Consider the following 57671-nt stretch of genomic DNA (forward strand, 5'->3'; position numbering starts at 1 on the left):
AGGCGATTCAGACCTATATGGGCCCGGCCGTCAGAGAATGGGCTGAAAAAGAAGCACTGCTGTTTCTTGATGATGTTGCCGAAAGTGAAGGCTGGCAGTCCGTCCTGCCGGAGATTATCGACAAAAACATCCGTTACAACGGCCATTACGTTGCCGTTCCGGTTAACCTGCAGAGGGTGAACTGGATGTGGGTTAACCCGGAGATTTTTAAACGTGCCGGCGCAAAACTTCCGCACAGCTGGGAGGAGTTTTTCCACGCAGCAAACCTGATTAAAAAGGCGGGATACACACCCGTTGCTATGGGCGGTTACGCCTGGCAGGAAGGCACCTTATTTGAGTCACTTGTGCTCAGCATAGGTGGTGCCGATTTTTATACCCGGCTGTTTGTGGAGCTGGACGCAGAGGCATTTCGCTCCCCCACTATGGCAAAAATTCTGGACACATTCAGAAAAATTGAAAGCCTGACTGACGGCGATATAAACCGCAGAGAACGAAACTGGGTACAGGCCACCGAGATGCTAATCAATAAGCAGGCAGCCATCTACTTTATGGGAGACTGGATACAAACGGTATTTCAGGACCATAACTTCCCTTATGGCCAGAAAGGGTATATCTGCATGCCACTGCCCGGTGGAGATGAGCTGTTTCTGGCAAATGCAGACGCCTTTGCATTTCCCAAAACCGATAAACCCCGCGAACAGGGCTCAAAAGCTCTGGCTAAAGTGATGATGGAGCAGGATGTGCAAGAGCAGTTCAATCTGATCAAGGGATCCATCCCGGCCCGCCTGGACGTCCCTCTCAATAAATTTGATGAATGTTCACTGATATCCGCACGCGTTGCCAAAGAAGGAACTATGGTGCCGTCATTTAACTTCAATCAGGCTCAGCCAGCTGCGATTCAACAGCCGGTCACTGCCATCATCAGCGACTTTTTCCGAAGCAATAAAAGCATCTCACAGATCCAGGAGACCCTTTACAGAGCCGTGACTAAATACAAAAGCTCAAACAAAAACAGACAGCCGTAATATTCGCTCCAACTTAATCGTTTTATAAAAAAAACCAGCCTTATCAAAGCCAGCTGGACTGGCTTTTTCTTAAAAATATTAAGTTGATCTTAATTTTTTCTAAATCGATTAAGAAAATATGTTCCAGCGCGCAGAATTGTTCGAATTCTGGTCTATAATTCATTTAATTGATGAATGAGCCGTCGACATCCATTTGGATCAGACTCTGGTTCATCCCTTTTTTTCAATAACAACCGAGAGAATACAGGTACCTTATATGTCAATTGCTGCATTTATCTTCGATCTTGACGGCATCATCACAGACTCAGCGGAATACCATTTCCTTGCGTGGAAAGAGCTGGCTGATGAGCTGGGCATTGAGATTGACCGTGAATTTAACGAACAACTTAAAGGCGTGGATCGCATGACCTCACTGGAGCGTATCCTTAACCACGGAGGTATGGCGGATAAGTTCACTCCCGAGAAAAAGATTGAAATAGCAACCCGCAAAAATGACCACTATAAAACCCTGATTCAGCAGGTTACACCAAAGGACATACTGCCGGGAATCCAGACGCTGCTTGATGACCTTAATGCAGCAGGCATCCCAATGGCTCTGGCCTCAGCAAGTAAAAACGCGCCTTTTATCATTGAAAGGCTGGGGCTGCAGGATTACTTTGCCAATATTGTTGATCCGGCAACCCTGAAAGCGAACAAGCCGGATCCGGAAATTTTTGTTCGCGGAGCAGAGATGCTGGGCGTAGAGGCGGCGCAATGTGTTGGCGTTGAAGATGCAGAAGCCGGTGTGGAGTCCATTCAGGCGGCAGGTATGTTTGCCGTTGGTGTCGGCGATGCCAACGCTCTGGCAAAGGCGGATCTGCTTTTATCCGATACGGCACAGCTTTCACTGAGTGAAATCGTAAAAGCGTTTGAAGACAAATAGACACAAGAACGATACCGGACAACGACTATGAAACAGATACTCACAAACAACTCTCTGGATACCGGCGATCTTGCGGTCAATGAAACGCTCTTTGCGCAGGGAAACGGCTACCTTGGCGTCAGAGGCAACTTCGAAGAAGGGTACACAGATGAAATAACCTCTATTCGCGGTAACTACCTGAACGCCTTTTACGAAGATATCACCATCACCTATGGCGAAAAGCTTTACGCCTTCCCTGAAACGGCGCAGAAACTGGTTAACCTTCCGGATGCACAGAATATAGAAATCTTTGTCGGCGAGAAACAAGAACGCTTCTCTGTTTTCACCGGCAAGGTACTAGACTACAACCGTGAACTGGATCTTGCCACAGGTATCAGCACCCGCAGCATCGACTGGCGTACTGAAAACGGTGAAGAGATCCGTATCCGCTTTGAACGCCTGGTATCACAGGTTAAGAAAGAGCTGTACGCCACACGTGTCACCCTAGAGCCGCTAAACGGAAGCATACCGGTTCGCATCGTCTCCGGAGTCGAAGGTGATGTTGAAAACTTTACCGCAGTCAATGATCCACGCGTTGCTGCCGGACACGCTAAATTGCTGAACCTTCGCTCAGTATCTGCTGGCGAGAAGGCTCAGTTGATCTCCAGAACCAACAACTCTCAGCTTGATGTTGCTGTGAGCTGCAACCACAGCCTTTCAGGAGAAGCACGTTGTGAAAACAGCGCCGGTGAAACGGCATATAGCAGCAGCTTCGAACTGGATCTGGACAGAAAAGTATCCCTGACCAAATATGTTGTCTTTACTGACAGCCGCCGCCATGAAAACCCGTCAGATTCCGGTTATGCACTGCTGAACGAATACTCAGACCATGACTTTGATACGCTGGTAGCAGAACAGACCGGGTATATGAACCGCTTCTGGGCTAAGTCTGATATCAGTGTTGCCGGTGATGAAAAACTGCAGGAAGGCATCCGCTTCAACCTGTTCCAGTTACTGCAATCCGTGGGCAGAGATTCGGTCAGTCAGATCGCAGCAAAAGGCCTGTCCGGTGAAGGATACGAAGGCCACTACTTCTGGGATACCGAAATCTATGTGCTGCCTGTGTTTATTATGACTCAGCCTGAGCTGGCTAAAAATCTGCTCAGCTTCCGCTACAACACACTCGATGGGGCCCGGGCCAGAGCAAAAGAGATGGGACACCAGCAGGGAGCCCTGTTCCCGTGGCGAACCATCAGCGGCAGCGAATGTTCCGCCTTCTTCCCGGCAGGAACGGCTCAGTACCATATCAGTGCCGATATCGCCTGGGGCTTTGTTCAGCACTATCTGGCAACCAACGACAGTGAATTCGCCTTTAACTGTGGTGCAGAAGTGCTGTTTGAAACCGCACGCCTGTGGCTGGCAACCGGACACTTCAATGCAAAAGAGCAGTTCTGCATTGACTGTGTTACCGGTCCGGACGAGTACACCGCACTGGTAAACAATAACTACTACACCAATGCGATGGCGCAATATAACCTACGCTGGGCTGCAAGCTTCTATCAGATGATGAGAGAAGAAGCACCGGATCAGCTTAATCAGCTTATTGCAAAAATCGGTTTGCATGCTGATGAGGCTGCGGCATGGCAGAAAGCAGCGGATCAAATGCTGCTTCCATATGATGAATCACTGGGCATTAACCCTCAGGACGATAGCTTCACCAACAAAGCCGTATGGGACTTCGCCGGTACTCCGAAGGAAAAGCACCCGCTGCTGCTGCACTACCACCCGATGACACTATACCGCTATCAGGTGTGTAAGCAGGCCGATACCGTTCTGGCGCACTACCTGCTGGACGGTGTGGCTGACGAAGATACCATGGCGGCCAGCTACGGTTACTATGAGAAGATCACCACCCATGACTCTTCACTTTCATCCTGTGTATTCAGCATTATGGCCGCGCGTTTAGGTCAGTTAGACAAGGCGCGCAACTACTTCTCGGAAACAGCACGTCTGGATCTGGATAACACCCACGGCAACACAAAAGATGGCCTGCATATCGCAAACCTGGCTGGCACCTGGCAGGGTATCGTGTTTGGTTTCGGTGGTGTGCGACTGCACGACGACGCGCTTCGCCTTGCACCATCACTGCCTTCCGGCTGGGACGGCTACCGCTTCAACCTGAGCTACCGCGGCAGCGATATTGAAGTAAGTGTTGATAAAGAGAATAGCGTCATCCGCCTGATAAGTGGTGAACCTGTCATGCTGGATATCGACAACAAACGAGTCCTGCTCGACGGAGAAATCCGTCAGTTAACAATTCATTAAGATAAGCCAGCCAGAACAATCACTTGTTCTGGCTGGCTATTCAATTTTATCGCCACTATTGAATGTCACCATTTTTTCCAGACAATAAGAAGCAACGACGGAAAAAAAGGAAAACCGGATTAATGAAAAGCATTCTTTGTTTTGGAGATTCCAATACCTGGGGATACTCACCTGCAGATGGCGGGCGCTATCCGAAAAACAGGAGATGGACAGGCATCTTAGCCGGGAAGCTGTCAGATAAGTATCACGTTATTGAGGAAGGCCAGCCAGGCAGAACCACCCTTTTTGATGACCCGTCAGCGGGTTTTACCGGCGGCAGAGACGACCTGAAACTCTGTATGGAAACACACCAGCCTGACATTGTCATTTTAATGCTGGGGACCAATGATCTGAAAGCAAACTTTAACCAGTCCGCCAGTGATGTTGCAGGCAATCTTGCTACGCTTGTCCGGGATATCAAGGCTTCATCCACTGCACCCGCGAAGATAGTTCTCATCTCACCACCGGAAATTGAGGAAGTCGGTCATTTCGGTCAGTTTTTTGTGGGAGGAAAGGAAAAATCACAGCATTTTACTGAGCACTTTCGCAAAACAGCAGCCGAGCTGGATTGCCTGTTTTTCGACAGCAAGGACCATGTTAAATCAAGCCCGGTAGACGGTGTTCACTGGGAAGCTGACCAACATCAAAATATGGCATATGCAATTGCTATAAAGCTTGAAGATTATCTCAAATAGAACATTATACTGACATATTTGTACATTAAACTGCCCTCGCTAAATACAAGTGACCTCAAGGTGTGATCCTAAAGACGAGTTTACCGGGGTTTACATCGGTGCAGTCTCTTTTAAGTAGTTGGTTTAGGGAAATGAATATACTAATTTGCGATGATTCCGCTCTTGCAAGAAAGACACTTTACAGAACAGTAAGTACAGAAATATCAGCAAAAATCTTTTTCGGTGAAAACGGTCAGGAGGCGGTGGACATTTTATCCACCTCTGATATTGACCTTATGTTTCTGGATCTGACTATGCCGGTCATGGACGGATTTGAAGTTCTCAGTTCACTGCCTGTCAGCGACTATAACACTCAGATCGTTGTCGTATCCGCTGATATTCAGGAAGAAGCGAAAGCCCGTTGTCTGAGCCTGGGAGCAAATGCTTTTATTGAAAAGCCGTACAAAATTGACCAGATACAATCCGTATTAGCCCCGTTTCAGCACTCATCTTCAGAGCCTGAGCCTTCTCTGCCAGAAGCCGACGAAGCGCAATTTGATATCGATGCAACAAGCAAATTCAAAGAGTTAACCAATATTGCCCTGGGCAGAGGCGCTGCAATTCTCTCTGACCGGGTTGGTCAGTTTATTAACCTGCCTATACCCACCGTTGGCTATTTCGAAGCCAGCGAACTGAAAATGATCATCAGCGATGTGTTGCAAAGAGATTCCATGCACGCTGTCACACAACGCTTTGTCGGTGGCGGCATTCATGGCGAATCCCTGGTGTGCATGCGGGGTAAGAATATAACCGAACTAGCCGCAAAGCTGGGGCTGGGCGGTGCTTCAATCAGCCAGAGTGAGCTGGTAATGAATATCGCATCCCTTTTGGTTTCTACCTATCTGAATTCACTGGCTCACCAGTTGGTCAGGAGCTTTTCACTCAGGCAGCCAATTCTTCTGGATCACAACGTTTGTGAGTACCTTACTGAGCATCAGATTGAGCAGGGTGCTTTTACTATTGAATTTACCTATTTTGCTGAAGAACTGGATTTTGAATGCGAAATGCTGCTTTTGTTAGATCCAGACTCTCTGGAAGTGATTAAATCGTTAATGGAGAGGCTGTAATGAGCGAAATTACTCTGGATTTAAAAGAATTTCACTGGTCCCTGCAGGTTATGAACACCATAGATGTTGGCCTGGTTGTGCTAGATAAAGAGTATAAGGTCTGCCTGTGGAATGACTTTATGCAGAGCTACAGCGGCATCAATGCCGACAAGGTCATGCAGAAAAACCTTTTCGAAGTGGTCGATAACCTGCCTAAAGAGTGGCTGAAAGCCAAAATAGACACCTGTACCGATCTGCGTAACCGCGTTTTTTCAAATTGGGAAACCACTGCGCATATTTTCGACTTTAAAAACTACTCGCCACTGTCGCAGGGACTTGAGGCCATGTATCAGAATATGGTTATCACCCCCCTGACCTCCCTGAACGGTGAAGTTTCTCATGTCTGCCTGATGATCCAGGATGTATCGGATGTGGCGAAAAGCAGGCTGCACCTGCGTGCATCAAATCAGAAACTGGCAACGCTCAGCCGTACCGATGGCCTGACAGGGCTGTTTAACCGCGCTTACTGGGAGTCCTGTCTGGTGACAGAGTTTGAGAAAATCAGACTCACCCATTCCCCCTCTTCACTGGTTATCTTCGATATCGATCACTTCAAGAAAGTGAATGATACCTACGGACATGGTGCTGGTGACGAAGTTATCCGCAAAACAGCACAGGAGCTGAGAAAAACCGCGCGTACCAGCGATATCTGCGGTCGTTACGGCGGTGAGGAGTTTACTGTGTTACTTCCTGAAACCACTGCCGATCAGGCACACTACTTTGCTGAACGTCTGAGAAAACGCATAGAAAACCTGTGCGTAGAGACGGAAGAGGGCAATATCTCTTATACAATCAGCCTTGGCATCTGCGAATTTAACAGTAAACTGGAAACCCATCTTGAATGGTTGGAAAAAGCGGATCAGGCTCTCTATCAGTCGAAAAACTCTGGCCGTAACCAGTCAAACGTAATGACCCTATAACAGGAAGAGTAATGATTAAATTAGCCATAATCGGAAGCAGCTGGATTACAGAAAAGTTTGTTGATGCCGCGATAGCATCCGGTGAGTTTGAACTGGCGGGAATCTACTCACGCTCTATATCAAAGGCAAAAAACTTCCTGCCTTCACTGCAGAGCAAAGAGTGTGCGTTCTTTGACGACTTAACTACCCTGGCACAGGATACCCGTATAGACGCGGTATATGTTGCGTCCCCAAACAGCCACCACTGTGAGCAGGCTTGTCTGCTGATGGAACAGGGAAAACATGTAATCTGTGAAAAGCCTCTGGCGTCAAATGCCGCGCAGGCCAGCAAGATGTTTAGTGTGGCAAAGCGAAACGGCGTTATCCTGTTTGAGGCGTTTAAAACGGAATTTCTGCCAAACTTTATTGAGCTGAAAAGAAACCTGCCAGCGGTAGGCCGGCTAAGAAATGTTTACCTGAGCTACTGTCAGTACTCCTCCCGCTATCAGAAGTACCTCAATGGTGAAAATCCGAATACCTTTAATCCGGAATTTTCCAACGGCTCTATTATGGATATCGGCTATTACTGCGTATCAGCAGCGGTTTCGCTGTTCGGAAAACCGGAATCTGTGCTTGCCAGCGCCAAACTGCTGAACTCCGGTGTTGATGCCCACGGCAGCGTGATCCTGACCTACGAAAACTTTATTGTCGCCATTCAGCACTCTAAAGTTTCCGATGGTGTCATTGCCAGCGAAATTCAGGGCGAAGACGGCGCTATTGTGGCGGAACACTTCTCTGAATGTGACGGCTTCAGCATCCAGAAAAAAGGGGAAGCTCCAAACTTTATTTCGCTGGAGCAGGAAGAGAACTCTATGATCTACGAAGCTCTGGAGTTTGCAGAGCAAATCAAAAAAGGCGATATGTGGGAAGCACCCATTCAACGCTCACTGGCGGTTGCTGAAGTTATCACCGAAGTGCGCAAGCAGACAGGTGTGGTTTTTCCTGCTGATAGTTAAGGCATTCTGCCCAGCTTAGAAAAGACTCCGTAAGTCTCTCGTTCCCACGCTCCAGCGTGGGAACGCATATCAGACTAAAATAAACCGCATACAACATAGCACTCTCGATATTTAATTTTCTTTACTTATCAAGAGATTAATTACCTTTCGAATATTGTATAAAAATGAAAGAAGCGAGGAACCTGTAAGCCCGGTATGCATTCCCACGCAGGAGATGTATGGACTCCCGGCTCCCTCAGGAGTAGCGTAATAAGCGACCAAACTTTTACAAAAGGAGTCCATACATGAAATATTCTACCGTTATTGCTATTGACCTTGCAAAGAGTGTTTTTCAGGTCTGTAAGATGAATTTCGATGGCAAGATTATTTTTAATCGAGAAATGAGCCGTAAGAAACTGCTGGAATTTTTAGCCAGGGAAAAAGCAACACTGGTAGCAATGGAGTCATGCAGTACAACCAACTATTGGGCTCGATATGCTAAAGAGCAAGGGCATGAAGTGAAGGCTATTGCCCCACGTCGGGCAGCTGCATTCAGGCAGGGCCAAAAAACCGATGCCAATGACGCTATTGCCATTGCTATCGCAGCTACGCAATCTCAAATAAAATCCTGTCGCATACCAACCGTTGAAGAGCAGTGTCAGCAATCCATCGTTCATATGCGAGATCTACTGGTTAGGCAGAAGGTAAGTATAAGTAATCAACTGCGTTCCTATTTACTGGAGTTTGGCATTCCGATCACTAAAGGTGATAAAGCATTGAGAGAAGCCATTCCTTATGTTCTTGAGGACGCTGATAACGGATTAACCGGCCAGTTTAGAGCTTGCCTGAGTCAGATGTATGAGCAGTTTATAAATTTGATAGAGCAAGTAGAAGCTTTTACACAACAACTACAGCAGTCAATAGCGCAAGATAAAGTGTGCAGGCGGTTACAAGCTCTGGAGGGGGTTGGCCCAGTATGCTCAGTTTTATTAAAAGTAGCGTTAGGCCAGGCAGAGCATTTTAGTAAGGGTAGAGAAGCTTCAGCTTGTCTGGGGTTAACACCCGTTCAACACAGTAGTGGTGGTAAACAGAAAATAGGTTCTATCGCTAAAAAGTGTGGTCACAACATGTTGCGTAGTGCACTCTTTCGAGGAGCCTTAACAGTTGTGTGTAAACTGGAAAAACGAGAAGCCCGGACAGGAAAAGAGCAATGGCTTAAAGATCTGACCACAAGGCGAGGCAAAAAAGTTGCAGCTATTGCTTTGGCAAATAAAACGGTGAGAACGGCTCTTGCCATGATAAAAAGTGATGAGGAATATAAGCCACAACCACTTGTGGCTTAATACCAGGTTAGTCAAAAAGAACGTAAGAACAAACAGGTAAGACCAACCTTCAAGAGACTGGCCCATGCTCAGGTAGAAACTACCGTGCGGGAGATAAAGTCATGAAGGTGCGAATACATCGAAGAGGCCGAGGTAGCTCCTCAGTTAGAGCCCGTATATAAGCAAGCATCTGACCTCTGTTCTAATAAACTTTTTGACAACACCCGGGAGTCCATATAAGCATGGGAACGAGGCACCTCGAACGTTATAAGCTCTCAACTACCTACTCACCGCCAGATAAGTCCCTGCCAGAATCATAATTCCACCAGCACTGCGATTTAATCTTCTGTGCGCCACTGGCGTCTTTAACAACTGAGAAGCGCGCGCAGCACCATAAGCAATCAGCATAAGACCAAGTGTTAACGCCACAGAAGCCAGTGAAGCCGCCAGTGCTATATCCTGCGCCTGCAGCACAGTCAGATCGATAAAGGTCGGTAAAAAGGCAATATAGAAAAGGATCACCTTAGGGTTTGAAGCCGAAATCAGAAAACCCTGAGTAAAGCCTGCAATATTGGAAATCTCGCGAAGCTTTTGCGGTTCAGACTCAATGGTCTGTTTTGCAGCAGGCAGGGTTTTAAACATCTTATAGCCAAGATAGATAAGATAAGCCGCGCCCACGTAGCGGATAACCACAAATACCTCAGACCAGTTTTCGGCAATCGTCGCCAGACCAAAACAGGCCATGATCAGATAAACCACATCACTGGCTACCATACCAAGTGCCAGAGCCAGGCAGCTCCTTGAACCATGCACCAGTGCTCGCGCCAACATCGCAAACACTCCCGGCCCCGGAGTCACGCTGAATACAAAAATGGCCACAAAAAAGGTAATTGCTCCCTCAAAAGACATCTTTACTTCCCTATATAAATCAATCCACACCCTGTTTTATCACAGTTACAAATGAATACTCAATAAATAATTATTCACCCAAACCTTCCACCCCCCTCGTTCCCATGCTCCGGCGTGGGAATGCATATCTGACTAAAAATAACCGAAAATTGTATAGCGTTCTTGGCGTTTAATTACCTTTGCTTATCATGGCATTGATCGCTTGTGAGTTAATGAATAAAGATGAAAGAGTTGAAGGGGCTTTATGTCCGGTATGCATTCCCACGCTGGAGCGTGGGAACGAGGAAAGACATTAGAATATAGGTAGTTACAGACCTTTTAGGTATTGTGCATTAGTGGTGGGAGAAATCTTATCTGCTAGCAACTTCCCGGCTTCGGCATTGCCTGTGATCAACTCACGGAAAATCGCAATAATCTCTGGCTTATCAGCCTTAACACTGGTTTCAGTCTGAATATTTCTGAGATCAATCAGGTAGTCGCTAAACAGCTCCGGAAGCTCTTCAACAACCTGTGTATTCATAAAATGGTGCTGGCTGTAAATGCAATTATATTCACCCTTCTGCTTGTCAATAATATAAGCAGAGTCCTTCAGGTTGATGATGGATGTATGCTTGTTGCATCTTGGCAGACAGCCTCTGTTAATTTTCTTTTTCTTACAGCCGATGCTTTGCTGGAACAGGCACTGCCTGCTGGTCATCACCGCAATTGGATGGTAAATGCTGTGGTATAACCTGAAATCTTCCGGCGTTACCAGCCTTTCCATCTGTCTTTTATTGATCTCGTTGGAGATAAATGCGCCAGAGCAGTTAAACTCCTCTTTCAGCGCTTTTAAAGCAAATGAGTTGGCGATATTCAGCTGAGGCCCGGCGATCCAGTCAATGCCCAGCTCAAACGCCGCCCAGCCTATTCCCAGATTATTGGTTACAATCTGCTTTGGCTTAATTTCGCTTAGCAAACGCACGGCGGCATCATAATCTTTGTCAATTAGCACTGCCGAGAACCAAGGGGTCAATTGAGGGTTACTGCGAAGCAGTTCTTCCATCTGTGCAAAGTAATAATCAAGACCATCCGGCAACTGGTAGAAAACATCTGCGCCACTTTGAAGCGCACTGGCAATATCCTCTTTTGATGAAATCAGCACTGACAGCTCAGGCTGCACTTGCTTTTTCTCACCGGCTTTTAATGCATCAAGAATAACGGTTTCATGAACGCCTTTGCGCTGAGCAAACTCAGCGCCCGTCAGTGATTCATCCACCTTAAGCGTCGCCAGTCGGTTCTCTACGGTTTTGATAATCGCGGTTTTATCGTCATACAGCTTCTGCTTCACCTCTGATACATCGTCTCCGGTCAGATCGACAAAGTGCTGAACCGAATTATCCCGCGGATTGTCGATATACATCTCTTTGCTGATCTCGCCCTGAAGGTAACCATCTGAAAAATCGCGGTTGTAGACGGTATACAGCTCTTTTGTATCTTCAAGCAAGCTGTCTTCTTCGCACAGGCTGTCTATCTGTCTGCGCCAGTTATCAACCACAGTATAAACATAGTGAGAGCCCTTAATCCTGCCCTCTACTTTCAGCGAATAGACACCCGCATCTGCCAGTTGCTTAAGATCAGCGAAGGCTGAGTTATCTTTCATATTCAGAGGGTGACGAACACCGGCTTCGGTCAGCTGAAACTCATCACGGCATGGCTGACTGCATCTGCCACGGTTACCGGATGCACCGTTGCGAACAGAGCTGACATAGCAAAGACCGGAAAAACCGATACAGTAAGAACCGTGAACAAACACTTCCATCAGGACATCATGCTGATGACCGAACTGCGCCAGACGGGTGATTTCATTGATATTCAGTTCTCTGGACAGGTTTACCCGGCTGGAACCAAATTGCTTAAGCAGCTGGATTTGACCTTCGTTATGGGTATTAAGCTGAGTAGACGCATGAATATCAAGCTGCGGATAATAGTGCTTGAGAATATAAGCCAGACCAAGGTCCTGAAAAATCACCCCGTCAATTTCGGTTTTCAGCAGGGTGTTAAGCATGCGCACCAGTGCGGCGATTTCCGACTCCATGATAATGATGTTTAAGGTAACAAAGATCTTACAGTGGTGCTGATGAGCGATATTAACCACTTCATTCAGCTCATCAAGGGTAAGGTTGGTAGCGCGATTACGGGCGTTAAAGCGGTTCAGTCCACAATAGACAGCATCAGCACCTGCAACAATCGCAGCTTTAATTGATTCAGCATCACCACCCGGTGCCAGTAGTTCAAATTGGCTTTTATCCACAGAAGATCTCAATATCGGTTCAGAACAAAGGCGGGTATTCTACCGATCCTTGCTGCGGATGTCCTGTGGTAATTGAAAGGCTCCTAACGGCTGACTATTATACACAAAACATTAAAGTGACCAGAGAATGGTTAAACCACCAAAACTTAACCCCATGAGAAACAACCCCTCCCAGCCTCCCCTTCGATGCTACTTCTTCGAAAATCCGTCCTTTCGAGGCTAAGGGGAGGAGCATTCTTTGGCTCCTTAAACTTGTGTATAAGAAATAGCCTGACGGAGCCTCTGAATTTACTTCCTTCGGCCTTTCCCGCCACCAGGAGGCTCAGGTATTTCCGAAGCATCAAGATACCCGTCACGGTTCTTATCCAGCCTGTCAAAATCCCGTGCCAGAGGGCCTTTTACTTCATCTCTGGACAACTTGCCGTCACCGTTTCTGTCCATCATGGAAAGCAGGCTGTTACCAGAGCCGGGGCGTCTGGAATCCATCCCCATCCCGGGAAGATCACTCTTGCCTTTCATCATTTTACCCAAAGCTTTTTCACCCGTTGATTCGCTTCCTGTCAGCGTATAGATCTTTGAATCACGAACAGTGGTTTGCGGATTTTGCTCGAAAGCGGTATGACTATCGGTCACACAACGAACATAGTTGTTCACTCTTACCGAATCACCCTGAGGCCCGTGCCCCTTAGAATAATCCTGCCCGGTACTGACTTTTGGATCACTTCTCTGAGATCCCGCCCCATGAACATCCAGCCAATTACCACCCATGTAACCAAGTGAGCGGCCAAAAGCAATATAAGCAGCATTTTTGCTATTGCGTAGATTTTTATGAGTGGTACCAGTCCAGTAATAGGCATAATCCAGCTTTCCTGCTTCGTTGACGATAGATGTGGTTTTAAACAAAGGGTTTATCGAAGCGCTATTGCTGGTTTCAGGAGAACGGCTGTAGTCAACAATGGATTCAAGCTCTTTTGCATTTGGTAAGCGCCAGTTAGTCGTACCGGCCAGGGACAGGTTTTCACAATAGGAAAGTGCAGAAGGCCAGTTCATTGCCATCTGGCTGTCATCCTTCTGCCAGATCAACCCGGTTGCCTTGTCAGTTATGCTGCCGTTCTGATTGTCAGCAAAGTCATTGATGCCGTAGTCGGTATTACCGCGCACAAACAGAACGTAGAACTTTTTCGCTTCATTGCCGCGGGGGGATTTCATTCCATAGCCTTTGATGCGGCCATCGATAAAGTTTACGCCAAAGACAGTTTCATCCCCCCTCATAGTGGTAGAAACGTATTTGGTGCTGCTCAGGTACTGGGCATCAATCAGTCTCTCACCTGACTTGGTATCACCAGAATTAAAACCGAAATACCTGTGGTCGATAAAAGGCATAATGGCAACATCGCCCTTAACACCATTAAGCCCGCTTGGGTCCTGGCCGTCGAACAGGATAAGAGAATAAAGCTCTTTAATCGTCGGGACGCGCCAGTCTGTGTGACCAGCCAGAGCCAGAGTTTTTGCATAAACCGCAGCCTCATCGTAGCTCATCTTATCCGCAACGCTTATTTTCCCGTCTCCGTTGATATCAATGGAGCGGGTCCACATCAGGCGGGTATTATTGTCCGTTACTGTGCCATTGCCGTTGTTACCGTAGCTTGGCTGAAACCCTTTGTACTGAGAGTCCTGCCCGTAACCCGTATCTCCGGGCGCCGGACAAGTGGCCAGCGAATCATTAACACCCAGGCATTCGGACTGATTAGTATCGACGACAGCGAAAGTCAGCTTTTGCGCTTCTTGTGTTGTATTCGCCTGCAGACCTGATGAGCTAAGCCCGCCTGCAATCAGTGCAAGGCCAATAACAATCCTGTTGAGATTTAATTGATGGCTGATGTTCATCTCTTTCTCCGGATAAATACATAACATATTAAGAAGTTAATAAAATAATAAGCAGCAAATATGGAGAAAGTTAGGAATAAGGAGAAGAGAGATAACAAACTTGAATAAAGAGAGGGTATGCCACTACATACCCTCAGGTGAAATAGTTAATCCTGCTCTTTTGCCGGCAGAGCTTTCAGTATGGTTGAGGCAATCAAAAATGAAACCAGTGTCGACACCAGAATAGCCAGCGGTACACCTATTAATGATGACTGCGGCGTCATCAGCAGGATAGAGAAAATGGAGCCGGGTGAAGCAGGACTTACCAGACCCGCATCAAACATGGTCAGGATAAACAGGCCACTCATACCACCACCAATTACGGCAATAATCATTTTCGGGTTCATAATAACGTAAGGGAAATAGACCTCATGAATACCACCGAAGAAGTGAATAATCGCCGCTCCGGCACCACTTCGCTGCATCGTTCTCTGGCCAAAGACAATATAAGCCAGCAACACTCCAAGGCCAGGCCCCGGATTGGCTTCTATAAGGAAGTATATCGAGTGCCCCTGCTCAAGCGACTGAGCAATTCCCAGGGGTGAGAATATACCGTGGTTTATCGCATTGTTCAGGAAAATAACCTTAGCAGGCTCAACGAAAATGGAAGTAAGAGGGAGCAACCCGGAATCAACCAGAAACTCTACTGCACCAGCGATAAATGCTGACAACATAGCCACAAAAGGCCCTACTAAGTAAAAGGCCAGAATGGTACAAATCATCCCCACAACACCGGTAACCAGATTATTTACCAGCATCTCAAAGCCGCTTTTTATCTTCCCTTCGACCTGCTTGTCCACATACTTAATGCAGTAACCGCCCAAGGGACCCACAATCATAGCTCCGAGGAACATTGGCACATCGGTTCCGACAATTGCCCCCATAGTGGTCGCAGCTCCGACTATGGCTCCCCTTTCACCATCAACAAGTTTACCGCCCGTATAACCGATCAAAATGGGAAGGAAATAATAGATCATCGGTTCTATCAGAGTGGCAAGCTTCTCATTTGGCACCCAGCCAGTGGGTATAAACAGAGCGGCTATAAAGCCCCAAATAATAAAAGCCCCAATATTAGGCAGAATCATATTTGACAAGAACCGCCCAAGATTCTGAACTCTGGTTTTTAAGGACGCACTTATCATACAACCTCTTTTAACAATTACCTGTACACATCAAACTTATTCTAGCCCCGAAATCAAGCAATTAACATACGATATATCGCTAAATGTTACCCCACCGATATATTTTTGTATTACATAAAGAAAGCACCGCTTAATGCTTAATAAATAAGCAGGTTTTTGATAAAAGTAATTTTTATCCTCGCTTTCTCCATAATTCCTCCTCATTTCAGCAGTAAATTTAATCCCGAGTGAAAGCCCAACCATTTCACTCAGTTTTCATTTTTGAATAGACACTCTATTGCGTTTAGCGCCATAGCAGTACGATAACTCCCCAACGCTATCGTATTTGTTATGGCGTATTTTTTTGCGCCGAACTCTGGCAGATATGCTTCCACACCCTCTCTCCTGCCGCATGCAGCCTGGTTTCAGAGCGGTATGCGAAGATTTCGGTGGACAGTGTTGTCCGCTCCTCATCAAGAATAATAAGCTGCCCCTGTTCCAGTTCTTTCTCAATGGCATATTCAGGCAACCAGCCCAGCCCTTCGCCCTTAAGAATCAACGCCTTAACAAGATCTGTCATTGATGATGAAAAAACCGGCTTTAACGGATAAAGGTTGCTGACCTCTTTTGTCAGCCTTCCCATATAGCTTGATGTTGAATGCATAATCAGCGGCATAAGTTCAGTCTCAGATAACGGATACTTAGGCAGGCCTTTTGCGTCCGGCACACACACGCAGTAGTTCTTTGAATCTCCGAGTTTATAATGCAAATAGGGCTCTGTTAACAGTTCCGGATTACGATAACTTAAAACGATATCGCAGGCGCCCTCTTCCAGCATTTTTACCGCATCATCCACGTCAATGGCTCTTACATCCAAAATGATATCTTTCTCATCAGCAAAAAGATTAAACCGCAGCCCCGGTAAGATATCGGTAGCAATGGAATGCCCGGCCACCAGACTCACCTTCTGGTTACCAAGCACAGAAAGATCGCTCAGCTTATCCAGCTCATATTCCAGCTGTACTGTCAGACTGCGGGCACTGGTACGAAATGCCTTCCCATTCTGAGTCAGTGCTATCGGCGTAACACTACGATCAAACAGCTGACACCCCACCGCATTCTCCAGAGCCTGAATCCTGCGGCTAAACGCTGACTGAGTAACATTCCTCTCCTCCGCCGCCCTGGAAAAATTCCGCAACTCCGCCAACACCAAAAAATCCTGCAACCACTTAGTCTCAATATTCACCATAACCCCCCCTTATTCCCTCATATATGTATTCCCACGCAGAGATGGATGCAAGAGCCACTTCTCCTCATCACCCTATAGCCCCATAACCCCATAACCACACCTGCCACCTGCCACCTGCCACCTGCCACCTGCCACCTGCCACCTGCCACCATTATGCACAATCCGCATACCCCCACCACTCTTTTCATTTCTTATCCGCCATCAAGTTTGATAATTTCACCACCAGATTAAGGAGAAAAGATATGAACAAAAAACTGGGAATACTAGGCGGAATGGGCCCAATGGCCACAATAGACTTTGCAAGACGAATCTTAGATAAAAGCCCGGCACTTTCCGACCAGGAACATATTCCCATGATCATATCGAATAATCCTGCGATCCCTGACCGCACCCGATGCATTTTAAGTAATGGGGAAAACCCGCTGCAAATGATGCTCAACAATCTGCAAAGCCTGCTGGTTTCAGGTGCAACCAAAATCGTAATACCCTGTAATACCGCGCATTACTGGTTAGGAAAACTTCAGGAGTCAAAAGAGGCGTCTTTTATCAGCATCATAGATACGGTTGCTGGCGAAGCTCAGAAAAGAAAGATGAAGTCTGTTGCCATTATGGCCACTGATGCAACAATTCAGACCGGTATCTATAAAGATGCCATCCTGAAAAGAGGTATGACTCCGGTTCATCCGGACAGCCTTGATCAGGAGAAAATAATGGCAGGTATCTATGCCGTAAAATCAGGGCGCATAGATGAAGGGAAATCGCTAATGTTACCGATTTACGAGAAGCTAATTAACCAAGGATGTGATGGTGTGATCCTGGGTTGCACGGAAATCCCGCTTGCATTTGAGTCACTAACGGAGCTGTATAAGGCTAAGGCACTGGACTCACTGGACATTCTTGCGCAGCAATGTGTCGATTATTACTACTACCAGGCATAATATCCACCGCTCTCAGATAAGACTCTAAATCTCCTCAGCCTATAATTCTGTAATAAAATTACAGAATTATTCTTTACTAGCTCATTTTTTTATTTCTATGCGTGAAATAAATGAGCAAGCGTGATGAAAATCACCTTTTCCTAATTTCGGTTTTTTTATTTAACCCATAACGTGACACAGATCACCATGAGAACAATAAATATCTTTCTAGATTTGTGACTCTACGCATTTTATATTTCTTGACATTTAGCATTTTAACTGACTGAAAAGAAATTACAGGCACTTAATGTGATCTCAATCACTACAACTATATTTCAGGACCATTTGCAGCGTGATGAGCATCACAAAAAACCCGTTCAGAGGTAATCCAAAATTTGGTGTGCTAAGTTGAAAGTGTCTTAAGCAAACAACAACACGACTTTTACCAGAAGTCGTTCACACATAAATTTCGCAGAACATCGAACGGGGTACTTATATGTTATCACCAGAAGCGAAGGTTAAGGTACAAAATTTCGGCCGTTTCCTTTCAAATATGGTAATGCCTAACATCGGCGCATTCATTGCGTGGGGTTTCATTACTGCACTATTCATTCCAACTGGTTGGTTGCCAAACGAAACTCTGGCAAGCATGGTTGGTCCTATGATCAAATATCTGCTGCCAGTACTTATCGGTTACACCGGTGGTAAAATGGTTGGTGGCGACCGCGGTGCTGTAGTGGGTGCTGTAACCACTATGGGTGTTATCGTTGGTACTGACATCCCAATGTTTATGGGTGCAATGATTGTTGGTCCTCTTGGTGGTCTTGCAATCAAGAAATTTGACGCTGCAATTCACGGTAAAGTGAAGTCAGGCTTCGAAATGCTGGTTAACAACTTCTCTGCCGGTATCATCGGTATGATCATGGCAATCCTTGCTTATGTTGTTGTTGGTCCTGCAGTTAAAGTACTGTCTGATGCTCTTGCAGCAGGCGTAAACGTACTGGTTGACACTGGCGTACTTCCTCTGACTTCTATTTTCGTAGAGCCAGCGAAGATCCTGTTCCTGAACAACGCAATCAACCACGGTATTTTCTCTCCACTGGGTATCCAGCAGTCTGAAGAAGTTGGTCGTTCTATCTTCTTCCTGATTGAAGCTAACCCAGGTCCTGGTCTTGGTCTTCTACTTGCTTACATGGCATTTGGTAAAGGCTCTGCTAAACAGTCTGCAGCTGGTGCATCTATCATCCACTTCCTGGGTGGTATCCACGAAATTTACTTCCCATACGTACTGATGAACCCACGTCTAATCCTTGCTGTAATGGCGGGTGGTATGACTGGTGTTGCTGTAAACGTAATGTTTGACTCTGGTCTGGTTTCTCCAGCATCTCCAGGTTCAATCTTTGCAGTACTACTGATGACTCCTAAAGCTGCATTCGTAGGCGTAATCCTGTCAGTAATCGCATCTGCTGCTGTATCTTTCTTCGTGGCTTCGTTCCTGATGAAAACTCAGAAGCAAACTGACGATGAAGAGTCTCTGGAAGCGGCACAAAACCAGATGTCTGACATGAAAGCTTCTTCTAAAGGCGCAGTTGCTGAAGCAGACGTAAACATGGCTGAAGTTCGCAAGATCATCGTAGCATGTGACGCTGGTATGGGTTCAAGTGCAATGGGTGCTGGTCTTCTTCGCAAGAAAGTTGAAGCGGCTAACCTGAACATTGAAGTAACTAACCTGGCAATCAACAACCTGCCTGGCGATGTAGACATCGTTGTTACTCACCAGGACCTGACTGACCGTGCACGTAAGCACGCAGCACAAGCTAAGCACCTGTCTCTGTCTAACTTCCTTGATGGTGACCTGTACGACCGACTAGTTGCAGAACTGGTAGCAGCTCAGCAAGGTGGCGCAGCACAACCAGCAGCAGCTCCTGCACAAGAAGCTCCTGCAGCAGCGGAAGAAGAGAAAACTCTTAAGCTGACTAAAGACAATATCATCCTTGGTATGAAAGCTTCATCTAAAGAAGAAGCTATCAAGTTTGCTGGTGAAAAACTGGTTGAACTTGGCAATGTAGCACCAGAGTACGTAGCCGGCATGATGGCTCGTGAAGAACTGGTATCTACTTACCTGGGCGAATCAATCGCGGTACCACACGGTACTATCGAAGCTAAGCAGTATGTTAAGAAAACCGGCATCGTGTTCTGCCAGTACCCAGAGGGTATCCAGTGGGGCGAAGATGAAGATGATAAAGCTATCATGGTTATCGGCATCGCTGCACAAGGTGATGAACACATTCAAGTTATCACCGCTATCACAAATTCACTTGATGACGACGAAGCTGTTGAGTGTTTGAAGACAACAACTGATCCGGAAGATGTTCTTCGAATCCTTAACGCGTAACTAAAGCTTTGGAGTCAGCGCTCCTAAAAAGTGAACTTTAGGCCGGTTCTAACCGACCGGCCTCTTTTTTCGAATTTCTCACACTTTTCTCTGGAAAACATATTATGAAAGCATTGCATTTTGGTGCCGGCAACATTGGCCGTGGATTCATCGGTAAGCTACTAGCAGATGCAGGAATTGAAGTTACATTTGCTGATGTAAACGAAGCAGTTGTAAACGGACTAATCGAAAGAAACGAATATCCGGTAAAAGTTGTAGGTGCAGATTGCGTAGTAGAAAAAGTAACGGGTGTTACTGCAATCAACTCAATGGATCCTAAGCTGGCAGACTTCGTCTCTGAAGTAGACATGATCACAACAGCGGTTGGTCCTACTGTTCTTAAGATCATTGCGAAAACTCTGGCAGAAGGCCTTGAAAAGCGTATCGCTGCAGGCATCACTACTCCACTGAACATCATCGCTTGTGAAAACATGGTTCGTGGTACGACTCAGCTTAAAGAAGCGGTATTTGAACTGCTGTCTGACGAAGCAAAAGCGAAAGTTGAAGAACTAGTTGGTTTTGTAGACTCAGCGGTTGACCGTATCGTACCACCGGCAGAAGCAGGTGAAACTGACCCGCTGGCTGTTACTGTTGAAACCTTCAGCGAGTGGATCGTAGACCAGACTCAGTTCAAGGGCGAAATCCCGGACATCGCAGGTATGGAATGTACTGACAACCTGATGGCGTTTGTTGAGCGTAAGCTGTTCACTCTGAACACTGGTCACTGTGTGACTGCTTACCTTGGTAACATCGCAGGTCAGAACACTATCCGTGAAGCTATCGAAGACGACGCTATCCGCAGCGAAGTTAAGAAAGCGATGGAAGAGAGTGGCGAAGTGCTGATCAACCGTTACGGTTTTGAGCGCGAAAAACACGCAGCTTACATCGAAAAAATCCTTGGCCGTTTCGCAAACCCTTACCTGGTTGACGAAGTTGACCGTGTAGGCCGCCAGCCTATCCGTAAGCTTGGCGCTGCTGACCGTCTGATCAAGCCTCTGCTTGGCACTATCGAGTACAGCACTGCTAACGATACTCTGCTTAAGGGTGTGGCTGCGGCTCTGAAATACACCAACGCTGATGATCCTCAGGCAGTTGAACTGCAAGACTCTCTTGCAAACGCTGGCGTAAAAGCAACTCTGGCTAAGTACACAGGTCTTGCAGAAGACTGTGCTGAAGTAGCTAAAGTTGAAGCGCTTTACAGCGAGCTTTAATACCAAGTCGCTCAGGAGGGGTTGTCCAGTCCCCTCTTGGGCGCACCTTTCTCTTCCCACTGCCTATCCGGGTGCATACTCATGAACAAGATATTCAGCGAATCAGAAGTCATTGAAAAGCTAAATACAGCGAGAACCGTGCGAGGTTTCTTTGTCGCTGCTGTAGAGGCGATAAATGACTCTGTCGATGCGCTTACCCAGCGTGTATTTCGCAAAGATGACATTGCCCAGCAGACCGCAGTAAAGCCCCTTCTGAATGAATTTGGTCCTTTAGGCACCCTGAAGGTACGCCTCAAGCTATTATTTGGTATTGGTATTCTTCCTGAAGATATTTATCACGATATCGAAGATATTGTGGAATTTAAAAACCGGTTAAATCAGGATGCCCAGGAATATGATTTTACCGATAACAAGGTAATTAACTCGCTTAAGAGTTTAAGACTAATAAACAGAGCCGGTGTCATTCCACTGGAGCTATTTGAAAACAGAGCAGAAGAAGACACGATCACCCAGCAAAGAAAGCTGGATATCATCAAATCAGGCCTGTCTCTGGCAATTGTTGATATCTGCGTACAACTCAATAAGTACAGAAGTCCTAAAGCTCTGTAAGCTGCTATACGCTCTCATTCCTTCACTCCCGAGTACAATCCATACCGAAACCCGAGGGTCCCCCCTCCTCATAGCCCCATAGCCCTAACTCTTATACACAAATATTAAAGTGACCAGAGAACGGTTCTCCCCCTTGAGTGAAAAAGCCTAACTGGTTGATAAAGCTAATAGAAGGGGGAGTTAGAGGGGGTTGGTTATGCCATGCATAGGTAAACCACCAATACTTAAACCCATGAGAAACAACCCCTCCCAGCCTCCCCTTCGATGTTACTTCTTCGAAAATCCGGCCTTTCGAGGCTAAGGGGAGGAGCATTCTTTGGATCCTTAAACTTGTGTAAAAGAGTCAGCCTCATAGCCCCATAGCCCATGACCAATTTACAACCCCAAATCCAAACCAGGATCGCTATATTATTCACGACATCTTCAGCCCAGATATGTATTCCCACGCTGGAGCATGGGAACAAGAAATCTGGGTGCCAAATAAACATATATAGGAATGTGACTCATCGCACACAAAGTTCTAAATGTCAGAAAGTTACATTTTAACCACTGATATTTTTAAAGGATTAATTTCATCCCATGAATTAAATAAACAAAGGTGACAAAGATCCCACTTTATAATTATCGGAATTTTTTATAGGACAATAACGTGAACTACATCACTACAAATTCAAACCCAATCGAATCAAAACCGTGACATGACGCATTTTATTTTTATTGACAAATAAAAATAATTTAAAATGAAAGAGAATTACAAGCAGTTATCGTGACTATGATCACTCAAAAATTAATCTAAACCGATTTTAATTGTGACAACGCTCACTAAAACCCCGCTCAGAAGCATTTCGAAATATGTTGTGTTAAGTTGGTTGTGTCTTAAGCAAACAACGAACGGTTTTTACCAGAAACTGTTCACACACATAAATAACGTAATAACATCGAACGGGGTACTTATATGTTATCACCAGACGCGAAGGTTAAGGTACAGAACTTTGGCCGTTTCCTTTCTAACATGGTAATGCCAAACATTGGCGCATTCATTGCGTGGGGTTTCATTACTGCACTATTCATTCCAACTGGCTGGCTACCAAACGAATCGCTGGCAGCTATGGTTGGCCCAATGATCAAATATCTGCTTCCAGTACTTATCGGTTACACCGGTGGTAAAATGGTTGGCGGTGACCGCGGTGCTGTAGTGGGTGCTGTAACCACTATGGGTGTTATCGTTGGTACTGACATCCCAATGTTCATGGGTGCTATGATTGTTGGTCCTCTTGGTGGTCTTGCAATTAAGAAATTTGACGAAGCAATTCACGGCAAGGTGAAGTCAGGCTTCGAAATGCTGGTTAACAACTTCTCTGCCGGTATCATCGGTATGATCATGGCAATCCTTGCTTATGTAGTTGTTGGTCCTGCGGTTAAAGTACTGTCTGACGCACTAGCAAGTGGCGTAAACGTTCTTGTTGACACTGGCATACTTCCTTTAACTTCTATTTTTGTAGAGCCAGCGAAGATCCTGTTCCTGAACAACGCAATCAACCACGGTATCTTCTCTCCACTGGGTATCCAGCAGTCTGAAGAAGTTGGTCGCTCTATCTTCTTCCTGATTGAAGCTAACCCAGGTCCTGGTCTTGGCCTTCTACTTGCTTACATGGCATTTGGTAAAGGCTCTGCTAAACAGTCTGCAGCTGGTGCTTCTATCATCCACTTCCTGGGCGGTATTCACGAAATTTACTTCCCATACGTACTGATGAACCCACGTCTTGTTCTTGCAATGATTGCAGGTGGTGCGACTGGTGTTGCTGTAAACGTAATGTTTGATTCTGGTCTGGTTTCTCCAGCATCTCCGGGCTCAATCTTCGCAGTACTACTAATGACTCCTAAGGCAGCGTTCGTAGGTGTAATTCTGTCGGTAATCGCTTCTTGTGCAGTATCTTTCTTCGTAGCATCTTTCCTACTGAAGACTCAGAAGCAAACAGACGACGAAGAGTCTCTGGAAGCAGCACAAAGCCAGATGAACGACATGAAAGCAACTTCTAAAGGCGCTCCTGCAGCAGCAAACGTAAACATGGCTAACGTACGCAAAATCATCGTAGCCTGTGACGCTGGTATGGGTTCAAGTGCAATGGGTGCAGGCCTTCTTCGCAAGAAAGTAGAAGCAGCTAACCTGGATATCGAAGTAACTAACCTGGCAATCAACAATCTTCCGGGTGATGTAGATATCGTAGTAACACACAAAGACCTGACTGACCGTGCTCGCAACCACGCTGAAAATGCTAAGCATATCTCGCTGTCAAACTTCTTAGACAACGCGCTATATGACAACCTGGTTAGTGAGCTGGTAACAGCGAAGCAAGGTGCATAAGAGTTCACAACGTGTTGATACTACAGTGCCTGTTTAAAGCGGATTTAATCCAGGGGGCTAACTTTAAATACCTGTAGTATCTACCAGTGAAACTAGAGGCCGGTCATCCGACCGGCCTTTTTTCAGCTTAACCTCTTATTCACATTGCATTTCAATCAGATTCAGTAAGTTAACAAAATTTATCCGTACACTGAGGTATAGCCCTAAAAGCTAGCATAATCACTCACTAATATCCGAAAGTAGTTGATTGTGTAATAAATGTAGCTATCATCACAGGTGCAACAAGCTTTAAAGTACTAATACCCGAATATTTTATGTCAGAAACTATCAGCGAATCAGAAATCATTGAAAGACTTAACGCAGCGCCTACTGTAAGAGGTTTTTTTATTGCAGCAGTCGAAGTGTTTAATGAGTCTATCGATGCATTAATGCAGAGAGTTTTCCGTAAAGACGATTTCGCGGTACAGTCTGTTGTCGGTCCTCTTCTCCACGATTCCGGCCCGTTGGGCAACCTTTCTGTCAGACTCAAGCTACTATTTGGACTGGGGGTTCTCGCTGACGATGTTTATCACGACATCGAAGACATCATCAAGCTTAAAAATACGCTGAATCAGGATGCCAACGAATACGACTTCACTGATCCAAGCGTGCTAAACCCGCTGAAAAAGCTAAGACTGGTGAATCAGATGGGTATTTCTCATCTTGAGACGCTGGAACCTGACGACGATACTGACATGGAGTTCTTCGAGCTTCAGGTACAGAGGCAGCGACAAATCATTAAATCAGGTCTGTCACTGGCGATCGTAGATATTTGCAGTCAGTTAGATAAAGACAGTCCGCTTTAATACGCACCGCCTTAGCCAGGTTATACAAAATCCTTCAAATCAGACAAGTTATAGCGCAGCGAGTCATAAACGACATATGATGCTGTTACTGTCGGTTTCTCAGACTTCACAACAACAGGCTCACCTTTAAATCCAGCATCTGTTAGCTTTGCACATAACTGAGCCGGAGCTTTGTCAAACACGACATTCATAAAAGGCAGTGCTGAATCCGGAATGATCCCTTCACAATTAAAGGTTTCAATCGCTTCAGAAAAACTGTCTGTGTCTGTCAGCTCTATTATTTGTACAATTTCTTCTAACTTCATCATGCGCTTCAGGCTCTTGTTTATCCGTAAAAACTCGCAACAAGATACCATAAAGATATCCTCTCTATACAAACAAAATGTTTCAGCCTGTATCGATAAGCCCATAAAAAAGCAAACCGCCTTGAAGGCGGTTTTTGCATTGCTATTTATGACACAACTTATGTTAGTGAGAACACCAGGCACATAATTGTAAAAGCAAATAGGCTGATGCGTTCAAGTAAACCAAAACCTGGTTGTTCTATCATTACCGGCTTCATAGTCTTTCTCCTTAGATATCGTTTGTATATACATAATATATTCATTCGATATCTTATGCAATTACAAATTCACAATCCGAAGAGAAAAAAGATTTTAGTTATAGAGTCTTAGTCAATTTTAAATTTTCAGCTCAAAAATAGCCAAATTCCGACGCCCATCATCAGGGTTCCGGAAATACGATTCATCAAACGTACATTTTTTGAATGCCCAAGCACTCTTTTTAGCCCTTTTCCTCCGGTCGCGTACAGGGTCATGCAGACAAACTCTGAGATCATTATGATTCCAACCAACAGAATTAGCTGAGTAGTAATTGGCTTACTGTGATCGATAAATGGCGGCAATAAGGAGATCATAAATGCCCATCCCTTCGGGTTTGCTATTGCGGTCACAAAGCCCTGAATAACCAGCTCCCACTGCGTTCCCGCTTCCTGCTGTATGTTGTCGTCACTGATGGCCAGCTTGCCTCTGGAAAGCCACATCTGCACGCCCAGATAAAACAGGTAGCTCGCCCCTATCACTTTAAAAGCAACAAATAACCAGGGGTAGTTAAGCATGATGGCCGCAATACCCAAAACAGCCGCTATGGCAACCAAGGCCACGCCAACCACTTCGCCCGCCATCATCCATAAGGTTCTTTTATAGCCGACACTCATACCCAGACTCAGGGCCAGAGTCATACACATACCCGGAGTAATAGAGACAAAGAAAAAGGTGGGGATAAACATACTCAGAAGCGCCGGGTTCATTGGTAATCCTTGCAAAAACAAACATTCTTATACCGATAACTTACCGCGAATTATGCGGCAAATCTATATTTGTGATTGAGTTCAAACAAGAAAAAGATGAAATAAGGTTTTACGAGTAATACATGGATTTGGATAAGTTCAACAATAGGTCTTACTAACAGAAATTTATTAGGACAAATTAATCAAATAGAACAACCAAAATTATATAAAACCATGTACTTAGACCTGTACTACACTAAAAGTGCAACAAAGAAACATGGAGGTAATATTATGAGTTACAAACATATATTAGTTGCTCTGGATCCTTCAGAAAATACCAAGTTGTTAATCGAAAAGGCGGTGATGATAGCTAAGGCAACCGATGCTGAATTATCCATGCTCTGCGCCGATGAAGTATACAGACTCGATCATTACAATATGGTTGGTCTGACTCCAGCCCGGGCTAAGATTGATAAAGAAGAAGCTACCGACCTTGTTGAAAAGATGGAAGCACTGGCTGAAATCGCTGATTACCCAATCAAAAATGTTCTGGTTGGCGATAAAAGTATTAGCGAAGAGATCGAAAAAGCGATCAAAGAAGAAGGTGTGGATTTAGTGGTATGTTGTCATCACCATGACTTCTGGCACTCACTGTTTTCAACCGCAGCTGATTTAATGAAATCTGTGGATGTGGATCTGTTTGTGGTTTCGCTTAAGTAGTTTTACTACTTTATTAAAACGCAAAAAAAGAGATGTCTTACGACATCTCTTTTTATTTCTTTCAAACTTTAGCTGTTAATTAAGCTTCAGCTGCTGCTGCTTTCGCGTCTTTGCTCATCAGTTTCAGGCCGATAGTGATTGCCATAGAAACTGCGATACCGATTACGAAGTATGTTAGCCATGTTAGTGGCTGGCTGATTACTGGTAGCATGAATACCGCACCACCTGCAACCGTACCGATTGTAATCTTTGAAGAAAGAATCAGGCCTGATGCAACACCACCACCAATCATGTGAGCCGGGATGATACGCATTGGGTCTTTAACAGCGTAAGGGATTGCACCTTCAGTGATACCACAGAAGCCCAGGATTGCTGTTGAAGGACCTGCCAGGCGGTCTTCCTCGTCGAAGAAGCGCTTGAATAGGAATGCCATGATACCTAGAGACATACCTGGGATACATTTCGCTGCAGTAAATGCTGCGTAGAAGATAGATGCATCACCGTCGAAGCTACCACTTGTACCCACACCGATACAGAACATGTAAGCCGCTTTGTTTACCGGACCACCCATGTCGAAACATGCCATTGCACCAAGGATGAAGCCAAGAATCAGAAGGTTACCAGTACCCATTGATGTTAGCCAGCTAACAAGACCAGAGTTCAGCTCAGCGAAGATTTTACCAGGGCCAGCGTACATGAAGATTAGAGTCAGCACACCTGCAAGTAGCGGAGTGATGATAATCATCTTAACCGATTCCAGTACTGCCGGTACCTTAATCTGACGAACAAGCATTACGAACATCGCTGCTGCTGCACCAGCTACTAGGCCACCAAGGAAACCACCGGTCATGATAGAAATCTTACCGAAGCCGCCACCAACTGCAACGTAACCACCTACGAAACCTGGAGCAAGACCTGGCTTACCAACCATACCGTAAGCTGTAAATGCCGCCAGCACACAGATTAGTAGTGGGTTAAATGCTTTCAGCGTACTGTAGTACAGGAAGTGTACGATACCCTGGAAAGAGCCTTCGAACTGCGCTTTTGCTTCAGGTTGAGCAATTGCAGCGTAAACTTCTTTCTTAATCGCACCGATCTCGCTGTTCTTCAGACCTTCAGCAGCATTCAGAATGCCAAGGTCAGCGTATGTTTTGCCAGTGTATTCAACCAGGATGCCTTCATCATAAAGGTGGGTATAATCGTAACCGAAGAATAGGTTTAGTAGACCTACACAAAGACCACCGATTATTACAAGAGGAATGATGTGCGATACGCCTGATAGTGCGCCTTTGTACCAATCTTTCAGGAACTTCATAACGATGTTGTCGTTGCTGCCTTCTTCAGCTGCTTCCTGGAAGCCGCCAGTTGAAGCTTTAGGAGCTGCGCCGCCAGCTTTAACTTTAGCTTCAAGCGCATCCATCATTTCGTCAGCTTGCTTGATACCGTCTTTTACTTTGCCCTGAACAGATGGCAGACTTTCAAAACGTTCAATCTCAGCAACACCTACGTCAGTTGCAAAAATGATACCGTCAGCCGCTGCTACGTCTTGTGCTGTGATACGATCATCAATACCGTTAGCACCTTGTTTTTCTACCTTGATTTCCCAGCCACGTGCTTTGGCTTTGTTCTCAAGGTTCTTTGCTGCCATGTACGTATGGGCAACGCCCGCAGTACATGCTGTAATAGCTAAGATTTTCATGTTCTGATCCTTTGTTTCGTCTCTATAAACCTGAGATTAAGTAATCTCGTTTAAAGTTCTATGAGCAACCAGTGAATCACTCAATGACTATATAATTACTCAATTTGTTCTATTGTTCCGTGATAATCGTCACATTCGACTCTTTTTTGTATTGGATAGGTATTAAGTGTGACGAGCACAACATTAATACAAGTTTATTGCAGTGTTGTTTTCACTACATACAGCCACAAAATGAGATCACGATCACAACAAGGCGGTATGAAGGGCCTCATTTATGATTAGTTGATCTGAAAACCAATAAGACAAAAAATACAAATTAGAGACAAGTTGAATTGACTTTTAAGAGTCCAAAAGAATAAGAAGGCATAAACTGGGCGTTATTGGTATCTAGTAATACAAATAGGTCCTAACAAATTTATGCCCATAAAAAATCAGAGCTTTTGATTTTTCAATAGGTTAATGGCGCGCTTTGCAGAGACAAAGGCAAATTTATCCAAATCGATATCATTCAGGCTAACCCAAAGAACATCGGCAACATCATCGGCAGGCATTAAATCCGGCTTATTATCAAGCTCAACGACATAAAAGGCATCAAGTGTTTTGTATTCAACATCCTTATACAAATAGGTATTGGGATTGGATGCGACATAGCGGGGGTTAGACACTGTATAGTGAAGCTCTTCTTCAAGCTCCCTGATTACCGCTTGCTCCAAAGATTCGTCCGGATCAACAAATCCGCCCGGCAGATCCCACATTCCCAGGCCAGGCTCCCGCCCGCGAATGGCAACCAGCAGTTCATCACCGCAGATAAGCGCCACCATCACCGCCGCAGCGGTATTCTGAAACAGGGTAAAATCGCACTTATTACATACAAATTGTCTGGTCGGTAAAAAATTGGTCTGCAGAGCCTTAGCTCCGCATGAAGGACAGTATTCCATCGCTATACCTTATGCTTAATTAAGATTATTGATTAGTTCCAGCTCAGTACCCGCACTTCATTACCCTGTTGTGGCTTTTCAGGAATATTAAGGGAAAGAAGAAGAGAAACTGCGGCCATTAAAGTGCCAAGCAGGAAAACCGCTGACGGTGATATCAGCCAGATAAGGCCAAAGCTTACCGGGATAACAACAGCGGCAATATGGTTGATAGTAAATGAAACGCCGGCAGTTGAGGCCATGTCCGCCGGGTCGGCAATCTTCTGGAAATAGGTTTTTATTGCCAGAGCCAGGGCAAAAAACAGATGGTCAACAACATAAAGCGCGGCTGCCCATTCAGCCGTACTGACAAATGCATATCCGGTAAATACAATTCCAAGGCCAATGTATTCCACGATCAGAGCCTTACGCTCTCCATACTTACCTATCATACGGCCAATCTTTTTGGCAAACAGCCAGTTAAACCCATAGTTGATCAGAAACAGCAAAGAAATATCAGCGGCCGAGTACTGAAATTTTTCTACCATCAAAAAACCGGCAAATACAGTGAAGATCTGCCTGCGGGCACCGCTCATAAAAGTCAGTGCGTAGTAAAGCCAGTAGCGCTTGCGCAATACCAGCTTTTTCGTCTGTGGCGTATGAGACTCAAAAGATGGAAAGTTGACAGCAATAAACAGAATAAGCAAAAGCGACGCTCCGCCAGTGATCATATAGATCCAGATATAATCGAGCTGTAACTGTTCAAGAAGCAGCCATAAACCTGCATAGGTGCACAGGGACGCAAAAGCACCAACGGAAATCAGCTTGCCTAACATCTCAGGCGCCTCTTCCTTACTCAGCCACTGCAAAGAGAGCGACTGCTTCAGGGTTTCAAAATAGTGAAACCCGGTGGACATAAGCAATGTGGTGCAAAGCAAGCCTCCGACTGACGGGAAAAAGCCGGTAATAGCCGTACCAACGGCAAGCATCGCCAGTGAAAGCAGGATAAATCGCTGCTCACGAATAAACAGCAATACAAATACCACGCTAAAAGCAAGAAACCCCGGGATTTCCCGGACACTTTGCAGCAGGCCGATATCAGCCCCGGTAAAACCTGCCTTCTCAACAACAAAGTTATTTAGCAACGCCTGCCAGCTGGAGAAAGAGATTGTCACCACAACAGATATCAGAATAAGGAAGAGCTGAGGAGTCTGCCATGAGGATTTATTAGCGGAGGTATTCACTGGTATCTCGATATTAAGTCATTGTTTAAGTGCAGGATAGCATACCGCTAATTTAATATTCACTAAACCTTGCTGTCACAATGAAGTTATACCAATACCAGTAATTAGCTAAAGCTCTGAGAATCTTCCGAGACAAACTCGATTCCCAAAGCGGCTGAATTGCCTGATATCAAATAATGAATCTCTTTCAGAGACTCAGCATAAGGGGAGCGGTAGATATAGCCAGAATGCAGGCAGAACACAACCCATTTTGCCCCGGCCTCTGTTCCGCCCGACACCTGTTGCCTCATAATATCCAGCATTGTCAGAACATTCAGAATTTGTGTTTCAAACAAGTTATTTGAACAACCAGTAACGAGTACCTTGCGTACCTGAGTGATTAAGTTAACAACCCGGATCATGTCAGCATTGTTCATTCGCAACTGCTCGATAATATCATCGAACAACTCCTCAATAGTATAATGCCGGGTTCTGTTCCATTTTAGCTTGATGGCATCCATCTCACGCATTGATGCTGCAATAAAGCAGCGGAAGGTATTTCCAACGTAATCATTAAAATGGGGGGAATAGTTAATCAGAGTGTTATTTAATTCAGAAAAATCGTAACTTGCCGTCGAGGCTGAAAAATCAAGAGTAACAACCTTGGAACGTCCCTCATTTTCACGGGCAATAAACTCAGACAGCTGATCACTGTCAGGAGTGAAAAAACCCTGTTCGCTGATATCTGTTTTTGAGGGAAATAGCCTCAGACGTCGCTTACTGAATTGAATCATACCCATCCTTGCAAATTAAAGAACAACGGAAAGTCCTGAGAGTTGAATCTCACAGACCTTTCCGCAGTTTACAAAGCATGAGTAAAAAGTAGAGTCCTAACTCTAAGAAGTAAAGAACAGAACTGAGAATTAATTGCAAATTTCCAGTTTAACGTCATTTCCTTCAAGTAGATCACAGATTTCTGCCGAAGGTTTCACATCGGTGAAGAAAACGGTTGCTTCTTTGACATTACCAAGCTCAATGGACCCTTTAGGGACATATTTAGTTGAGTCCAGCGCAACAAATACGTTTCTTGCCGACTTCATCACTTCCTGAGCAATCGCTGTTTCATTCAAGTCATACTCAAGCAGAGTACCATCCACATCCATAGAGCCGGCACTGGTGATCATATAGTCAAAGCGGAAATTTTTAATAAATTCCAGCGCTTCGGTTCCGACAATACCACCATTTTTCGCCCGCACTTTACCGCTTGGGATCAGCACATCGAAGCTTTTGTTGGTATGAAGCACATTTGCCACTCTCAGAGAGTTGGTTATCACCTGTATGTTGTTTTTCTTCAACAGATGACTGGCAATGATTTCCGTTGTTGTACCTATGGTAAGGAATATCGTTGAGTTATCGGGGATCATCTGAGTAATACGCTCACCAATGGCGTTTTTCTCTTCTGTTTCAGATACCTTACGAATCTCGTAATCAAGGTTAACTGTACTGGAAGGAGAGCTGGCTCCGCCATGATGGCGAACCAGCAATCTTTCATCGCTAAGCTTTTTGATATCCCGTCTGATGGTTTGTGTTGAAACTTCTAAGATTTCAGCCAATTCCTCGACGGTACAGTAACCTTTATCAATAACTAACTGTAGTAATTTGTCTTGTCTTGGATTAGTCATGATAACCTTTGTCTATTAACTTGCCATATCGGCTTCCACAGTACTCCGCTCAGGAATACCTTCACGTCCGCCTCGTTGTGTACATTTCAGTGCTGCAACTGTGTTAGAAAATATAACTGCCTGACGAGTTTCCATCTGCTCTGCAACCGCAACAGCAAGCGCTCCATGGAATACATCGCCCGCACCAGTCGTATCTACAACATCTACAACCTTACCTTCCTGATGCTTTAACTCACCATTCTCAAGCCAGTAGCACCCTTTTGCCCCGACAGTAACATAAACTTTGCCTTTTGTCTTTTTCTGAGCAATTTTTAACCCTTCAATCGGATCCTCTGTTTCGGCGAATTTTGCCAGTCCAGGCTCAGAAAATGCAATATGATCAGCAAGTTTTACTAAGTCTTCTATCGGATCGGGACAAATGTCAGCATCCAGCACTGAAGGAATAGAATACTTTTTCGCCTGCTCAAGCGCGTATTTGGCACCTTCCGGCCATCTTACATCACAAAGGATGGTTTCGTATGTTGAGAAATCGACAGCTTCAAGCGGTTTTACGTCTCTGCTCAAAGACTTATCCTGATAGTTGATGATCATACGCTCACCTTCATCATCCACCAGAATTGCTGAGAACGCTGAAGTTGCTTCAGGAATGCGTACCATGTTTTCTACGCCAACACCGTAACCAGACAGCTCTTTCAGCATTGTGTCAGCCACTGAGTCTCCGCCGACACGGCCGATAAAGTCAACCTGCTTGCCCATTTTTGCGACGGCAACAGCTGCTGTCGCTGCAGGGCCACCACCAACCTCAAAGTAATCCGTCGCTACATATTTACCACCAGTCGTTGGTAGTGCTTGTACACGCTGAATTCTATCTAATACTGTAATTCCAAGACACGCGATTGCCATTTGATTAATTCTCTTCTCTGTTTGGGTACGTAGGGATGTTGCCATTATATGAAAAAACAGCATTTTCGTTGAGACGATAATCACAAAACGACATCAAATGAACATAAAACAACATTTTGTGACATTGGTTACGGTTGTTTTTTGTGAAAACGTTATATTTGTCACCATTATCTCAATGCAAAATACGCAAATAAGGAAGAACACATGTCAACTATCGGTTTTATTGGTCTTGGTCAAATGGGTAGCGCAATGGCGGCTAACCTAATCAAGGACGGTCACTCTCTTAAAGTTTTTGATATCAATGAAGCAGCAGTAAAGACGCTTGTTGACCAGGGTGCAGCAGCGGCAGCTTCTCCTGCAGAAGCAGCAAACGGTTCTGAGTTTATCGTAACTATGCTACCAAATGGTGCGCTGGTTCGCGGTGTTGTGTTCGGTGAGAACAGCATCACAAGCACAATGAGCAAAGATGCGCTTCTGATCGATATGTCTACTATCCACCCGCTTGAAACAGATGCACTGGTTAAAGATATGGCAGACGCTGGTTTTGAAATGATGGAAGCACCGGTTGGCCGTACTTCTGATCACGCAGTACGCGGCGAGCTTCTTATCATGGCTGGCGGTACTAAAGAGCAGATCGCGAAAGCTCAGCCTCTGTTTGACAGCATGGGTAACGAAACTGTGGATTGTGGCGGCCAGGGTAAAGGTATCCGTGTAAAAGTGATCAACAACTACATGAGTATCGCTCTGAACGCACTTTCTGCGGAAGCAGCAACTCTGGCTGAAGCGATTGGCCTGGACTTTGATGCAGCAATGAAAGTAATGAGCGGCACACCAGCAGGTAAAGGCCACTTCACGACTACATGGCCTGGCAAAGTACTTGCGGGCAACCTTGATCCTGCATTTATGATTGACCTTGCACACAAAGACCTTGGCATCGCACTGGATCTGGCTAACCAGGTACACGTTCCAATGCCTTGTGGCGCAGCTTCTCGTGAGCTTTACAGCATCGCTAAAGCAGCAGGTCGTGGCCGTCAGGACTGGACTGCAGTTCTTGAGCAGCTTCGTGTGACTTCTGGTCTTGAACCAAAAATCAAATAACTGAACAAGAATCTGGTGGAACAAACGTGGAATTAACTATTACCCCATGGGGCAGTGTGGAAGGTCAGGACAAGCCTGTTCAGCTGTTTACCCTGAAAAATAAAAACGGCATGAAAGTGTCAGTAACCAACTACGGCTGCATAGTAACCTCCATCGAAACACCGGATCGCAAGGGCGAGCTGGCGGATGTGGTTCTTGGTTACGAAAACCTTGATAAATATCTGGCAGGTCACCCTTTCTTTGGTGCGATTGCAGGGCGTTATGCCAACCGCATCAAAGATGGTAAGTACTCACTTGACGGAATTCAGTATCAGCTGGAAACCAACGAACCACCAACGGTTCAGCACCTTCATGGCGGAACCAAAGGCTTCGATAAGTACGTTTGGGATTACTCAGTTGAAGAGAACGAATCCGGTATCTTCGTTCACTTTAACCGTGTTTCTCCAGACGGCGAATCCGGCTATGGCGGCACCATGAATGTGATGCACACTGTAGGTCTGGATGAGTCCAACCAACTGCATTACAACTTTAAGGCAACCACAGACAAGCCAACCGTAGTGAACCTGGTAAACCACAGTTACTACAATCTGGCCGGTCATGATTCAGGTTCAGTAGAAGGCCACCAGCTTAAACTGTTTTGTGACTACTACACTCCGGTAACCGAAAAATCGATTCCTACCGGTGAGATCCTTTCAGTGAAAGGCAGCGGTATGGATTTCACTTCCCCGGCCATTATCGGTGAAAACAAGCTGAATATTCCGGAAGACGGCTTCGACCATAACTTTATCCTGCACAAACGCGACACCGAAGGTGAGTACGCATTTGCCGCAGAGGTGTATGAGCCAGAGTCAGGCCGTGTTATGACAGTACTGACCACCCAGCCTGGGGTTCAGTTCTACAGCGGATTTAAACTTTCCAACAAACCATGGTTTGGCCGTAACGGCTTTAAGTATGAATCATGGGGCGGAATGTGTCTGGAAACCCAGCACTTCCCGGACAGCCCGAACCAGGCTCACTTCCCTACTACCCGCCTGAATCCGGGCGAGGTGTTTGAGGAGAAGACGATTCACCGGTTTGGTGTGAAGTAATAAGTAATTTCTTTGGCTTCAGTTTGCAGACAGAGCCAATTGGGTTCTCCCCCTTTTTCAAGGGGGAGTTAGAGGGGGTTAAGTCCTCTGAAGCTAGCAAGCTTCCTGAAACCTTTAAGATTTGTGGAATTAACCCCTCCCAACCTCCCCTTCAAAAGGGGAGGAGCTAACAGCACAAGCGCTCCACCGGGCGCTTTTTTAAGCATTAAAAACGGACATTAGATGTGCCCTAACGCTCAAAAATGTCCATTTCTGACCATTAATGTCAGAAAGTGATACATAATTAACAGAATTGAAAGCTACCGACTGGTAATTTGTGTAGCAACAAACATTAACGAGGAACAATTTCATGAAGTGGATTAATACCCGATCCCATAACTCTTGGTTGGAAACTGAAACTGATCGAATCTTTGAATTTGGCAGAAACGCTGTTGTGCCAAACGGATTTGGTTGGATTGGCAATAACGGTAACGTTCGTGAAGAGATGGGCACACGCCTTTGGATCACAGCTCGTATGCTGCACTGTTACTCTCTGGCTGCTCTGATGGGTCGTCCGGGTGCAATGGATTTAGTTGAGCACGGTATTGCTGCACTTGAAGGTCCTCTGAAAGACAAAACTCACGGCGGCTGGTTCGCTACTATCGACAACGAAGGCGAAGGCATCATGGATGAGTCCAAGCAGGGCTACCAGCATGCATTCGCTCTACTTGGCGCAGCAAGTGCTGTAACAACAGGCCACCCTCGTGCAAAAGCACTGCTTGAAGAAGCCATCAGCGTTTACGAAGAGCACTTCTGGGTTGAAGAGAAGCAGATGTGTTACGAGTCGTGGGACCGTGCATGGACTGAGACCGAAGACTACCGTGGCGGTAACATGGCAATGCACTCTGTTGAAGCATTCCTTATCGTTTACGATGTAACCGGTGACAAGAAGTGGCTGGATCGCGCACTTAACATCACTGAGTTCATGATCAACAAGACTGCAAAAGGTCTGAGCTACCGTGTAAACGAGCACTTCGATGCAGACTGGAATCCACTACCAGACTACAACAAAGAGACACCAGCAAGCCACTTCCGTGCATACGGCGGTACTCCTGGTCACTGGATCGAGTGGGGTCGCCTGATCTGTCACCTGCGCGCAACACTGCTTAAAATTGGTGCTGAAGCGCCGAGCTGGATGCTGGAAGATGCAATCGGTCTGTTTGACGCAACGGTTCGCGATGCATGGCACGTAGATGGCGCACCTGGCTTTGTTTACTCTGTAGACTGGGACGGCAAGCCGGTTGTACGTGAGCGTATCCGCTGGGCTCCGGTTGAAGCACTGGGTACGGCTTATGCTCTGTACACAGTAACAGGTAACAAGAAGTACGAAGACTGGTACCGCACATGGTGGGATTACTGCCGTACTTACCTGATGGATTATGAAGGTTGCTCATGGTGGCAGGAACTGGACGTAAACAACCAGGCTGGCACAAGCGTTGTTTGGGATGGTAAGCAGGATATCTACCACCTGATGCACTGTCTTGTTATTCCACGTCTGCCTCTGACTCCGGGTCTGGCACCAGCACTTGCTGAAGGCCTGCTGGATCAGGACATGAAATAACCCTGAAAATCAGCACCTTAACTCGTTCCCACGCTCCGGCGTGGGAACGCATACCGCCCTCCAAGCCTTCCCCTCCTCATTACCCCATAACCCCATTACCCCATAACCCCATAACCCCATAGCCTATTCCACCGATCTACGACCACAACATCCAAACCAGGATCGCTAAATTTTCCTCGATATCTTTAGCTCTGGTCTGTATTCCCACGCCGGAGCATGGGAACAAGGCGATCGTTAGCCCAACATCGGGTAACTGAGTATGGAAACGAGAATAACTCGCAATATGTCCGATTTATTACTCAAACTTTACAAAAAAGCCCCTCGCCAACTAAAAACGCTCAAAACAACCCGCTTTTTTCCCTTGAAAGATGTGCCCCAACGCTCAAAAATGTCCATTTCTGATTCTTTATGTCAAAAAATGATACATAACTAACAGAATTGCATCCCGTTGACTGGTAATTTTGCCTTAACGAAACAAATGAATAACAGAGGAATTCAACAATGCCTTACGTATCTGGTAAGAAAATGATTCAGGAAGCATGGGAAAACGGTTATGCAATCGGTGCTTTCACTGCTCACAACCTGGAAACCATCAAAGCAGTACTTCTTGCAGCTCAGGAAGAACAGTCTCCATTCATGCTACAGATTGGCCAAAAGGCTATTAACGAAATGGGCATGGGTCCACTACGCGCTGCTGTTGACTCTCTTATCAAACACCACAACATCACTGTTCCGGTTTGTATTCACCTTGACCACAGCCGTAAGTTCGAACAGTGCATGGAAGCTGCAACTCGTGACTTCCAGTCACTGATGTTTGATGGCTCTGCACTTCCGTTTGAAGAGAACATCCGCATCACTAAAGCTGTTGTTGATGTAGCTGATGCACTTGGCCTTGGCGCTGAAGGTGAAATCGGTAAGATCGGCGGTACTGAAGATGACATCACAGTTGATGAAAAAGACGCGATGATCACAACAGTTGAAGAAGCACTGGACTTCTCTGAGCGCACTGGCGTTCACTACCTTGCTGTTTCTATCGGTACGGCTCACGGCGTTTACAAAACCACTCCAGAGCTTAAGTTTGACCGTCTGAGCGAAATCAAAGAAGCGGTTAAGAAACCAATCGTACTGCACGGTGGTTCAGGTGTTCCTGATGATCAGGTTGTTGAAGCTGTTAAGCGCGGCGTTGCAAAAATCAACGTTGATACAGAGCTTCGTCAGGGCTTTATCGCAGGTGTTAAATCTTACTGGGCAGAGAAGCCTGAAGACGTAATCCTGGCTGATGCAAACAACTCTGGTATCGCTTCAATGATGGAAGTTGTTAAACACAAAATCCGCCTGTTTGGTTCAAACGGCAAAGCTTAATGTCATTTATGTGACATAAACCCTACAAAAAACGACACATTGTCAACGACTGTGAAAAGGTTCAAAGAACAGAACGGTCAACTGAGTTATCAATGTCATTCAGTAGACAATGTGTTGTTTAAACGACTTAATCGATAATAATTATTTTGGTGATTCTATGCTAAAAGCAATAGAAAGAGCATTAAACACAATCAATGCGCCAATCGCTCGCTGGACTGCAAATATTGCAGGTTTCTTCCTGCTGGTGATGACAGTGATTGTAATCGTCCAGGTAGCATTTCGATACCTTCTGAACACACCACTTGGCTGGACGGACGAATCATCACGCTTTCTGATGATCTACATGACATACCTCTGTCTGCCAATTATCTATCTTGAAGATAGAAACATTGCAATGACTTTTGTTACCGACAAACTTAAGAACACTCGCATATTTGAGGCTCTTATGGTCTTTGCACACATTGCAAGTTTAGCCCTGTTCGCAATCTGGATTTACTTTGGTTACTCATTCTTCCAAACCGGTTCAGTAATGGCTGACAGTCTGCCAATCCCGATGTACGCAATCTACATCATTCCACCGGTAATGCTGGCGATCTCTTGCTCGTTTGCACTACAGAAGCTGGCAGGTTCGCTACACAAACTTATCCATTTCAATCAAGAGCAGGCTGAAGTAGCTGCTCCAGCGGCGAAGTAGAGGTTTTATCATGGTTTCTCCTATTTTCGTTCTCTACTTTATGGCATTCCTGCTTCTTGGTGTGCCTGTACTATTCGCACTGGGCCTGGCTCCGATCATTACCTTCTTCCAGAATGATCAAGTGCTGTTTATCAACATGCTATACCAGCGTCTGTACTCTGGTCTGGACAACTTCCTGCTACTGGCTCTGCCATTCTTTATGCTGGCAGGTGAAGCGATGTCAAGCGGTGGTATCACACCTCGTATTATCGCCTTTGCACAGGCACGCGTTCAGCACCTTCGTGGTGGTCTGGGTCACGTGGTAATCCTGACGTCTACTCTGTTCGGTGCACTGACAGGTTCTGCGGTAGCGGCAACTTCAGCTATCGGTAACATGCTGTTGCCTGAGATGAAGAAGTACAAGTACGACACAAGTTACTCTGCGGCACTGACAGCGGCTGCGACTATCATAGGTAACATCATTCCGCCATCTGGTCTGATGCTGCTATACGCATTCGTAATGAACACCTCGGTTGCAGCGATGTTTATCGCAGGTATCGTACCTGGTCTTATTTTCTGCCTGGGTCTGATGCTGGTTAACCGTATACAAATTCGTAAATACCCTGATGTTCAGCCTCTGCCTCGCGCAAATAAGCTGGAGCGACGTCAAAGCCTTAAGCTGGCGATTCTGCCACTGCTTACTCCGGTTATCATCCTGGGTGGTATCTACGGCGGTATCTTTACTCCGACAGAAGCGGCAGCGGTTGCCGTTGCTTACGCAATCTTCCTGTCTGTATATGTGATTAAAGTAACTAACCTGAAAGCAACCTACGTACTCTTTACTAAGGTAGCAGTCAACGCCGCAGCGGTACTTATCATTGTTGCAGCAGCAAGTGGCTTTGCTTCGGCAATCAGCTTCTCAGGCATCTCGAACATGGTGAACGACTTCTTCGCTGGAATCACTAATGATCCACTGATGCTGTTCTTTATCATCAACGTGTTCTTATTCATTGTTGGCATGTTCCTGGATGCGGGTCCTGCAATCCTGATCTTCGCTCCAATTATCGCGCCAATTATGATTAACGCAGGCGTCGACCCGGTTCACTTCGGTGTGATCATGTGTATCAACCTGTCAATCGGTCTGGCGACACCACCAATGGGGCTGGTACTGTTCGTGGCATCAGGCGTATCCGGTATGCCGCTACAAAAAATTTCGAAGGCGATCATTCCATTCATCATTATTGAATTCCTGATCATCTTCTTAATATCGTTCTTCCCTGATTTGGTTATTGGTCTGCCTAAAGCACTAGGCGTAATGCAATAATCAATTGAAATAAATCGTGAAACTTAAAACAAGATCCTATAAGGAACATAACATGAAAAAAACACTACTTGGATTAGCTACAACAGCAATTTTAGCTTCTGGCGCTGCAAACGCTGCTGACTTTAAACTGACTGTGCCACACGTATCTAATCTGGAAAGCTACAACCACCAGTCTCTACTAGTATTCAAGAACTACGTTGAATCTCGTTCAAACGGTGCGATTGAAGTAGATATCTACCCATCTGGTCAGCTATGTAGCAATGCTAAAGAGTGTCTTGCTGGTATTCAGGCTGGTATGTTCGACTACTTCCAGACGACTATCGCTGAGCTGGCTAACTACTGGCAGCCAATCGGTGCATTCGACCTGCCATACGTACTGCCAAATGACCGTGTTGCAGAGTGTGTATACGACAATGAAGAGTTCCTGGGTGATGTACGTGAGAACATTCTTAAGAAAGCACCTAACTCACGTCTGATGATGGTATCTAACTCTGGTGGCTGGCGTAACATTGCAACGACTAAGAAGCAGGTTAAAGCTCCTGGTGACGTTGAAGGTCTGAAACTACGTACTGTACCTGCTAAAATCCAGCAGGAACTGGTTAAGCAGCTAGGCGGTTCTCCAACTCCTATCTCATGGCCTGAAGTATACACAGCGCTATCAACTGGTGTTGTAGATGGTACTAAGAACGGTATCGTTGATATCGTACAGAACAAGTTCCATGAGTCTCTGGACTACATCGTACTTGATGGTCACGCATACATGGGTGGTGCATGGGTATTCAACAACATGAAGTTCAAGTCAATGCCTGACGAACTGAAGCAAGTTGTTGTAGACGGTATCGATGCTCAGAACCAGTACCTGCGTTCTTATCCTAAGCACCGTGAGTACACAGCTTACGAAGAGTTTAAGAAAGCTAACGGTAAGATCTACAACCCAACAGCGGCTGAAAAAGCTGAATTCCAGAAAGCTGCAGCGCCAGTACGTGACTACTTCCTGGCTAACTCTGGTTCAACTGGTAAAGAGTGGCTTGACCGCTTCCAGAACGAAATCAAGACTTGTGAAGCTAAAATTGACGCTGACTACAAAGTACAGTTCAAGTAATAGGCTAACAAGCTAAGCTCCTCCCCTTTTTGGGGAGGCTGCCCACCTTATCCCAGGCAGGCAGCAACCTCGTTCCCACGCTCTGCGTGGGAATGCATACGGGGTGAACAAACCGGTAAATATGCAGTATACAAAATGCCTCATTACCACGCGGAGCGTGGGAACGAGTTTTTTTTAACTAAACAAACTGAATTAATTTATTTGTAGTTTTTTAATTTAAATAGAAATTAAAAATAAGCTAATTCAAAAATATATATTCTCTGAAAATATAAGTCTTATTAATTTTCTGAGAATATAGTCCCCTATATAACTGGAGTTATTTCGATGAACGTATCTTATGACAACAATTCATTGACTATTAAACATAAAGAAAGAATTGTATTTACACATACTGAAGAAAACCCGGCACTATTTTTAGGTGTTGGTGATGCAAACTACGATATGTATCGTGGTAACTTCAAAATTACTGATTACGTAACAGAACGTCTGCCAATGCGTAAGTTCTCTGTTGAAGAAGTTGACGGTAAAACTGTTGTTACTTTCAAGTTCGACGGCGAGCCTGCAATTGCAATGGCAGTGAGCGAAACAGCTGAAGGCCGTCTGAAGGCAGAATTCGACGCGATTGATAAGAAATTCAACCGTTTCTGGATGCGCATTACAGCAACAGAAGAAGAGAAAGTATACGGCTGTGGTGAACAGCTGACTTACTTCAACCTGCGTGGCAAAAACTTCCCGCTATGGTCTTCTGAACCAGGTGTTGGCCGTAACAAGAACAGCTATGTGACCTTCCTTGCGGACACTAAAGACAAAGCAGGCGGTGACTACTACAACACCAACTACCCTCAGCCAACTTTCGTTTCTGACAAGAAGTACTTCTGTCACCTTGAAACTACAGCGTACGCTGACTTCGATTTCACCAACGCTGATTTCCACGAGCTACAGGCATGGAACATTCCTGAATACCTGCTTCTTGACGCAGAAGAGTCTTTCCCTGCGCTGGTTAAGAACATCACTGACGTATTTGGCCGTCAGCCAGAACTTCCGGACTGGGTTCTGAACGGTGTGATCTTGGGTATCCAGGGCGGTACTGAAATCACTATCGACAAAGTAAACCGCGCGAAAGAAGCTGGCGTTGAGGTTGCAGGTGCATGGTGTCAGGACTGGCAGGGCATCAAGATGACTTCATTCGGTAAGCGTCTTCAGTGGGACTGGCAGTGGAACAAAGAGCTGTACCCTGGCCTTGATACTAAGATCCATGAACTGAAAGAAGAAGGCGTTCGCTTCCTGGGTTACATCAACCCATACGTACTGGAAGATTTCCCTCTGTACAAAGAAGCAGAAGCACAAGGCTTCCTGGCAACCAAAGAAGACGGCTCTAAGTACGTTGTAGACTTTGGTGAGTTCTACTGTGGTGTGGTTGACTTCACGAACCCGGATGCGTGCGAATGGTACAAAGGCGTTATTAAGAAGAACATGATCGAATTCGGCCTTGACGGCTGGATGGGTGACTTCGGTGAATACCTGCCAACAGACTGTTCACTAAGCAACGGTGTTAGCGCTGAAATCGAACACAACAAATGGCCTTACCGCTGGGCGAAAGTACAGCACGAAGCAATTGAAGAAGCGGGTAAGACTGACGACATTCTATTCTTTATGCGCGCCGGCGGCACAGGCATCCAGGGATACTGTCATACGTTATGGGGAGGCGACCAACTGGTAGACTGGTGCATCGATGACGGTCTGGCTTCTGTTATTCCGGCTGCGCTTTCTTCCGGCCTGATGGGTAACGGTATCCACCACTCTGATATCGGTGGTTACACAACTCTGCACGGCTGCAAGCGTGAAAAAGAACTGTTCCAGCGCTGGGCTGAAATGGCGGCATTTACGCCTATCATGCGTAGCCACGAAGGTAACCGTCCTGGCGACAACCACCAGTTCGACACAGACGATGAGACTCTAGCGCATCTGGCTCGTATGACTAAGATCTTTAAGCATCTTAAGCCATACATCAAAGCAGCTGTAAAAGAGAACTCAGAAGTGGGTATGCCGGTTCAGCGTCCTCTGTTTATGCACTACGAGGACGACACTGAAGCATACGAAATCAAGTTCCAGTACCTGTTTGGCCGCGACATCATGGTTGCACCTGTATACAACAAAGGTCAGGAAGTTCAGAAGCTGTATCTTCCAGAGGATGAGTGGGTACACGTATGGACTGGCGAAACCTTCACTGGCGGTTGGATAGAAGTTGACGCACCTGTTGGTAAACCAGCGGTATTCTACCGTAAAGCTTCAGAGCAGGTTGAACTTCTGAGCAAGATCGGCGAATTCTAATAAACATAATTCATGTTATGCTTACCCTGGCCCTCATTATGAGGGCCTTTTTTTTGCCTAAATAATAAGGAACCTGCATTTATCAACACAAATAATCGAAAAAACATATAAGTTAAAGTAAGGTTAAACTAGTTGAATATTCATTATAGAACTAAAAAACGTCAGGAAGACCAGATGGAAACACAGGGTAATATTGAAATTGACCTTCGGCACGCTCTCTTAATGATTGCCAGAGCACTGGATTATGTGGGAATCGATGATATCAATCACAGCCACCGGGTGGCTTATATGGCGTATGAGTGCGCAAAGCGCTTGGGCTGGGAAGAGTCTAAGGCCAAATTTGCCTACTACACCGGACTGGTGCACGATAGCGGTGTCTCTTCTACCGATGAGCATTCCCAGTTAGTCTGGCATCTGGAGCCGGAAGGCGTCAGAGAGCACTGTGTCCGGGGGCACGAAGAACTAAAAAACTGCCCGCTTCTTGAGAAATTCGCTGTTCCTGTTCTCTACCATCACACTCAGTGGCAAGAGCTTCTTGAAGCTGACATCTCCGACTATGACCGTGATATTTCCGCCATCGTCTATCTGGCTGACCGGCTCGACTTCCTGAGAAACTACCTGACACAAAGCATTCATCACGAAGCCGTTACCCTGCATGCAGAGATCATCTCAGAGCATCTGAATAAACAGTCCGGCACCATGTTTGAGCCCGGAATGGTAGACGCTATGTGCGAACTGGTAACCATGGAAGGCTTCTGGTACAACATGGATCCGTCTTATATAGAACTTCTGGCTGTTGCTGAAGAGTCAGATCAGGACTACTGCCATAACCTGCCAATCAGTGAAGTGATACAGCTGGCTAAATTTATCGCCCGCATTGTGGATGCAAAAAGCACCTTTACCTATCAACACTCAGAAAAGGTCGCCCTGCTGGCAACAATGGTGGCGGAAGAGATGGGACTCAGCAAGCAAAAGATAGACCTGATTTACGTTGCCGGACTGATGCACGATATCGGAAAGCTTCGCACACCAGATAACATTCTGCATAAAGAATCTGAGCTGACTAAAGAGGAGTTCACCCGTATCCGGCGTCACACTGTTGATACTGAATACACGCTGCGCAGCTTTTTCCATAGTTCGGATGTCAGCGTATGGGCGGCAAACCATCACGAGCGTCTGGATGGTTCCGGCTATCCGTACCATAAAACCGCAGAGCAACTGGATCTGCCTTCACGCATTATCGCCGTTGCTGACATTTTCCAGGCACTTTCACAGGAGCGCCCTTACCGTCAGCGCCGCTATACCTCTGACGAAATCATTGACAAGCTGACTCCGCTGGCAGAAAACGACAAAATTGACACAGATGTGCTGGGGGTAATTAAAAAGGATCCGCAAAAGTACTATCAAGCCTCAGTTATGGATCCGGAAACACCGGTACCCGGTTATTGCGACTCCTGAGTGATTGAATATGCTTAGTCTTAAGAACCACAAAGGAATCCTTTTAGTACTTATCTCATTCAGTGCGTTGGTCATTCTTACCAATGTCCTGACACAGTCGGTTATTTTCTCAGGGCAAACTGAAGATGTCGCTCTGACAAACGCGGTAAAAAAGACTAAAGAGCGGGAAGGAGTCATCAGAACCTTTCTTACCCGCGCTGAAAACACCATTGATGGATTAAGAAAAAGTGACGCCTTTAACCTTTTTCTCATCGCTCCATCATCGAAAGTAAACTTTGAAACCACAGCACTGAATATCGCCAGAACCCATCAGGAAATAATGAATATTCGTTTTCTGGATCCTTTTGGTATGGAAACAGTGCGGGTTTCACGAAATAAGCCAGAAGACGAGCCTGAAGTATCGCTGCTGCCTCAGTTGCAAAATAAGTCTCACCGATACTACTTTCAGAAGGCAGTCAACTTCCCGGCTAACCAAACATGGTTTTCAAAACTTGACCTCAATGTCGAACACAAACAGGTTGAAACACCATACAAAGCGACGTTACGGGCAGTGATGCCTGTTACTCATGAGGATGAGTTTAAAGGGATACTGGTCATAAACTATTTTATGAAGCCCCTGTTTGACGCGCTTTTCGCCGTTCCCTTATACCACATGATACTAGCCGATGAAGATGGCGAGATACTGATTCATTACGACAAAAACCGTAACTGGAGCCGTTATCAAGACTTACCGGGTCTGGAAGCGGATATCCCGGAAGTTACCACGGCTTTGCAAAATGAAACCTACAGGGGCACCGGCTACTTTTCAAGAAAGCTGGAGCTGCCTGTAGATAATCAACTGTTGCTGGTTCTGTCGCTAAACAAAAAATATCTCGCCTTTCAGGAGAAGCTGTTTAGAAAAAATCTGACTTATAGTGCCATTACCACGCTTATTATTACTTCAGTATTCGGCTTCTTTTTAGCCAGTTTGTTTAAACGGTTTTCAACCGAATATAAGACCAAAGAAAAAAATGTTGCTGAACTGTCGGAATTAAACCAGAAAATAAACAGCTTACTGGAAAAGAATAAAGCTTATATGGATATGGCCAGTGACGGCATTCATATAATGGATCATAGCGGAAATATTGTTACCTTTAGCCACTCTTTCTCAAGCATGCTGGGTTATTCGGAAGAGGAAATATTAAAACTGAACGTCCGGGACTGGGACAGCCAGTTATTAGATGGTCTGCAATTGGATATTCTGAATAATATAACAACTGAACCTCTGAAATTTGAAACCCGGCACAAACGAAAAGATGGGTCATTTATTGATGTAGAAATCAATGCCAAGTGGATTTCGGTTTCGGGAGTGCACTACTTATATGCCTCTTCACGCGATATCACCGAGCGCAAGCAGATGGAGACAGAGCTGCATAAGCTGGCAACGACGGACTTCCTTACTCAGTTGCCAACACGCAGAATATTTGATGACAGGCTGTCGGAAGAGCTGGAGCGCTTTCATCGCGATGAAAAACAGCATATCTCTGTTGTGCTGCTGGATGTTGATCACTTTAAGACAATTAACGATACCCACGGACACTCTGTGGGCGATAATGCGCTAAAACATATCGCCAATACCGTCAGTCACGGTGTTCGCAAGATAGACCTGGTTTCACGCTTTGGTGGCGATGAGTTTGGACTGATACTGGTCGGAGCCAGTGAAGAAGCGGCGTTCAGTTATCTGGATCGCATACGCAGCAATATTGAAAAATCGCCACTGGTACTGGAAAGCGAAATTGTCCCGCTTTCGGTCAGCTTTGGAGTAACAGAAGTTCAGCACGATGATACCGATACCTTAACGATTCTGAACCGTGCCGATCAGGCGCTTTACTGCGCTAAGAAACACGGCAGAAACCGGGTTGAAACCTTTAAAGGTATGAATCAGTGTTGACCTAACTCAACCTGTAAAAACGGCACCCGATGGGTGCCGTTTTGCTAACTAAGCTATGATTTATTACAAAATCAATCAGAAATGGACATTTTTGTACACCAGCGCACAACCAACGAACAGTAGGAAAACGTGCACCAGGTGGTGATAGTTGATCTTATACTTGTGCAGCAGGCTGTATGACAGCATGCCACCAGCGATACCCACAGCAAAGGCTGGCAGAGAATTTACCACATGAGAAATCACCTCATCCGTAATCAGTCCTTCACTGTAAAAGCTGACGTTGGCACCGATCATCTGCAGCATGAAAAAGAAAGTTAATGTTGCTTTCACCTGGTCCGCAGTCCATGGCTGCATTGAAGTATATGCGATTACCGGTGGACCTGACTCACCAACACTTGCCCCAAGCACACCTGACGTAAATCCGGCACCAATGGTCACAGGAATGGAAGTTTTCTCAAATACCGGCTTAGATGAGCGGAATGAGTGCAGGCTTGAAACAATAAGCACAATACCCATGGTAAGCAGGATGTACTGGGCAGGCATGGTCGCCAGCAGCTTAGCTCCGACAAACGAAGCAGGAACCGAACCGGCAAAAAGAATCAGGCCAACTTTATGCTGAATAGCATGGCGCATTTTCCAGGCGATAGGAAGCGTTACCAGCCAGCCGATGATACCGGCAATGGGAACGGCGGTCTGTGCGCCTACCACAAGTGAAAGCAGCGGTACTGATACCATTGCTGAGCCAAATCCGGTCAGGCCTTGGGTAAAGCCGGCCAGGGCTATGATCAAAGAAACAATTATTACTGTGGTATCCATATGTCCTGTTACTGAGCTTAAGAAATTTGTGGATATTATAGGCGCAACAAAACTAATTACCATTACTTTTGTCACATTATGTTGTTTTATGTCCATTTGGTTTCGCGATGTGATATTAATCGCAGACAAATTGCGACCTATTAAGTATAATCCGTTCATATAGTCAGCAGTTTTCTGTTGCCTGATGGCTATAACGTTGTTTTATGTACATAAAATAATGGTCAAAATGCCAATGCTCATTTTTAACCGGAATGAGTATTGGCATTTTGATGATTTTTCAGCTTTTAAATTTCAAGAGGTAGACAATGGATAACTTCCAGGTGGATGCAGAGAGTTTGTCTGAAATGACAACAAACACTCATACCCTAGCCCGTGGTGTAGACGACTTTGATAAAGTTTATGGTCTGGGATACGAGGTTGGCCATGAAGACTGGTCTCCATACCCGAGAGTCAACAAGCTAAGACAGACCTTCCTGGACAGATCCTACGATATTGATGTAGAGCGACTAAGGCTGGTTACTGAGTCTTATAAAAACACTGAAGCCATGCCGCGTATAATTCAGTGTGCGTACGCCTTTGAAAATATTCTTCTTAATACCACGCTGCATATCTACGATGAAGATCTGATCTTAGGTGAAATCGCAGCACCGGCAAAAGCCTCTCCGATTTATCCGGAATTCTCAGTTAACTGGATTATTGATGAGATCCTGAACTCGCCGTTTGAAGAGCGCGCCAACGATCAGTTCTACATCCGCAACGATGAAGACAGAGCAGAAATCCTTGAGCTTTGTGAATACTGGAAAGGTAAAAGCGCCAACGAGATCATCACAGCTCACCTGGATGAAGATCAGAAGAAAGGTTCTCATATGGGTGAAAAGGTCTTCCAGACCAATAACTACCATTTTGCCGGCATCGGCCATTTCGCAATGGACTTTAAAAAGCTGATGACGCTTGGCTTTGATGGTGTGATAGAGCAGGCTAAAACTTCTTTTGCAAAACTGTCAAAACAGGATCCAGACTTCGGTGAAAAGCGCGACTACTACAAGTCTACGATTATCGTGCTGGAAGCCGCTAAAGCCTACGTTGCCCGCTATGCAAAACTTGCCAAAGAGATGGCAAAAGAAGAAGCGGATGCGAAAAGAAAGCAGGAACTGCTGGATATGTCAGCAAACTGCGACCAGATTGCTGGCGGCGTACCTCAGACCTTCTGGCAGGCGGTTCAGCTGTTTAACTTCGCAACGACCCTTACTCAGATTGAAGGCAACGGCCACTCCATCTCATACGGACGTATGGACCAGTGGCTTTACCCGTTCTATGCAGAAGATGTAAACCGCAACTCAGTATCAAAAGAGTTTATTCTTGAGCTGATTGAAGTTCTGTATGTGAAGATGAACAATCCGACAAAACTGAAAGACAAAGGTACGGTAAAAGTACGTAACGGTCGCGGTTTTGGTGGTGAAAGCTTAACCATTGGCGGTGTTGACGAAAACGGTGATGACGCCACTAACGACCTGACCATGCTGATGCTGGAAGGCTCTGTACATACCCGCATGATGAACCCGTGGGTTTGTGTGCGTATGCATGAAAACACGCCTTATGAGTTAAAAATCAAAACCATTGAATGTGTCAGAGCCGGTTACGGCCACCCGAAACTGTTCAATGACGGTCCGGCAGTTAAAGCCATGCAGGGTAAAGGCGTTACTCTGGAAGAAGCGCGTGACTACGCCGTTGTCGGTTGTGTTGAGCCAAGCATTCCGGGCAAAGAGCACGGCTGGCTGGATGCCGGTTATGTTAACACTGCTAAGATGATGGAGATGGTCATCAATGGTGGCCGCATTCTTTCCGGCCCAGATGCCGGCAAGCAGTTAGGCCCGGATACAGGTAGCCTGGAAACCTATCAGTCCTTTGAAGAGGTACTGGAAAGCGTTGATAAGCAGTTCGCCTACTGGTGTGACCAACTGTGCAGTTGTCTGAATGTCACCGACAAGATCCACCGTATGGTTAAGCCTACGCCTTATATCTCGGCATTCTTTGAAGGCTGTATCGAGACGGGCCGAGACATGACCGCCGGTGGCGTTAAATATAACGGCACCGCTCCGCAGGCAGCCGGTATCGCAACCTGTGCTGATTCACTGGCCACCATCAAAAAGCTGATGTTTGATGATAAGAAGTACACAGGTAAAGAGCTGCTGGATGCCGTTAAAGATAACTGGGACGGTCACGAGAAGCTGTATGCGTTGGTGAACAGCTCTAAGATCCCTCATTACGGCAACGATATTGATGAAGCGGATGAACTGTTTAAGTTTATGTTCGAGTGTTACTGCCGCCATATTAAAGGCCGTAAGAACCCTCGTGGTGGCGAATTCAGCCCGGGTGTATACACGGTAAACGCCAACGTTGGTATGGGTTTGTACACCAATGCTTCTCTGGATGGCCGTAAGAACGAAGAGCCGATCTCAGACAATATGGGCCCGGTTCACACCGAAGGCGGCTCACACGATATTTCAGGCCCGACAGCGGTGATTAACTCAGTAACAAAAGTTGACCACAGCCTTGCAACTAACGGAACCCTGCTAAACCTTCGCTTCCCTGAAGATGCGGTTTCTGGTGTGGAAGGCCGGGATATCCTGGTTAGCTTTGTGGATGAGTATATGTCTAAGCAGGGCATGCATGTTCAGTTCAACATTATGAGCTCAGAAAAAATGCGCGCGGCACAGAAAAACCCTGAAATGTACAAAGACATGCTGGTACGTGTAGCGGGTTACAGTGCTTACTTTGTTGAGCTGGGTAAACCACTTCAGGATGACCTGATTCAGCGTACTGAACTGAGATTCTAGTCACCCGGTTTACTGACATAACTAAACCCATCGTCATTCCTGCGAAGGCAGGAATCTACTCAACGCATGTTGTAGAGTTAAGTGGAAAAACTGGCTCTACAACGCGCTGATAGCAGATCCCCGCCTCCGCGGGGATGACATCATTTAAGCATGCCACCCACCTGACAATTCATTGAGGTAACTAGTGCCAAACTCAAAACACGCCTTGGGTACTGTCCTTAACATCCAGCGGTTCACATTACACGACGGCCCGGGTATCCGCACGGAGTTCTTTCTAAAAGGCTGCCCGCTAAGGTGTGACTGGTGTGGTAACCCTGAAAGTTTTAACCAACACATTGAAGTTGGTGTCTATCAGAATAAATGTATCTCAAGCGAGAAGTGTGGTTCATGCATCGATGTTTGTCCTTATCCCGGAATTCTGATTTTCCCAGAGTCAGGCACTGAAGGACATAAGCTTGCGGAAATAGACCGCAATGAATGCACAGACTGCCTTGCCTGTGCCGATGAATGCCCTTCTGAAGCCATCAAACAATGGGGCAAAATCATGTCTGTGGAAGAGTGTATGAAAGCCATCATGCAGGACAAAGGCTTCTACGACCGCTCAGGCGGAGGCGTCACAGTATCCGGCGGAGAGCCCCTGCTCCAGAGTGACTTTGTCTTAGAGCTGTTTCAGGCATGCAAACAAGCAGGCATTCATACCTGTTTAGAGTCCAGCTTTTTCTCCAACTGGAACCGGATTGAAAAACTGCTTCCTTATACCGATCTGATTATTTCCGATATCAAACTGATGGATAGCGAGCTGCATAAAAAGTACACCGGAGTGGATAACCATAAGATCCTGAAAAACCTGAAGCAGCTCTCAGCCACAGGCAAAGAAATTATTCTGAGAATCCCGGTTATTCCAACTATCAATGACAACCCGGAAAATATTAAAGCCACAGCGGACTTTATCCAAAACGAAATGTCCGGAAATGTCCGCACACTGCAGCTTCTGAGCTTTATGCGCCTGGGTGAAGAGAAATATGAATCTCTGGGTATACCCTACAAAATGAAAGATCTGAATTTCGACCGCACCGAGTTTCAGGAGCAGGTTGGTCAGATTGCTGAATATTTTAATGAGCGGGGAATACACTGCTTAGTAGGCACAAAGGAGAGGGAGTGACCTGTTTTTCCGGGGCGCTCGCCGAGTCAATCTCGAGATATCCTTTTGATAACCAACTTCTAATAGATTAGATCTATTAGAAATGCGATTGCCAAAATGAGAGCCTGAACAGAAGCCCCGCACACTGTTAGTTCTGACCTACAACTCCATTACCGTATCAGTAAACACTAACTTCTCGATATTACTCAGCACATTAATGCCATCCCGGTTATCTAGCTGATCGGTTACCTTCGTTTCGCCATTGCTGGCCCTATCCACCGAATACTGCGATGAGTTGCCTGAGAAGATCACCCTGTTTTCCCCTGAGTTCCCGGTTATCCGGTTGTCATACTGATTCACAATAACATTCGATGCGTTACTTCCCGTCAGTGTCACATCTTTTAGATACTGTGAATGGTTGGTATAAGACTTTGCTGAATCATATTTCAGACTAAAGTCACCGCTAAAACTTTCGTCAATTCTGGCGTTATAGGTCAGATAAGGATGGAAAAACTTATTGTTCATCAACTCTGCGCCCTCAGGATCTTCAGATGAGATCTCTGAACGTGTTTTGGCAATATAAACTCCCCACATACCGTGAGTGCTGCTCTCTGTCCAGGCTCCCCATAGCCCGTAATAGGAGTCGATAACCGACGCCAGGTACTCCTGAGAAAGACTGTTTTCTGCCGTCAGCTCCTGAATCCAGCTCCGGTTTTCATCTCCCATTCCCCAAAGGTTACCGGCCAGCGCCGTTACCTGAGCACTTCTGATTTCCGCCTGATAAGCAGGCAGAGCACCATCTGAGCCTCCCTGATCAATACCAATACCGGTATCATGAACCAAATGCAGGATTTCTTCGAATGAGGCGTCCCTGTGTTCGTAATTCTGGTTGATATACCAGCTACCGCCCTCTACCTGAATCTCATCATGATACAGTGGCTGGCCTTCCAGCTCTGCAGCTGAGTTACTTCCGTCATCGCAGCCATTAAGCAGCAATAGTTTTGCCCCGTTTTCAGTCATTTTATTGGCAACGGCAGACTTATCCGCGCCGTAGGTTGAACCCGGATAATTAGTCAGATAATGCTCCAGTATTAAGCGGGCCCGGACTATCTGATTATCGGTCAACCCGTCCTGAGCAATGATATGAATCGCCTGACCATTTGGAGCGGTCACTTTGGTGTAACGGTTAAATTTCAGGTTACTACTGTAGGTTTGGGCAAGGTCATCAGGCACAGCTTCAATACCCAGCGCCAGTGTCTCCGAAGAAAGATTTGTCGCAGCCTGAGTATTGGAATTATTGCTGCTTACTGAAGAACCTGAATTGCATCCGGTGACGCCAGCAGCAGCGGCTAATGTGATGATTGAGAGAATATTAGATCTTTTCACTGCAAAACTCTTCTTAATTGAATTCAGAGTTATTCTGACTGACTGAAAAAATCTTTGGGTAAGGTCATGTAAGCAACGCCCGCTGCTATGTAAGCAGATGTAAGCTGCCTATAATTTTAACCATAAGGTCAGTAACATAGTGGATATGGTTTGGCAGAGAAGAAGATACCCGTGGCAAAGGCACAGTTATTAATCGTAGAAGATGACCAGGAGATAGCCCGTCTCACAGCAATGTATCTCGAGGCAGAAGGTTACGATACGGTTATGGTTGAAGATGGCCTTCAGGCCATTCCGGCTATCCGGGAAAATGCGCCCGATCTGGTGATCCTAGACCTGATGCTGCCGGGCCTGAGCGGCAATGAAATTTGTAAGCAAGCCAGAGAGTTTTATCAAAAGCCCATTCTGGTTCTGACCGCATGCGCTGACGATATCAGCGAAGTAAGCTTGCTCAAACTGGGGGCGGATGACTACCTGACCAAACCGGTGAAACCACATATTATGGCAGCCAGAATTGAAGCCCTGCTCCGTCGCTCCACCAGTAACGTGCCTGATAACCGTTATCTTAGCGTGGGCAAAATACGCATTGAAACGAAAGATAAATCCGTCTATTTCGATAACAATGAACTGGTACTTGCTGACGCTGAATATGAAATGCTGCTCCTGCTGGCTAGCAACGCGGGAAAAGTGGTATCCAGAGAAGATTGCTGCAGCTCCCTTCGTGGCATTAGCTACGACTATAACGACCGCTCAGTGGATATGCGAATTTCCGGTTTACGCAAAAAACTGAATGACAGCAAAGCGCCCTACAAACAGATTCTGACAGTACGCAACAAAGGATATATGCTGGTCGATGGCTAAACTTATTCCCCCAATGTTCGCACGTCTCTACATAAGCATGATTGCCTCCCTGTGTGCGGGCATATTTCTCACTTTTCAGCTTATGCAAAGCTATCTTGAAAAAGATTCCATTGAAGACTTTGTAAGAGATACGCAATACGTCTACCAGAATATTCAGCAAAACTTGAAAAGTGAAAACATGACAACAAAAGCTTTCTTTGAAAGTAAGCACTCACCTATTCCGCATTTCCAATTTGAACTGATGCTACTGGACCAGAACTCCCCGCAACCGCCCTGTAAGAAGTGTACTTTTCTGTCCTCAGTGAAAGGGGTTAAGGTATATGGCAGAGAGGATGGCAGAATGTCCTCCGTATACACACTCCCGGATTCCAAACATCTGCTGATAATAAGCGACAGAGCACCATTAGAAATTGCTGAAACAGACACTCCTGAATGGTATCAGGACGAAGAAGAGTTACTGCCGTTCATCCTCTTTGCTGTCACCCTTCTGGTCATCGCGGGTGTACTCTATTACCCGACACGGAGATTACATAAACAAATTGAGACACTCATCCTGACACAAAATCAGTTTGGTAAAGGTAACCTGAATACCCGCGCCGATGAGGATATCCCTGCCCCTCTCAATGACCTGGCCGCCAACTTTAACCTGATGGCAGAAGAGATAGATAACAAGGTGAGCGAAAGTCTGGTTTTTGCTCAGGCAGTTCCCCACGAAATACGGACACCACTGAGCCGGATTCAGCTTGCATCCGGCCTGCTGCGCAAAACTTGCCAGGAAAAATCACAGTCCGAACTGCTGGACAATATTGATAGCTATATTGATGACCTTGAAGATCTGACAAATCAGGTTGTAGCCTATTCCCGCTTAAACTCAGCAAGTCCGGCAGACAGAGTTAACCCGCTTCAGCCAATTGCTTTAAAAGCGTTTATCCTGTCCAGGCTGGAGGCACTTCAGCCCCGCCCCGGCATTGAGGTAGAGCTGGACATAGATAACGACTCATTTATCCAGTGTGATGCCATGCATTTTCGCTTGCTGATGGACAACCTTCTGAAAAATGCACTGCTGCACACCCACTCCCGAATCGTGGTTTCTGAAATGAAACAGAGCGGGCAGCAAATATTATCCGTCGCAGATGATGGCCCCGGAATTCCGGAGGATAAACAGCAATACGTCTTTGTACCATTTGCAAGGCTGGATAAAAGCCGTGACAGAAAAACCGGCGGACTGGGATTAGGACTGGCCATTGCCAGTTCAGCAGCGAAAAAACTGGATGGAACACTGACGGTGACAAGTAGCAACTCTGGTGGCGCTAAGTTTGTTTTGACCTGTGAAATCCGGCAACAGAAAAAGGCTGAACTGAAATCCTATCCTTAACCGGAACAGCATCTGAACCCTTATTGTTAGTACGAATACTCTATATTTGCAGACCTAAGTCTCATTACCGAAAGCCAGGCAGGTCGTTTTATTTTTGCTCTCCTATACTCCTTAATAATCAAAAGAATATTTGAATCGGCAGTATCTATAAAACAACATGAATATCCTATTAGCTCGCAAACAAAAACACCTTCGTAATGTGACACTCCTGGTATTTGCCTGCTGGACACTTTCACTTGTCGGACTTCTTAGCTGGACTATCTGGAAAGAAGAAAAGCACGCTGAAGACTACGCACGCTTAGAGGCCAAAGCCAGTTTCAATAAAGATGTTGCCCTGCGCCAGTGGTCCGCCAAACATGGTGGCGTTTATGTGCCTGTATCAGAAGACACACCACCCAATCCGTATCTGAGTAATATTCCCGACAGAGATATTGTTGCGCCTGAGGGTAAGCAGCTAACACTGATGAACCCTGCCTACATGATACGCCAGACAATGCATGACTATTCTCAGCTATATGGCATTAAGGGACGTATCACCAGCTTAAACCCTCTCAATCCTATCAATGTCGCCGATGAGTGGGAGAAAAAAGTACTGACCATGTTTGAACGCGGAGTAGAAGAGTACTCAGAAATAACCCAGATCGATGGCGAACCTTACCTAAGATATATGCAAGCATTTATGACCGAAGAGAGCTGTCTTAAGTGTCACGAAAACCAGGGTTACAAAGTGGGCGATGTCAGAGGTGGTGTGGGTGTTTCAGTTCCTGTGGAACCCTACATGAAGCTAAGAAATGAAACCATTGAAACCGCAGTCTGGTCCTACGGACTGATCTGGCTGCTTGGCATTCTGGGGATGGTGGTCGCAAATAGGTCAGCCAGAGAGCATATCATGACCCACCACTCCGTTGAGCTGGCCCTCACTTTAGAAAAAGAAAAAGCCGAACAGCTGTCTCAGCTTGACCCACTAACCAACCTGTATAACCGCCGTTATCTGGATCTGTTTCTGGACGATGAAATAAAACGTGCTGCCCGGGAGCAGCAGCCACTGGGCTTGCTTATGGTCGATATAGACTGGTTCAAGCTCTATAACAACAGCCTGGGGCAGGTAGTCGGCGATCAGGTACTACAGAGTATCGCCCACAGGGTGGGAAAAATCATAAACCGCCCGGCCGACTGTGTCGCACGTTATGATGGGGATAAGTTTTGTGTGGTACTGGCAAATATCGATATAGAGGAAGTAAGGAAGACAGGCGAAAGACTCCGGGTTGCCATTGAGTCATTAAAAATACCGACTGGCAACGAAACCATCGGGCCATACATGTATATCACCATCAGCATTGGCGGGATTACCGTTACGCCCGGGGAGAACACCCAGGCTGAGCACCTTTTAGAAGCAGCTGACAAGGCTTTATATCAGGCAAAACTCGCAGGTAAAAATCTGGCTGTTATTGATGAACTAAAAGCCCCATTACAAGAGTAACGGGGCTATTCATTTCTTCCGGGTTTAGCAGGATACTTAGATTACAAATCGCTTGGTAACATCCGTCAGCCTTACAGTCACTTCATTCAGTGTAGAAGCCGTTTCTGCTGTCTGCGCTGACTCACTGGTTACCGCAATAGAAGAGTCATTGATAGCAGTAA

44 protein-coding genes and 2 pseudogenes (2 of these 46 only partly in view) are annotated in these 57671 nt (G+C 45.9%); 30 read left to right on the plus strand and 16 right to left on the minus strand.

The genetic code is table 11. The features are described 5' to 3' along the window. The 8 genes from L3Q72_RS18255 to L3Q72_RS18290 form a co-directional block, all read left to right on the plus strand. Window positions 1–1025 carry the 3' portion of an extracellular solute-binding protein gene (locus L3Q72_RS18255; protein ID WP_275133590.1) on the plus strand. 895 nt of this gene lie to the left of the window's left edge, so the window shows 1025 of its 1920 coding nt (coding positions 896–1920); its start codon lies beyond the left edge, outside the window; its stop codon occupies window positions 1023–1025. 256 nt (window positions 1026–1281) lie between these two features. Beyond that, the gene (gene pgmB, locus L3Q72_RS18260) at window positions 1282–1947 is read left to right on the plus strand and encodes a beta-phosphoglucomutase (RefSeq protein WP_275133591.1); all 666 of its coding nucleotides are present in this window, start codon (window positions 1282–1284) and stop codon (window positions 1945–1947) included. A gap of 27 nt (window positions 1948–1974) precedes the next feature. Further along, window positions 1975–4251, plus strand: coding sequence for a glycosyl hydrolase family 65 protein (locus tag L3Q72_RS18265; protein ID WP_275133592.1), 2277 nt, complete (start codon window positions 1975–1977; stop codon window positions 4249–4251). Between the two features lie 122 nt (window positions 4252–4373). Then, complete coding sequence (locus tag L3Q72_RS18270) at window positions 4374–4985, plus strand: SGNH/GDSL hydrolase family protein (protein WP_275133593.1); 612 nt, start codon at window positions 4374–4376, stop codon at window positions 4983–4985. Between the two features lie 131 nt (window positions 4986–5116). After that, window positions 5117–6091 (plus strand): response regulator, encoded by a 975-nt coding sequence (locus tag L3Q72_RS18275; RefSeq protein ID WP_275133594.1) that lies wholly within the window; start codon window positions 5117–5119, stop codon window positions 6089–6091. Next, the gene (locus L3Q72_RS18280; protein ID WP_275133595.1) at window positions 6091–7050 is read left to right on the plus strand and encodes a diguanylate cyclase; all 960 of its coding nucleotides are present in this window, start codon (window positions 6091–6093) and stop codon (window positions 7048–7050) included. The genes L3Q72_RS18275 and L3Q72_RS18280 overlap by 1 nt, the downstream gene beginning before the upstream one ends. An 11-nt stretch (window positions 7051–7061) precedes the next feature. Then, entirely contained in the window at window positions 7062–8045 is a 984-nt protein-coding gene (locus tag L3Q72_RS18285; RefSeq protein ID WP_275133596.1) for a Gfo/Idh/MocA family oxidoreductase, read from the plus strand. Between the two features lie 284 nt (window positions 8046–8329). Next, window positions 8330–9367, plus strand: a complete 1038-nt coding sequence (locus L3Q72_RS18290; protein ID WP_275129398.1) for an IS110 family transposase — start codon at window positions 8330–8332, stop codon at window positions 9365–9367. A 258-nt stretch (window positions 9368–9625) separates the two neighbouring features. On the opposite strand, the gene L3Q72_RS18295 is transcribed toward L3Q72_RS18290, so the two are convergent. The 5 genes and pseudogenes from L3Q72_RS18295 to L3Q72_RS18315 form a co-directional block, all read right to left on the minus strand. Beyond that, window positions 9626–10255, minus strand: a complete 630-nt coding sequence (locus tag L3Q72_RS18295) for a LysE family translocator (RefSeq protein WP_275133597.1) — start codon at window positions 10253–10255, stop codon at window positions 9626–9628. 307 nt (window positions 10256–10562) lie between these two features. Further along, entirely contained in the window at window positions 10563–12545 is a 1983-nt protein-coding gene (locus tag L3Q72_RS18300; protein ID WP_275133598.1) for a peptidase U32 family protein, read from the minus strand. Between the two features lie 288 nt (window positions 12546–12833). Further along, on the minus strand, window positions 12834–14432 hold the full coding sequence (locus L3Q72_RS18305) for a DUF1566 domain-containing protein (protein WP_275133599.1): 1599 nt from the start codon (window positions 14430–14432) through the stop codon (window positions 12834–12836). A gap of 152 nt (window positions 14433–14584) precedes the next feature. Then, window positions 14585–15613: pseudogene (gene mtlA, locus L3Q72_RS18310) on the minus strand (mannitol-specific PTS transporter subunit IIC); the annotation flags it as partial. A 328-nt stretch (window positions 15614–15941) separates the two neighbouring features. Then, window positions 15942–16841, minus strand: coding sequence for a LysR substrate-binding domain-containing protein (locus tag L3Q72_RS18315; RefSeq protein ID WP_275133600.1), 900 nt, complete (start codon window positions 16839–16841; stop codon window positions 15942–15944). 242 nt (window positions 16842–17083) lie between these two features. Between L3Q72_RS18315 and L3Q72_RS18320 the strand changes: the two genes are divergently transcribed. The 6 genes and pseudogenes from L3Q72_RS18320 to L3Q72_RS18345 all read left to right on the plus strand — a co-directional run bounded on the left by L3Q72_RS18320 (window position 17084) and on the right by L3Q72_RS18345 (window position 25222). Next, window positions 17084–17779 (plus strand): amino acid racemase, encoded by a 696-nt coding sequence (locus L3Q72_RS18320; protein ID WP_275133601.1) that lies wholly within the window; start codon window positions 17084–17086, stop codon window positions 17777–17779. A 475-nt stretch (window positions 17780–18254) separates the two neighbouring features. Next, window positions 18255–20153 carry a PTS mannitol transporter subunit IICBA gene (locus L3Q72_RS18325; protein WP_275133602.1) on the plus strand — a complete coding sequence of 633 codons (1899 nt, stop codon included), beginning with the start codon at window positions 18255–18257 and terminating at the stop codon, window positions 20151–20153. A 104-nt stretch (window positions 20154–20257) separates the two neighbouring features. After that, a complete protein-coding gene (locus L3Q72_RS18330; RefSeq protein ID WP_275133603.1) occupies window positions 20258–21403 on the plus strand; it encodes a mannitol-1-phosphate 5-dehydrogenase in 1146 nt (381 codons plus the stop codon). Window positions 21404–21484: 81 nt separating this feature from the next. Beyond that, a complete protein-coding gene (locus L3Q72_RS18335) occupies window positions 21485–22012 on the plus strand; it encodes an MltR family transcriptional regulator (RefSeq protein WP_275133604.1) in 528 nt (175 codons plus the stop codon). 955 nt (window positions 22013–22967) lie between these two features. Next, window positions 22968–24371 (plus strand): annotated as a pseudogene (locus L3Q72_RS18340) (PTS mannitol transporter subunit IICBA); the annotation flags it as partial. 320 nt (window positions 24372–24691) lie between these two features. Continuing rightward, a complete protein-coding gene (locus tag L3Q72_RS18345; RefSeq protein ID WP_275133605.1) occupies window positions 24692–25222 on the plus strand; it encodes an MltR family transcriptional regulator in 531 nt (176 codons plus the stop codon). A gap of 20 nt (window positions 25223–25242) precedes the next feature. On the opposite strand, the gene L3Q72_RS18350 is transcribed toward L3Q72_RS18345, so the two are convergent. Both L3Q72_RS18350 and L3Q72_RS18355 read right to left on the minus strand, forming a co-directional pair. Next, window positions 25243–25530: a hypothetical protein gene (locus tag L3Q72_RS18350; protein ID WP_275133606.1), complete on the minus strand. Its 288-nt coding sequence runs from the start codon at window positions 25528–25530 to the stop codon at window positions 25243–25245. 380 nt (window positions 25531–25910) lie between these two features. Beyond that, a complete protein-coding gene (locus L3Q72_RS18355) occupies window positions 25911–26531 on the minus strand; it encodes a LysE family translocator (RefSeq protein ID WP_275133607.1) in 621 nt (206 codons plus the stop codon). A gap of 270 nt (window positions 26532–26801) precedes the next feature. Between L3Q72_RS18355 and L3Q72_RS18360 the strand changes: the two genes are divergently transcribed. After that, entirely contained in the window at window positions 26802–27230 is a 429-nt protein-coding gene (locus L3Q72_RS18360) for a universal stress protein (RefSeq protein WP_275133608.1), read from the plus strand. Window positions 27231–27309: 79 nt separating this feature from the next. Here L3Q72_RS18360 and L3Q72_RS18365 read toward each other — a convergent pair whose 3' ends face one another. The 6 genes from L3Q72_RS18365 to L3Q72_RS18390 all read right to left on the minus strand — a co-directional run bounded on the left by L3Q72_RS18365 (window position 27310) and on the right by L3Q72_RS18390 (window position 33651). Then, window positions 27310–28929, minus strand: a complete 1620-nt coding sequence (locus tag L3Q72_RS18365) for a fructose-specific PTS transporter subunit EIIC (protein ID WP_275133609.1) — start codon at window positions 28927–28929, stop codon at window positions 27310–27312. A gap of 431 nt (window positions 28930–29360) precedes the next feature. Then, window positions 29361–29867, minus strand: coding sequence for an NUDIX domain-containing protein (locus L3Q72_RS18370; RefSeq protein ID WP_275133610.1), 507 nt, complete (start codon window positions 29865–29867; stop codon window positions 29361–29363). 32 nt (window positions 29868–29899) lie between these two features. Continuing rightward, on the minus strand, window positions 29900–31087 hold the full coding sequence (locus tag L3Q72_RS18375; RefSeq protein WP_275133611.1) for an MFS transporter: 1188 nt from the start codon (window positions 31085–31087) through the stop codon (window positions 29900–29902). Window positions 31088–31191: 104 nt separating this feature from the next. Continuing rightward, window positions 31192–31860, minus strand: coding sequence for a hypothetical protein (locus L3Q72_RS18380; RefSeq protein ID WP_275133612.1), 669 nt, complete (start codon window positions 31858–31860; stop codon window positions 31192–31194). 129 nt (window positions 31861–31989) lie between these two features. Continuing rightward, entirely contained in the window at window positions 31990–32748 is a 759-nt protein-coding gene (locus L3Q72_RS18385; RefSeq protein ID WP_275133613.1) for a DeoR/GlpR family DNA-binding transcription regulator, read from the minus strand. Window positions 32749–32763: 15 nt separating this feature from the next. Then, window positions 32764–33651 (minus strand): PfkB family carbohydrate kinase, encoded by an 888-nt coding sequence (locus L3Q72_RS18390; protein WP_275133614.1) that lies wholly within the window; start codon window positions 33649–33651, stop codon window positions 32764–32766. A gap of 204 nt (window positions 33652–33855) precedes the next feature. On the opposite strand from L3Q72_RS18390, the gene yihU reads away from it, so the two are divergent. From yihU to L3Q72_RS18440, 10 genes are all read left to right on the plus strand, one after another. After that, window positions 33856–34749, plus strand: coding sequence for a sulfolactaldehyde 3-reductase (yihU, locus tag L3Q72_RS18395; RefSeq protein WP_275133615.1), 894 nt, complete (start codon window positions 33856–33858; stop codon window positions 34747–34749). Between the two features lie 26 nt (window positions 34750–34775). Next, entirely contained in the window at window positions 34776–35837 is a 1062-nt protein-coding gene (locus tag L3Q72_RS18400) for an aldose epimerase family protein (protein WP_275133616.1), read from the plus strand. 349 nt (window positions 35838–36186) lie between these two features. Continuing rightward, complete coding sequence (locus tag L3Q72_RS18405) at window positions 36187–37437, plus strand: AGE family epimerase/isomerase (protein WP_275133617.1); 1251 nt, start codon at window positions 36187–36189, stop codon at window positions 37435–37437. Between the two features lie 501 nt (window positions 37438–37938). Beyond that, window positions 37939–38799 (plus strand): class II fructose-bisphosphate aldolase, encoded by an 861-nt coding sequence (locus tag L3Q72_RS18410; RefSeq protein WP_275133618.1) that lies wholly within the window; start codon window positions 37939–37941, stop codon window positions 38797–38799. Between the two features lie 157 nt (window positions 38800–38956). Further along, the gene (locus L3Q72_RS18415; protein WP_275133619.1) at window positions 38957–39493 is read left to right on the plus strand and encodes a TRAP transporter small permease; all 537 of its coding nucleotides are present in this window, start codon (window positions 38957–38959) and stop codon (window positions 39491–39493) included. 10 nt (window positions 39494–39503) lie between these two features. Further along, window positions 39504–40796 carry a TRAP transporter large permease gene (locus L3Q72_RS18420; protein ID WP_275133620.1) on the plus strand — a complete coding sequence of 431 codons (1293 nt, stop codon included), beginning with the start codon at window positions 39504–39506 and terminating at the stop codon, window positions 40794–40796. 52 nt (window positions 40797–40848) lie between these two features. Further along, window positions 40849–41898, plus strand: a complete 1050-nt coding sequence (gene dctP, locus L3Q72_RS18425; RefSeq protein WP_275133621.1) for a TRAP transporter substrate-binding protein DctP — start codon at window positions 40849–40851, stop codon at window positions 41896–41898. Window positions 41899–42222: 324 nt separating this feature from the next. Beyond that, complete coding sequence (locus L3Q72_RS18430; protein WP_275133622.1) at window positions 42223–44229, plus strand: alpha-glucosidase; 2007 nt, start codon at window positions 42223–42225, stop codon at window positions 44227–44229. Window positions 44230–44403: 174 nt separating this feature from the next. Further along, window positions 44404–45687 (plus strand): HD domain-containing phosphohydrolase, encoded by a 1284-nt coding sequence (locus L3Q72_RS18435; RefSeq protein WP_275133623.1) that lies wholly within the window; start codon window positions 44404–44406, stop codon window positions 45685–45687. Window positions 45688–45697: 10 nt separating this feature from the next. Beyond that, entirely contained in the window at window positions 45698–47617 is a 1920-nt protein-coding gene (locus L3Q72_RS18440; RefSeq protein WP_275133624.1) for a diguanylate cyclase, read from the plus strand. Window positions 47618–47692: 75 nt separating this feature from the next. Here L3Q72_RS18440 and L3Q72_RS18445 read toward each other — a convergent pair whose 3' ends face one another. Then, on the minus strand, window positions 47693–48433 hold the full coding sequence (locus L3Q72_RS18445) for a sulfite exporter TauE/SafE family protein (RefSeq protein WP_275133625.1): 741 nt from the start codon (window positions 48431–48433) through the stop codon (window positions 47693–47695). 305 nt (window positions 48434–48738) lie between these two features. Here L3Q72_RS18445 and L3Q72_RS18450 point away from each other — a divergent pair, with 305 nt between their 5' ends. Then, a complete protein-coding gene (locus L3Q72_RS18450; protein WP_275133626.1) occupies window positions 48739–51270 on the plus strand; it encodes a formate C-acetyltransferase/glycerol dehydratase family glycyl radical enzyme in 2532 nt (843 codons plus the stop codon). A 184-nt stretch (window positions 51271–51454) separates the two neighbouring features. After that, window positions 51455–52432 carry a glycyl-radical enzyme activating protein gene (locus L3Q72_RS18455; protein ID WP_275133627.1) on the plus strand — a complete coding sequence of 326 codons (978 nt, stop codon included), beginning with the start codon at window positions 51455–51457 and terminating at the stop codon, window positions 52430–52432. 138 nt (window positions 52433–52570) lie between these two features. Here L3Q72_RS18455 and L3Q72_RS18460 read toward each other — a convergent pair whose 3' ends face one another. Continuing rightward, window positions 52571–53797, minus strand: coding sequence for a hypothetical protein (locus L3Q72_RS18460; protein ID WP_275133628.1), 1227 nt, complete (start codon window positions 53795–53797; stop codon window positions 52571–52573). A 171-nt stretch (window positions 53798–53968) separates the two neighbouring features. Here L3Q72_RS18460 and L3Q72_RS18465 point away from each other — a divergent pair, with 171 nt between their 5' ends. The 3 genes from L3Q72_RS18465 (at window position 53969) to L3Q72_RS18475 (ending at window position 57510) form a co-directional block, all read left to right on the plus strand. Continuing rightward, window positions 53969–54655 (plus strand): response regulator transcription factor, encoded by a 687-nt coding sequence (locus tag L3Q72_RS18465; RefSeq protein ID WP_275133629.1) that lies wholly within the window; start codon window positions 53969–53971, stop codon window positions 54653–54655. Continuing rightward, window positions 54648–56030, plus strand: a complete 1383-nt coding sequence (locus L3Q72_RS18470; RefSeq protein ID WP_275133630.1) for a HAMP domain-containing sensor histidine kinase — start codon at window positions 54648–54650, stop codon at window positions 56028–56030. Before L3Q72_RS18465 ends, L3Q72_RS18470 begins: the two co-directional genes overlap by 8 nt. A 157-nt stretch (window positions 56031–56187) precedes the next feature. Then, a complete protein-coding gene (locus tag L3Q72_RS18475; protein WP_275133631.1) occupies window positions 56188–57510 on the plus strand; it encodes a diguanylate cyclase in 1323 nt (440 codons plus the stop codon). A gap of 36 nt (window positions 57511–57546) precedes the next feature. On the opposite strand, the gene L3Q72_RS18480 is transcribed toward L3Q72_RS18475, so the two are convergent. Further along, window positions 57547–57671 carry the 3' portion of a methyl-accepting chemotaxis protein gene (locus L3Q72_RS18480; RefSeq protein ID WP_275133632.1) on the minus strand. It continues 1762 nt past the right edge of the window, so the window shows 125 of its 1887 coding nt (coding positions 1763–1887); the start codon falls outside the window, past its right edge; its stop codon occupies window positions 57547–57549.

The sequence above is a fragment of the Vibrio sp. JC009 genome (genome assembly GCF_029016485.1).
Lineage (GTDB): Bacteria > Pseudomonadota > Gammaproteobacteria > Enterobacterales > Vibrionaceae > Vibrio.

Coding starts and splice junctions, on each gene's coding strand:
- pgmB (WP_275133591.1), top strand. CDS start 1,282: ATGTCAATTGCTGCATTTATCTTCGATCTTGACGGCATCATCACAGAC.
- L3Q72_RS18265 (WP_275133592.1), top strand. CDS start 1,975: ATGAAACAGATACTCACAAACAACTCTCTGGATACCGGCGATCTTGCG.
- L3Q72_RS18270 (WP_275133593.1), top strand. CDS start 4,374: ATGAAAAGCATTCTTTGTTTTGGAGATTCCAATACCTGGGGATACTCA.
- L3Q72_RS18275 (WP_275133594.1), top strand. CDS start 5,117: ATGAATATACTAATTTGCGATGATTCCGCTCTTGCAAGAAAGACACTT.
- L3Q72_RS18280 (WP_275133595.1), top strand. CDS start 6,091: ATGAGCGAAATTACTCTGGATTTAAAAGAATTTCACTGGTCCCTGCAG.
- L3Q72_RS18285 (WP_275133596.1), top strand. CDS start 7,062: ATGATTAAATTAGCCATAATCGGAAGCAGCTGGATTACAGAAAAGTTT.
- L3Q72_RS18290 (WP_275129398.1), top strand. CDS start 8,330: ATGAAATATTCTACCGTTATTGCTATTGACCTTGCAAAGAGTGTTTTT.
- L3Q72_RS18295 (WP_275133597.1), bottom strand. CDS start 10,255: ATGTCTTTTGAGGGAGCAATTACCTTTTTTGTGGCCATTTTTGTATTC.
- L3Q72_RS18305 (WP_275133599.1), bottom strand. CDS start 14,432: ATGAACATCAGCCATCAATTAAATCTCAACAGGATTGTTATTGGCCTT.
- L3Q72_RS18315 (WP_275133600.1), bottom strand. CDS start 16,841: ATGGTGAATATTGAGACTAAGTGGTTGCAGGATTTTTTGGTGTTGGCG.
- L3Q72_RS18320 (WP_275133601.1), top strand. CDS start 17,084: ATGAACAAAAAACTGGGAATACTAGGCGGAATGGGCCCAATGGCCACA.
- L3Q72_RS18325 (WP_275133602.1), top strand. CDS start 18,255: ATGTTATCACCAGAAGCGAAGGTTAAGGTACAAAATTTCGGCCGTTTC.
- L3Q72_RS18330 (WP_275133603.1), top strand. CDS start 20,258: ATGAAAGCATTGCATTTTGGTGCCGGCAACATTGGCCGTGGATTCATC.
- L3Q72_RS18335 (WP_275133604.1), top strand. CDS start 21,485: ATGAACAAGATATTCAGCGAATCAGAAGTCATTGAAAAGCTAAATACA.
- L3Q72_RS18345 (WP_275133605.1), top strand. CDS start 24,692: ATGTCAGAAACTATCAGCGAATCAGAAATCATTGAAAGACTTAACGCA.
- L3Q72_RS18350 (WP_275133606.1), bottom strand. CDS start 25,530: ATGATGAAGTTAGAAGAAATTGTACAAATAATAGAGCTGACAGACACA.
- L3Q72_RS18355 (WP_275133607.1), bottom strand. CDS start 26,531: ATGAACCCGGCGCTTCTGAGTATGTTTATCCCCACCTTTTTCTTTGTC.
- L3Q72_RS18360 (WP_275133608.1), top strand. CDS start 26,802: ATGAGTTACAAACATATATTAGTTGCTCTGGATCCTTCAGAAAATACC.
- L3Q72_RS18365 (WP_275133609.1), bottom strand. CDS start 28,929: ATGAAAATCTTAGCTATTACAGCATGTACTGCGGGCGTTGCCCATACG.
- L3Q72_RS18370 (WP_275133610.1), bottom strand. CDS start 29,867: ATGGAATACTGTCCTTCATGCGGAGCTAAGGCTCTGCAGACCAATTTT.
- L3Q72_RS18380 (WP_275133612.1), bottom strand. CDS start 31,860: ATGATTCAATTCAGTAAGCGACGTCTGAGGCTATTTCCCTCAAAAACA.
- L3Q72_RS18385 (WP_275133613.1), bottom strand. CDS start 32,748: ATGACTAATCCAAGACAAGACAAATTACTACAGTTAGTTATTGATAAA.
- L3Q72_RS18390 (WP_275133614.1), bottom strand. CDS start 33,651: ATGGCAATCGCGTGTCTTGGAATTACAGTATTAGATAGAATTCAGCGT.
- yihU (WP_275133615.1), top strand. CDS start 33,856: ATGTCAACTATCGGTTTTATTGGTCTTGGTCAAATGGGTAGCGCAATG.
- L3Q72_RS18405 (WP_275133617.1), top strand. CDS start 36,187: ATGAAGTGGATTAATACCCGATCCCATAACTCTTGGTTGGAAACTGAA.
- L3Q72_RS18410 (WP_275133618.1), top strand. CDS start 37,939: ATGCCTTACGTATCTGGTAAGAAAATGATTCAGGAAGCATGGGAAAAC.
- L3Q72_RS18415 (WP_275133619.1), top strand. CDS start 38,957: ATGCTAAAAGCAATAGAAAGAGCATTAAACACAATCAATGCGCCAATC.
- L3Q72_RS18420 (WP_275133620.1), top strand. CDS start 39,504: ATGGTTTCTCCTATTTTCGTTCTCTACTTTATGGCATTCCTGCTTCTT.
- dctP (WP_275133621.1), top strand. CDS start 40,849: ATGAAAAAAACACTACTTGGATTAGCTACAACAGCAATTTTAGCTTCT.
- L3Q72_RS18430 (WP_275133622.1), top strand. CDS start 42,223: ATGAACGTATCTTATGACAACAATTCATTGACTATTAAACATAAAGAA.
- L3Q72_RS18435 (WP_275133623.1), top strand. CDS start 44,404: ATGGAAACACAGGGTAATATTGAAATTGACCTTCGGCACGCTCTCTTA.
- L3Q72_RS18440 (WP_275133624.1), top strand. CDS start 45,698: ATGCTTAGTCTTAAGAACCACAAAGGAATCCTTTTAGTACTTATCTCA.
- L3Q72_RS18445 (WP_275133625.1), bottom strand. CDS start 48,433: ATGGATACCACAGTAATAATTGTTTCTTTGATCATAGCCCTGGCCGGC.
- L3Q72_RS18450 (WP_275133626.1), top strand. CDS start 48,739: ATGGATAACTTCCAGGTGGATGCAGAGAGTTTGTCTGAAATGACAACA.
- L3Q72_RS18470 (WP_275133630.1), top strand. CDS start 54,648: ATGGCTAAACTTATTCCCCCAATGTTCGCACGTCTCTACATAAGCATG.
- L3Q72_RS18475 (WP_275133631.1), top strand. CDS start 56,188: ATGAATATCCTATTAGCTCGCAAACAAAAACACCTTCGTAATGTGACA.